Origin of the sequence: Bacillus sp. GMa5/1 (assembly GCF_050172015.1) — a bacterium.
Taxonomy (GTDB): domain Bacteria; phylum Bacillota; class Bacilli; order Bacillales; family Bacillaceae_G; genus Bacillus_A; species Bacillus_A cereus.
The window spans coordinates 1-57,671 of sequence record NZ_JBNLYC010000012.1 but is presented as its reverse complement, the minus strand read 5'-3'; the positions used below and the strand labels follow the sequence as shown (position 1 = coordinate 57,671).

The window sequence follows — 57,671 nt, the reverse complement described above, 5'->3', positions numbered from 1 at the left end:
AGATTGTAACAGCTTTAGTGCCTATGTGCTAAAGCTGTTTTATTTTTCTCTTCCCACCCTTCCCATTTTTGTGTAAAATTTTAAATAGTGATGAAGTTTCGAGGTGAATAGAAATGAAACGAATAGATCTCATTTTTAACGCAATACAAAAAGGCAATTATACAGAAGGTGTAACCGCATCAGAACTCGCTACATTTCTGCAACTAGATCGCGCCAATGTAAGTAGCGATTTAAACAAACTTGTAAAAGATAAACGTTTATTAAAAACAAATACGCGACCTGTTCGTTTTTACATAGAAACGAACACTTCGTTGGAAACGCATTCAAAAGACATAACTTCATTAGATACATTTGCAATTGAAAATACGAGCCTTAAAATTGCAATTGAAAAAGCGAAAGCTTCTATTCTCTATCCTCCAAACGGTATGCATACTTTACTACTGGGAGAAACAGGGGTCGGAAAGTCTATGTTTGCTTCTTTAATGCACGAATATGCAATTGAAGTTGAACAGCTTCCCAAAGATGCACCATTTATCGTCTTTAACTGTGCTGATTACGCAAATAATCCACAGCTACTACTCGGGCAATTATTTGGGATTAAAAAAGGAGCTTATACAGGAGCAAGTGATCAAAAAGGGTTAATTGAAAAAGCACATGAAGGAATTCTTTTCTTAGATGAAGTACATCGCCTGCCTCCAGAGGGACAAGAAATGCTTTTCACCTTTATTGACCGCGGAGTATACCGCCGCCTTGGAGAAACAGAGAACGAACGTAAAGCACAAGTATTAATCATTACTGCAACAACAGAAGAACCAAATTCATTTTTATTAAAAACATTTACAAGACGTATACCAATGACTGTTACGCTGCCACCACTTCGTGAGCGTACACATAAAGAGCGCTTTGCTTTACTACAGCTATTTTTCACAAATGAAGCAATTCGTCTACGAAAAGACATTCACGTTAGCCCAAATGCAATGCGTGCTTTCGTCTTTTACAATTGTCCCAATAACATTGGTCAATTAAAAACAGATGTTCAAATTGCCTGTGCGAAAGCCTATTCTGATTTGGTCACAAAGAAACGTGATTCTGTCTATGTTTCAAGTACAGATTTACCTTGGTATATGAAAGAAGGGTTGTTCATTGAAAGGAAGAGCCGTCACTTATACCAAATACCAAATGAAACATTTGTATTTACAGGTGAGGAAGGTTGGAGTAATCATAAAACAGAAGATGAAAAACGCTCCTCTATTTACGATTATATTGATTATAAATACGAAGAACTTCAAGCACGTGGTATTGAAGAGGAAGAATTAGAATTACTAATAGAAAATGATGTTCAAAGCTTTTTCGTACAATATTTTAACCAAATATCAAAAAAAACAAGCCATGAAAATGTTTTTAAAATTGTGGATCGTAATATCGTTTCCGTATGTGAAAAAATAGCGGAACTTGCTGAAAAGCATTTATCTAAGACGTTTGATGAAAAAGTATTTCTCGCTTTAAGTTTACATGTACAGACAACTCTACAACGTTTACAAAGCGGAAAACAAATACATCACCCACAATTAAATCAGATTCGTACGAAATATAAAGAAGCTTTTTCCGTAGCTATGCAATGCATTCAACTACTGGAGGAAGAATTACAAATAACAATGCCTATTGATGAAGCTGGCTTTTTAACAATGTTCTTCGTTGTTGATCCAATTCCTGCCTCACAAACAGAAGTAAAAGTATTAATATTAGCACACGGTAATGGCATCGCAACTGAAATGGCAAACGTCGCAAACGAACTTCTCGGCATTGAGGAAGTAACCGGTATTGATATGCCGTTACACGAATCACCGAAAGATTTCTTGGAACGTGTGAAAGTGTATATGAAAACACTACAAAATGTAAATGGGCTTCTCTTACTTGTCGATATGGGGTCACTTGCTTATATCGGTGACATATTAGAAACGGAGTTCAAAATCCCTGTACGTGTTCTCTCGATGACGAGCACACCACACGCACTAGAAGCAGCTCGAAAAGCTCAGCTCGGTTATTCATTAGATGCGCTGTATGAAACAGTAAAAAATTTAACACCATTTTACTTAAACGTACAAGAAGAAAAGAAAAAACCTCTCTCTCCAATGAAATCTGTTATTTTAACAGCTTGCTTAACTGGTGAAGGAAGTGCTTTAGCTATTCAAAAAATGTTAGAGAACTATTTACGATTTGATAAAGACTTAATTGAAATTATACCAATTAGTATCGTCCATGAAAAAGATTTAACGAAAATGATTGAGAACATAAAAAAAGAGCGTAACATCATTTGTATCGTCACGAATTTCGATGTGCAAGTACCATGCTTAACATATCATTTCCAAGACATCGTAAACTACACAGCGATTCAGCCCATTCAAGAATTAATTACGTATGAAGAAACATATGCAAAAATGGCGGATATTCTTGAACAACAAATGCAGCGTAACGATGGAGCATTACTAATCAAAACAATTCGTTACGCATTAAATACAATTCAGGAATTAATTTCCTTACAGCTAACTCCTGATAGCTTAATGGGTGTTATTCTGCATATGAGCTGTATGGTTGACCGTCTTCAAAAAGGAGAAAGCCTTCTTCCTCACCCTGATAAAGAGAAAAGAAGACAAGATGAGTACTGGATGTATATGAAAGTAAAAAAAGCGTTGCAACCAATTGAAAATACATTTGAAATACAAATACCTGATGACGAAGTATTTTATGTTATGGACTTCTTTATTAAAAATCAGCCTGTGAAAAATTAATCGAGGCCGTTTTTAAAAATATCGACCGTAACGTGAGTTATATCAGCGATTTTCAAAATATATCGATTTACCGACAATAATTGCTAAAACTAGCACCTTATATAATGAGAAAAGGCTGTTCCAACATATGGACAGCCTTTCCCTCTATTTCTTTACTTTTCTAACTCGCCCTCTTATTTCTCCTCTTTTTTGTGATTTCGTATGGACATTAACATATACATTTGCTTGAATAATTTCTTGAAGTAAATGTACAAATGATTTCCCTTGTAAAGGTCCCTCAAAATCCTCCACATTCACTACACCAGTAATACTTCCCTCGTTCAAGCTAATCCCTTGCTCCAGTGGACCATACAAATATAAAACAACAGGACCAATTTGAGTAGACTTCCCTAAATGAATTTGACACGATGTAACCTTTTCTATATTTTTTAGTATTACTCTGTAATGCAATTTCGTTAAATCATCACTAAAAATAAACTCTGCTACCCCAAAAGCTTCTGTATTTACAGGAGGCACTTCCCTCTTACCTGCTAACCTGGCAAAGAAATGTGTTGTCATAAGGCATTCTCCTTATATAAATTTCCCAGCACTACTTCTACTACTTTATGGTTTAAACATAATCATTTATGACTTTTTCAATTTTAATTACAAAGAAAAGATTCACAAAATCTTTACATTGTGATTGTTCCTGTAGATTGAAAGTCTCTTGTATAATGCACATAGAAAAACATTATAGGAGGTTCCATTGAAAACTAACAAATACACTTTTCATACATTATTAGAGATTTTTCTCGTCTCATTTAAATTAGGACTTACTTCATTCGGCGGTCCTGTCGCTCATCTCGGCTATTTCCACCACGAATACGTGCAAAAAAGAAAATGGATGGATGAACGAAGCTATGGAGATTTAGTAGCGCTATGTCAATTCCTTCCTGGTCCTGCCAGCAGTCAAGTCGGTATGGGGGTTGGATTATTAAGGGGCGGGCTTTTAGGAGCTATTATTTCATGGATTGGATTCACTTTACCGTCTGTGCTTGTTTTGGTTTTCTTCGCCTCATTCCTTAATCAGTTCGATCTTGGAAGTGCTGGCTGGATTCATGGACTAAAACTTGTAGCAGTCGCTATTGTCGCTCATGCCATATGGGGAATGGCGCGAAAGTTAACTCCAGATCGAAATCGTGCAACGATTGCGATTGTAACTGCCGCAATCGCCTTATTATGGCCAAGTAGTTGGACACAAGTCATCCTTATTATAATATGTGGCTTTATCGGTTGGTTTTTATATCGCAACCAACCAATTAGCCAATCTCAAAATATAAGAGTACCTATTTCAAAAAAGATAGCAGTTTCTTGCCTCGTCTTATTCTTTGGACTATTACTACTGCTACCAATATTAAGGCCGTTCTCTTATTACATCGCTTTATTTGACAGTTTCTATCGCTCTGGCGCACTTGTATTTGGAGGAGGACACGTCGTGCTGCCCCTTCTTGAAGGTGAGTTCGTACAAAACGGCATGATGACGAAAGAACAGTTCCTAGCTGGATACGGATTAACACAAGCAGTACCAGGACCACTATTTACATTCGCCTCGTATATAGGAGCAGTGTTAAACGGGACGCTTGGGGCAACAATCGCAACAATTGCAATTTTCCTCCCTGCTTTCTTACTCGTTATTGGTGTTTTACCATTTTGGAACAGTGTGAGAAAAATATCATTCATACAAGGCGCACTACTTGGTGTTAACGCCGCAGTTGTTGGTATTTTAATTGCCGCTTTTTACGATCCCATTTGGACGAGTACAATTATAAATGCTTCAGATTTCGTTTTCGCTTCGCTTCTTTTTTGCTTACTAGCTTTTTGGAAAGCACCGCCTTGGGTTATCGTTATACTTGGAGCTTTTGGCGGATATATTCTATCCATTTTGTAAATAAAAAACGACGGCATGATGTAGCCGTCGTTTTTCTATTAAAACTTCACAAGTTCTATCCCTTCAGGCAACTCACTCTCTGTTAAAATACGCAATTCCTTCACACGATCCATTACGTAAGAAGAACGCTTCACAAGCTCTGGATCAATATAAGCTGGATGAACCATAATTTCTACCGTTTGTTCACCTTGTACTCTTTCTTTTAACTTCACAAAGTAATCTTCCGTCACACCATCCGCATAAAAGTCACTGTAAAATACATCAGAAAATGGATGCACCGCTCTATCTTCCCCACAACGACGAATTGGAACATTATATTTAGCTGCTAATCTCTCAAGAACATCGTGTAAGATCGGTAATCCGTGTACATGATGATGACTATCTAAATGAGTTGGTGTTAATCCGTAAGATAGGAATTTCTCAATTTGAGCAGTCCACTCTCTCTCAACTTCTTCTGGATTTATATTCCCTTCCCTTACAACACTTTGTTTATGAAACGATCCGTCGCTACCTACAAGTGATGGTACGTCTCCAAGAAGTGGTTCCCCTGCTGTTAATACGAGATGTACGCCTACTCCGAGTAGGTTATACTCTTTCGCTAAGCGTACCGCATGCTCTGTTCCTGGCATATTCATCATCATCGTCGTTGAATTTACAAGTCCATTTATATGCCCATCAATAATGCCGTAATTTGTACCTTCTGTAAGACCGAAATCATCTGCATTTACAATTAACTTAATCATCATAATACCTCCTAATAGAATAAAAAAAGCGGGCTAAATAGCGCCGCTTTTACTTCTCTACCTTTTTAAAGAACTGTGGAAGATACTCTTTATGTGCTTCCAACATTTCATCTAAAATTTGTTTTGCAACTTTATCTGATGGTACAAGTGGATTGATTGTCATAGCAAGCAGCGCCTTATGATAATCCCCTGTAACAGCAGCTTCAATTGTTGTGCGCTCGAATGATTTAATTTGTTGTACTAAACCGCGAACTGGTACTGGAAGATCTCCAACTGCAATTGGTTTTGGGCCTTCTTTCGTAATAATACAGTTCACTTCAACAGCTGAATCATGTGGTAAGCTTGCAATTGTTCCGTTGTTTCGTGTATTAACAGGCTGGATATCACCTTTATTATTGTAAATAGACGTAATTAAGCTACATGCTGCATCACTATAATAAGCTCCGCCACGTTTTTCTAATTGTGGTGGTTTAATATCTAAGTTCGGGTCTTTATATAACTCAAATAAATCATTTTCTAATTGTTTTACTACTTCTGCACGTGTACCTTTTTCAACAGAAGCCTCTTTCTCTTCTTCTAACATTTCACGTGTTTTGTAGTAGTAACGATGGTATGGACATGGAATTGCACGAAGGCCGCGAATAAAGTCTGGTTCCCAGTTAAGCGCTGCGATATTTTCCATCGTAATTTGTTTTTCTGGATCTGTCACAAGCTCTAACACACGATCCATTACACTTACGCCATCTAAGTATACATCTAGTCCGTATACCATATGATTTAAACCTGCGAAATCAACGTGAACACGACTTGCATCTACTTCAAGTAATCTGGCAAGACCCATGCGGATTCCGATTGGAACGTTACATAGACCAACTACTCTTTGAATATTTGTATAACGAAGGACAGCCTCTGTTACCATACCAGCTGGATTTGCAAAGTTAATTAACCATGCATTCGGACAGAGCTCCTCCATATCTTTACAAATATCTAAAATAACAGGAATCGTTCTCAACGCTTTGAATAGACCACCAGGACCATTTGTTTCCTGACCGATTACATCATATTTTAACGGGATTGCTTCATCTTTTGCACGTGCTTCTAATAAACCAACGCGAAGTTGTGTTGTTACGAAGTCAGCATCTTTTAATGCCTCACGGCGATCAAGTGTTAAATGTACCTCGATTGGTAAACCTGATTTTTTCACCATACGTTTCGCTAAGTTACCAACGATTTCTAACTTTTCTTTTCCTGCCTCAATATCTACTAACCAAATTTCACGAACAGGAAGCTCATCATAACGCTTAATAAATCCTTCAATTAACTCTGGTGTATAACTAGATCCACCGCCGATTGTAGCAATTTTAATTCCAGTCATGCTTTATTCCCCTTTCGCTTCAAGCTTTTTATAAAGATCGATAAACTCTGCTGCTAATTCTTTCACTGTAATCGCATTCATTAAATGATCTTGTGCGTGAATTAAAAGAACACTAACCTCTGTTTTTTCTCCTCTTGCTTCTGATTGTATGAGCTCTGTTTGAAAATGATGCGCTTCATTAATCGCTTCTTTCGCCTTTACCATCGCTTCATCTGCTTCTACCATTTTCCCCTGTTTGGCAAATTGAAGTGCCTCCATCGCAAAGCTTCGTGCGTTACCACTATTTAAAATCAATTGGAATGGAATTTGTTCTGCTGTAGTCATCATAATTACCGCCCTCTCTATAAGGTTCAACCGATTTAAATACCCCTTCAGTTTGAACATGTCTATTAAAGTATGAATTTATTAATGATAGTTTAGTGTTCATATAGATGTTTTTCATCTTTTTGAACATGATATAAAGGTAATTGTTCTCACAGGTATCGTTGTCTATGAGAACAATTACTATGTTACATAGGTAAAGAATTACTATTACCTTGCGCTGCTGCTTTTTCAGTACGAACAACTGAACGGTCACATAACACAACGAATGGATAATAAATTACCATTGCAATTACAAAGTTGAATAACTGTAGAATTGCACCAGAAATATGTCCACCTGTTACAAGATAACCACTAATAATTGGTGGTGTTGCCCATGGAATCATCACAACTGTTTTTGGTACCCACCCCATAGATATAGCTGTATAAGAAGTAATTACTAATACAATTGGTGTTAGGATAAAAGGTAAGAATAAAATTGGATTTAAAATAATTGGTGTACCAAATATTACTGGTTCGTTAATGTTAAATGCACCAGGTCCAATTGATAAGCGAGATACACCACGTAATTGTGCACTTTTTGCTACGAGTAATACCACTACTAAGAATGCTAATGTCGCACCAGAACCACCAAGGTATACGAAAGTATCAAAGAATGGTTTTGTAATAATATTTGGAACATCAAATGCAGATGTACCACCTTTAAATAAATTCATATTTTTCTCTAATGCCGGTAAGTATAATGGCTCAATAATACCACCAACGATATTTGGCCCATGTAAACCGAAGAACCAAAGAAGATGAACAAGGATTACAATGATAATTGCACTTGGTAATGTCCCTGCTAAACTTTGCAGTGGTGATTGAATCGTATTAAAAATAAATTCATGAACACTTGTACCAGATAATTTCACTGCTAATTGAATACCTGCAACTACTGTTAAGATAACAAATGCTGGAACTATAGCTGCGAAAGATCTTAAAACTGCTGGTGGTACTCCATCAGGCATTTTAAAAGTAATGTTTCTTTGTACAAAGAAACGGAATACTTCAGTAACAAGGAGTGCCACAATAATTGCTACGAATAACCCTTGTGCACCTGTCCAAGCTAAGTTCAATCCGCCTTCTTTCGGTGTTGTTGGTGTAAGAATAATTAACGCACCAAATGAAATAATACCTGCTGACAAACCATCAACGCCGTAAGATTTTGCTAAGTTATAACTTGTTGTAAATGCTATGATTAGTGCTAGAATCGCGAAAGAACCAGTCCACATTCCGCCGCCGACTTGTTTCCACGTTTCACCAAACAAACCTTTCATGAAATCTTGGAAAACTTCAGATGGAAAACCATTAATTAGTGATGCCAGTGCACCAACTAAAATAAGTGGCATAACTGCAATAAATCCGTCACGGATCGCAGCTAAGTGACGTTGCGATCCGATTTTACCAGCGACAGGAACAATATATTTCTCCATAAATGCAATAAACTTTTGCATTTCGCTTCCCCCCTAATTATTTTTTAAGTGTTAATGCGTGATCTAAAACTGCTTCTCCATTCATCATGCCGTAGTGCATTGGATTGATAACGTCGATTCCAACATTTTTCTCGTCAGCAAGCGTTTTCATTGAAGAGAGCATGTAACGAACCTGTGGTCCTAGTAATAACACATCTGCTTGGTCGATATTGTTTTTTACTGCATCCCCAGATACAGCCCAAATCTTTCCTTCTAGACCGCGAGCTTTTGCAGCCGCTTCCATTTTTGTAACTAGTAAACTTGTAGACATCCCTGCTGAACAACATAATAAAATATTCATTTGAAAATCCCCCTTGTGTAGTATAAAAAATTTATGTTTATTTATTTTTCTTTACGCTATTTATTAATGCAATTAGCGTGCCAACTTTTTAAAACCACTAAAATCAGTGCTTTTTCGAGCATTTTCTTTGTGTGTTAACGCTTTCAATTAGTGTGTCGTCCAAAAAACACACAGTGTGTTATAAAACAACACGCTTTTAACACATAACTGTATGAAAATAGATTAGTGTTTAGTCGTCTAGTTGTGTTTAATATGAAAAAACACTAAAAAAACTTTTTCAATGAAAAATAATTCATTATTTTAACCCACTATTTAGTGAAATAAAAAAACCTTGCATAAGCAAGGTTCATTCATCCACCGACATCTTCCTATATAACTCTACAAACTCACTCGCTAATTCTTTCACCGTAATCGCATTCATTAAATGGTCTTGCGCGTGTACCATTAAAAGAGTAACTTCGGTCTTTTCGCCACCAGCCTCTTTCTGGATAAGCTCCGTTTGTACACGGTGCGCCTCTTTTAATTCCTCTAGTGCTTCTTGTAATTTAGCTTCAGCTTCTGTAAACTCCCCACGCTTCGCACAATCAATTGCTTCCATTGAACAACTTCTCGCGTTTCCCCCATGCAAGATTAAATGAAAAGCTTTCGTCTCTATCGTATCCATTTTAGTTCTTTACTCCCCCTTTTCTTCCGCCAGTTTTTGTTTATCCCATATTTTTAAGAACGGTAAATAAATGAAGAATGCTAGCGCAAAGTTAACAAGTTGCAAAATAACACCTGAAATTTTCCCGCCCGATCCTAAATATCCACTAAAAAGAATAGGTGTCGTCCAAGGTACAGCGGCCCCACTCGGACGTGCAACCCATCCCCATTCCATTGCAAAGTAAGAAACAATTGTTAGCACGACTGGAACTAATATAAATGGAATTAGTAAAAGTGGGTTCATCACAATCGGCATACCAAAAGTTACCATCTCATTAATATTAAATATACCAGGTGCAATTGACAATCTCCCTAAACTTTTTAATTGTTGACTTCGTGCAAATAGTAACATTCCGACAACTAGAGCAAGCGTTGCACCAGAACCGCCCATATAAATCCATAAGTCAAAAAACTGTGCCGTAATCGTATTTGGTACATCTTGCCCAGCTTGAAAAGCAACTCGGTTTTGATCCATTAACGACAACCAAACGGGGCTCATTACACCACCAACAATAGTAGCACCATGAATTCCACAAGACCAAAGAACATGAACGAGAATAACTGCTATGATTGCGCCCCAAAGACTAGCACCAAGTACACTAAGTGGTTCCTGTAAAATTTGTCCTACAATATTATGGATACTGCCAAAAGAAGTATTTTCTATAATTAAGCGTAAAATCCAAATAACTGTTACAACAATAAATCCTGGAACAAGTGCTGCAAATGAACGCGTGACAGCTGGTGGAACTGTTTCTGGCATCTTTATAATTATCTTTTTTTGTACAATAAACCGATAAAGTTCAGTAGATATAAGTGCAATAATCATTGCTACAAATAACCCTTGGCTTCCCATTAATGCAGCTGGGATAGCGCCTTCTACAAGTACACTTTCTTTTGTACTTGGTATAATATATGCAACTTGAAATGGAGTCGCAAGTAAAAACGTCACAAGCGACAATGCCCCGGATGCTAAAGCATCTACTTTATAATACTCTCCAAGTCTGTAAGCGATTCCAAAAACAGCTATTAAAGCCATTATATTAAAAGTTGCACTAACTGGATACCCTAAAGCTCGCTGCCAATTCTCCCCAAACAAACCTGCCATAAAATCGTTATATCCCGGTATCGGCAGTGCACTAATAATGAGGAAAAACGATCCAATAATTAAGAAAGGCATCGTTAAAATAATTCCATCTCGAATTGCTTGTAAATGCCTCTGCTCTGCAACCTTCCCTGCTACCGGCATCACATACTTCTCTAAAAACCGTATCATCTATCCCACTCTCCTCATGGTTTCATTAACAAAGCTGCTTGCAAGATAGCTTCTCCATTACAAAGTCCGTAATAAACAGATTGAATGACATCAACAGGTATCCCTTTATCCTTACATAATTCTTTCATTTTCGGTAATAAATAACGTACTTGCGGTCCAAGTAAAAGGACATCAGCTTTATCAATATGACTATTCACTTCAGAACCTGATACTGCCCAGATTGTTACTTCTATCCCTCTTGCCTCTGCTGCTTTCTCCATCTTTGTAACAATCAAACTGGAAGACATTCCCGCTGCACAGCAAAGTAAAATATTCATCCCGCTTCCCTCCCCCTTTTTCTTTACCTAAGTTATGGTGCACTCCTTGCCACCACTAGGTTACAAATATATATGTCTAGATTTCCTGCTGTATGCCGAGCTTAAAAACAAAAATTTCTTGATTTTCACGCTATTCCATTTATCCGTATTCTCCTAGTAAAGGGGCCCCTAACTCGCTATAATGATTCAGTATGATTTTTTTAATTGATAGGAGGATATATTTATGAAGGCATATCGCTTTCCACTTATTTTATTATCTTCTATCCTAATTGGTGGTTTCATTGGTTATTTCATGGGTGCCGATGCAGTTGCTTTAAAGCCGCTTGGTGACATTTTCTTAAACTTAATGTTTACGATTGTTGTACCTCTAGTGTTCTTTAGCATCGCATCGTCTATTGCTAATATGGATGGATTAAAACGTTTCGGTAAAATTATGTCTAGTATGGCTGGGACTTTCTTATTTACAAGTATTTTAGCTGCTATTTTTATGATTATTGTCGTGAAAGTATTCCCGCCAGCACAAGGTGTTGTACTAGAACTAACACAACCTGACAAAGCCGGCAAAGCTGTTAGTGTGGCAGATCAAATCGTCGGTATTTTAACAGTATCTGACTTCTCGAAGTTACTATCTCGTGAAAATATGTTAGCTCTTATTTTCTTCTCTATCTTAATGGGGATTGCAACTTCAGCAGTTGGCGAAAAAGGAAAGCCATTTGCTACATTCCTACAAGCTGGTGCAGAGATTTCAATGAAGGTTGTATCTTTCATTATGTACTACGCTCCAATCGGACTTGCTGCTTACTTCGCAGCATTAGTTGGCGAATTCGGACCACAACTTCTTGGAACTTACTTCCGAGCAGCAATGGTATACTATCCTGCTTCTCTAATTTATTTCTTTGTATTCTTCACATTCTATGCATACCTTGCAGGTCGCAAACAAGGTGTACAAGTATTTTGGAAGAACATGGTCTCTCCTACAGTTACATCACTTGCAACTTGTAGTAGTGCCGCAAGTATTCCAGCAAACTTAGAAGCAACAAAGAAAATGGGTATTTCTTCAGACGTTCGTGAAACAGTTGTCCTTCTTGGTTCTACTCTTCATAAAGATGGCTCTGTTTTAGGCGGCGTATTAAAAATTGCTTTCTTATTCGGTATTTTCAACATGGAATTCGAAGGACCGAAAACATTAGCAATCGCACTTGTTGTTTCTCTATTAGTAGGAACAGTAATGGGCGCTATTCCAGGCGGCGGTATGATTGGTGAAATGTTAATCGTTTCTTTATATGGCTTCCCGCCAGAAGCATTGCCAATTATCGCAGCAATCAGTACAATCATTGATCCTCCTGCAACGATGTTAAACGTAACAGCAGATAACGCTTGTGCCGTAATGACAGCTCGCCTTGTAGAAGGTAAGAACTGGATTAAAAACAAATTTGCTTAATAAATAGAAAGAGGATGCTCGTTTTGAGCATCCTCTTTCTTTGTTGTTAATCCATTCCGCCACAAATTTGTTAAAACCTTCACAAATATTCCACACCTCTTATCCATTCTCCGTACTATAATCATGTATGGAAAAGGAGATGGATCTAATGACTCAAAGCGCACCAGAATTTAAAGTTTTGCAAAGCATTGCATTTCTCGCTGTCGTTTTGCAAAGTTCTTTATTATATACAATGAATCAAGGAAATGTCTTACTTGAGCAATCCCTCATTATGGGCATGCTATTTAATCTTGCAAAATTCTCAGCACCAGCATTCATATTTATCGTTGGATTTCACTTAATTCGTCACTATACAAAGCAATTAGTATATAAAGAATATATTTCCGAAAAAGCGATACACTTACTCATTCCGTATTTCTTTTGGTCTATTCTTTACTTATTAACAACAAATGATCTTATTACGTTACAAAGTGGAATAAAAAGTTTATTACTCGGAACAGCCGCTCCCCATCTTTGGTACGTTATTATGATGTTCCAAATTCACTTATTGTTCCCTTTACTATGCACACTTTTTTATTGGTTTCAAAAACGAACAGAAAATAAAAAAGACATATATAAATATATGACCTTTTTCGCTTGCCTATATTTTCTATTAATGTGGTTCTCTTCTCACTATATTTTTAATGGAGAAAAATTAACAAGTTCAACAATTTTACATTATACAGATCGATCATTTCTATTCTACTCATTCTATTTCGTTATGGGCGGCATTGCCGCTGTAGCACTAAAAACTTGGCGTCTATTCGTCATGAAACATATCCCGCTTATAACAATATTATTTTTCATCTTATTTTTATTCATCAATTATGAGTTGTTTAGTTTTTACGGAGCAAACTCTATTCATTTAACTGTTTCTACCTATTTAAAACCATCTATGTTTTTATATATCGTATGCGAAATTATCATACTGTATGTGTTATCTATTATGATAGTACAGCGTCGTGGTTTCTTATATAAAACGTTACGTTTCATTGGTAATTACACGTATGGTGCTTATTTAGCTCATTTATTCTTCTTGCAACTATGCACAAAACTTCTTTCCTTATTCACACTGCAAGAAAATACTATATTATATGCCCTATTACTATTTGTGTTAACGGCCATTATCTCTATTTCAACAATGGTCATTTGTAGCACAATACCATTTCATACTTGGATTACAGGGCCTTCTCCTACAACAAAGATGAAATGGACGAAGGTTGTATTACGAAAAAATCATAAAAAACTATTCAAGCCATATATTTGATATAATAATACGCATATAAAAAGAAAGCGAGAGACACCTATGATTAATCAAGTTGGACAAATTATGCTATATGTAAATAACCAAGACGAAACAGTACAATTTTGGACAGAAAAAGTAGGGTTCCAAATCATTGCGGAAGAAAATAACGGAAACGGATTCCGCTGGATTGAAATTGCACCGGCGAAAGAAGCAGGAACAAGCATCGTCCTTCACGATAAAGCGTTAATCGCGAAGATGCAACCTGAACTAAACCTAAATACACCTTCACTTATGTTCTTCTCAAATGACTTAGACCGTCTATATAAAGATCTTTCTGAGAAAAATGTCACAGTTGGACAGGTTGTAGATTTACCTACTGGTAGAGCATTCAACTTTGCTGATAATGAAAATAATTACTTTGCAGTAATGGAACGCAAATAAAAAATAAGCTATCCGAAAAAATCGGATAGCTTATTTCATTTTAAGAAACTTGTTCTGCATTCGTTTCTCTATGCTGTATATGGCTCGTGATCCAAGCAATTCCACCGGCAACAACGAGATAACATAACAATATTAAAATTTGCATTTGTAATTGCGACCAATCTCCTAAAGAAATAACATCTTGTAATCCTCTAAGAGAATGAGACATTGGGAGAAACTGTCCAATTTTGCTAAGAACAGCTATGTTTAATTCTCCTGGGAAAGTACCTCCGCTCGTCGCTAATTGCAGGACAAGAAGCGTTACCGCTAAGAACTTTCCAACAAGACCAAATACTGTTACTAACATAAGAATAAATGTCATGAACGTAAAGGAAATAACAATACTTGATAAAACAAAAAGTGGCACACTTGCAACTTCTAATTTCATAACTCCTAGCACAACTACATCTACGAGTAGCGCTTGAATGAGTCCAATTAAATATACCAATCCTAGTTTATTAATAAAATGTACCGTTCCGCTTACCTTCATGTTTTGTCTGCGGCCAAGAGGTAAAATATTCGATGCCATAATTCCGCCAACATAAAATGCAAGTGATAAGAAATATGGTGCAATGCCTGAACCGTAGTTAGGAACGTCAGAAACTGTTGACTTCACTAACTGAACTGGCTCTGAGAACATCGTATTGCGTGCATCATCATTACGAACATCCGCTATCTTCTCTGCGCCCTCTCCTAATTTCGTAGAAAGTTCTTTCGCACCATCATCAAGTTTAACAAGTCCATTTGTTAATTTACTAGCACCGTTATTCAGCTCCGTTCCACCACTCGCAAGCTGATTTACACCTTCTTGCAGGGATGTAAATCCATTTCCCCACTTCATAAATCCATCAGCCAAATTCGATGCACCATCTGCTATCTTTTTCGTTCCAGCAGTAGCTTCATTTAACTTAAATCCGAATGTATTCATGCCTTCTTCAATCTTATGTTGACCATCAGTTAGCTTCTTCGCACCTTGTGTCAATTGTTGTTGGCTATTATTTAAAGTACTTGTTGCTTTAGCTAGTCCATTAGACGTAGCAACAATTTTTTGAAAAGCGGGATCTTGCTGCACTTCCGGATGATTTTTCACGTACTCTTCTAATTGTTGTTTCACACTATTTGCCGCATTGTCCGCTTTCGCTTGCCCTTCAGCAAGCTTCTCACTTCCGCTCACCCATTCATTTGTACCAGCACTTAATTCACTAACTCCTGATTGTAACGTTTTTTCACCTTGTGCTAATAACTCCATACCACTATGAAGTGATGTAGCTCCTTGACTCAGCTCATTTGCTCCCCCCGTTAAGGCAGATTGGCTAGACGCAAGCTTGTCACTTCCTTCTTTCAATTTCGATGTCCCGTCACTTAAACGATCAATACCATTCGCAAGCTGATTCGCTCCATTTTTTGCATCGGTCGTTCCTTCATGTAACTTCTCAGCACCATTACTTGCATCAATCAACCCTTGTGCCAAATCTTGAAACTTTGAAAAAACACCTTCTGTATATGATTTCGTAATACTATTCGAGATTTTTGTTTTCATATTTTCAACAGCCGTCGTTCCAATTTGAGCCGCTACAAAGTTTTTACCTGGATTTACTTTGTACTGCAATTGTGCCGGCTCTGGTTTCTCATTCATAAGTGTACTTACCTTTTTAGAGAAATCTTCCGGAATCGTAACAACCATATAATATTTATCTTCTTTTAACCCTTCATCAGCATTTTTTTCTGATACGAAATGAAAAGCCAATTCCTTATTCTCTTTTAAATTTTTAACAAAATCGTCTCCTGCATGAATTGTTTTTTCATCCATCGCAGCGCCCTTATCTAAATTCACAATCGCAACAGGTAATTTATCTAATTTTCCGTACGGATCCCAATATCCAGCTAAAAAGAATCCTGAATAAATTAACGGAACGATTAATAAAAAAATTAAAGCGATACGTCCATGTTTATGGTGCCACATCGCTTTCCAATCTTTAAATATAAGTTTAATTCCCTTCATGAAACATACTCCTCTTCTAATTTAACACCCTTCGAATGGTTTAACAGATTTACTATACACGTCACTTTACATACTGTATAATACATCTTTAATTATTAATTCATTCCTTTTGGTCTATAGAAAGGAGACTCGAAATGGAACTGCTCCAGTTAAAATACTTTCAGACAGTTGCACGACTAGAACACATGACAAAGGCAGCTGAAGAATTGCATATCGCGCAACCTTCACTCAGCAAAACAATTGCTAGACTCGAAAAGGATTTAGGAGTCCCTTTATTTGATCGCCAAGGCCGACAGATTACTTTAAATTCTTTCGGAAAAGTATTTTTAAAACGAGTAGAACGTATTTTTCATGAATTAAGTGAAGGAGAACGAGAAATTAAAGATTTAGCCGAATTACAACAAAGCTCTATTACACTGGCCGTTTCTATTCCAAGAATATTACCAGAACTACTTGGCTCTTTTTTACTAGAACATCCTAACGTTCGATTCCAACAATTTCTTGCATCCACTCCTTCTATGAAACGACAACTAGATAATATAGAAATTGACTTTTGTATCTCCTCTGTGCCAATTGAAGGTGAGGAGATTGTTTGGGAACCACTTATTACAGAAGAAATTTTCTTAGTCGTCCCTTCAGGCCATCGTTTATCAGGCCGAAAAAATATCCACCTGCATGAAGTAAAAAACGAACCGTTTATTAGTATGAACACTGGCTATGGATTTCGACACTTAACGGATGAATTTTGCAAAGAAGCTGGTTTCACTCCGCATATTGCTTTTGAAGTAGATGAACCGACCGTGATTAGTGACCTCATTAAGCAAGGTCTCGGCATCGCTTTTGTTCCAAGTTTAACTTTATTAAAAAACTCTACTTTAGCATCAAGCAAGTTGCGTATTATTGAACCCAATTGTCAGCGAACCATCGGATTAAGTTGGTCAAAAAAACGCTACTTATCAAAAACAGCTCAGCAATTCCGTGAATTCGTGATTGATTACTTCTCCAACATTAGGACGTAAAATTATATCAACAAATAAAAGTTGCCACCCTCATATGGTGGCAACTTTTATTGTTCACTCTTTTTTAATTCCATTTCAGCTAAAAGTGGTAGTACATTATCAAAAATATGCGTATTATTATTTTCACCTGTTACATATCCACCATAATATCTACTAAATACGTTATCATTTCGGAATGTGGCCATATGATCATACAATTCTTTCGCAAACTTTTTATCACCTGTTTGTAGTACGTACAAAATCGTTAATCCGTATGCGGCTGGCGATTCATAATTCACAGTTTGTTTTCCCGTTTCTAAATTGTAACGACCGTATAGCTTTCCATCCTCCTGGAATTTCTTCTTTATAAATTCCAAATAAGCAGTTGATGAAAGACCACCTAAACTTCGATGATATGCAACGTATGATTGGTCAATAAGATTCACTTCTTTATCGTACGTAAATGTACCATCTTCTTTATACTCTTTCGGGAATGCCCAGCCATGCCTTGGATAGTCCGCTAAAAATTGAACGACTTCCTGATATTGCTGAGCAGAAACTTTGTCGTACTTCTTCATATAGGAGAATGCACGTGGATTTATGTATGATGTTGTTACAAAATCATTTTGTTTCCCTGCATCTGCATCATAATAATCAACATAATAATTATCTTTTTTATTATAACGAAGTACAGCATCACTTAATTGATCGGCAAGGTTTTTATAACGCTCTTCCTTATACATTTCATAAGCACGATATAATTGTTCTATAATACGAAGATCATCTATAAGTGCATTTGTAGCTGACTGCCTCTCTCCCTTTTCAGAGAGTTTCCATAAAACGATATGATTCTTATATACGAAATTATCTTGAATAACCTTTACTTGCTCATCAAATAACGCCTGATCATCTTTATCAAGTGTATATTGTAACCATAATCCCGCTGATTCTGATAAAGCTTCACGTCCCTTGGCTTCACCCGTACCTGCCTTAGTATCTACTAAACGATACGTGGCAAGAGTTCCATTGTCATTCACCATATGTCTTAAAATAAAATTTTCTGTACGGTTTCCTTGTAAAGCTGACCAAAATACAATTCCACCTAAAGCGATTAAGAAGATAACTCCAATCCCTATATATAAACGTTTCCGCAATCTTTTCACCTCCCTAGTAAGGCTAACCTTAATTTTATCAGAACATACATAAATTTTAAAAAGACAATCCACTAGATTGTCTCCCCCATTTCTATCCCTCGTAAACCTCTTTAGAAGGTTTATATAGCGATTGTACAAGCCGATCATATTCACGACGTGTAATCTCTTTATTATATAGCTTCAATAATAAATCTCTATGCTCTTTTGAAAATGCCATCTTTTTAATGACTTCAGGATACATAAAACACCCTCTCCATTTCACATAAACTTCTTCTTTTCTAAAAATAGAACTTATGTTCGCATAAAAGATTATAAAAGATTCCTGTAAAAAAAACAAACAAAACATGAGAAACTATTTATTTCTTTCTATTCAAAATATTACAACATTATATTATCATATTCACTTTTTAAATACATATATATTTTTGGTAGTTTTTTTGAATAAATCTTCCAATTCAATCAGAAAATAATGGCAAAAAAGAAGAGGAGTTTACATATGGATACGGTAACATTAGCAAGAGCATTTTTTGGTTCTTCATTAGCATTCCACATTATTTTTGCAACACTTGGCGTCGGACTTTCATTGATGATTTTTATAAGCGAAATACTCTATCACTGGAAGAAAGACTCCGACTATGCCATTATGGCGAAAAGATGGACAAAGGCGTTTGCTATTCTTCTCGGTGTAGCAATTCCAACTGGAACAATTGTTGGTGTGCAAATCTCACTTCTTTGGCCTGGTTTCGCCAAAATTGTTGGGCAAGTTATTTCTGTTCCCTTCCAAATTGAGATTTTCGCCTTCTTTTTGGAGGCTTTATTCATGTCAATTTACGTATATGCAGCCGATAAACTTCCTCCATTTATGAGATTAATCTCGCTATTTTTCGTCATGCTTGGTGCCACGGCATCCGCCGTGCTTATTACATCAGCAAATACATGGATGAATACACCAGCAGGCTTTTCAATGAATCCAGATGGATCTGTTTTTAACGTTGATCCGTGGAAAGCTTTCTTTAATCCAAGTTTTGGCACAAGTGCATTTCATGTCGTTATTACGGCTTATGCAACCGGTGCGGCTGTCATTGCTTCTATTGCTGGATTTAAATTATTGAAGAAAAATTTAAGTACACGTGAAATTGCTTATCATAAAAAAGGGCTGCTATTAGGGCTTGTCGTTACATTTATTACAGGCGCTACGATGTGGCTTTCAGGACATGAATCAGCGATTGCCTTACATAAACACTCACCTGAAAAACTTGCATCTGCTGAAGCTTTATTTGAAACGACATCACACGCACCGCTATCCATTGGCGGAGTTGTGGATCCTAATACACTTGAACTAAACTATGCACTTGAAATTCCAAACATGCTTAGCTTATTAGTGGGACTAGACCCTAGCACTGTCGTAAAAGGACTAAACGAATTCCCACAAGAAACATGGCCACCATTTTATACACATACACTATTCAACTTAATGGTAGGAACTGCTGCGTTTACCTTTGCTGTTGCAACAATTGCACTCTTATATTGGTATTTCGTGTACCGAAAAAAGGGAACAGAACTACCGAAGTGGCTACTTTGGGGGGCTGCCGCATGCGGACCAATTATGATGCTCGGTATTGAATTCGGATGGATTTTCAGTTGTAGCGGTCGTCAACCATGGACAATTTATGGTATGCAACGTACCGTCGATGCATCTACACGCGCTGATTTCGTCGGTCCTTTATTTGTTTTGTTCATCATTTTGTATATTGGACTCGCTATTTTAACAGTCATTGTTCTACGGACATTCTTTAGAAGACATCCATTAAAGAATGATTTACAACACCAAGGAGGCGATTCTCATGTATGAGGAAAGTATTGCAATCATCATCTTATGGGCCCTTATTTTCGTATACAGTATACTAGGGTCCATTGATTTTGGCGCTGGTTTTTGGGGCATGGTATACGCAAAACATCCGACGCTCGCTGCTAAACTTGCGAATCGGTACTTATCACCAACTTGGGAAGTAACAAATACGTTTCTCGTTTTCGTCGTTGTCGCATTTCTCGGCTTCTTTCCGAAAGCGGCCTTTACTCTTGCGACAGTAATGTTCGTACCAGTTATGTTAATTTTAGTGCTCATTGCAGTACGTAGTACATTTATGGTATTTGCTTACTCCTTGCCAAAATACCAATACCTTCTTCGGGTTATTTCAGGTATTACTGGTCTATTAATTCCAGCACTATTAATTACCGTTTTACCCGTTACAGAGGGAGCCTATATTACAATGTCTGAAGGAAAGGAAGTACTCCTATATGGAAAACTTCTTTCTAGCCCAGTTATCTACTGTTATATGCTCTTCGGACTAACTTCTGAACTATTTCTCTCCTCTCTCTTTCTTGCTGATTTTTCGAGAGAACAAAGTTCAGAAGATACGTATAGAATTTATAGAAGAAATGCTATCATCCTTGGTCCTGCAACGCTCGTTACGGCAATTATTGCCCTCGTTGTAATGGATCCAGAAACACATTGGGTTATGCAAGGATTAATAAAGCAATTCCCGTGGTTTACAGTTTCTATTGTTTTATTCGTTATCGGATACTCGTCCCTTTGGTGGACAAACAAAAAGTACAATACACTAGGATACCCTCGCATTGCCGTTTTAGCTGTCGTCGCTCAATATGCATTTGCAAGCTATGCTTACGGGGTCGCGCATTTACCGTATATTATTTATCCTGACGTAACTGTATTTACAAGCTTTACAACGAAAGAAACGTTCTATGCACTGCTCATTCTATACGCAATTGGGATTGCAATTTTATTACCAGGATTTATTTTCTTCTGGAACTTATTCTTGAAGGATCGTACTTTTTTGAAGGAAAAATAATATAGCATTGGAGTCTGTTCCAAAAGGCATTTTGGGATAGACTCCTTTTGTCGTGTTTTGTCGATAAGTCGATATATTTTAAAAATCGCTGATATATTTTGAGTTGCGCCGATATATTTCAATAATCGCTGATATATTTTAACTTGCGCCGATATATCTCAATAATCGCTGATATATTTTAACTTGCGCCAATATATCTCAATAATCGCCCATATAAATTTCATTTACTATCTTACTGCCCAATAATTTATAGACTCCTCTCATAATAGTTATTTCACTATTCGTGACACTTGTCCTTTAGCATGAAAAACACATATTCGGTTCATCTCGTTATACGTCTAGTTCTTCTTATTTTTTGCTGAATATACTACCAATATAAACTTGAGACAAGCTACATCTGTTCAAGGGAAAATAGAAAGGTAGGCAAAATATGAGCATTGAAATATGGATTACTATTATTGTATTTTTCTTAACGATGATCGTTATCTTTTGGCGACCTCGCGGCTTAAATGAGGCATGGCCAGCAGCAATCGGAGCTGGTATCATCATAATTACTGGACTTGTATCAAAACCAGACATCATGGATATTATAAGTAAAATTGGCGGTGCTTCCATAACAATATTAGCAACTATTGTTATGGCAGTTATATTAGAAAGCTTCGGCTTCTTCCATTGGTCTGCAGCGAAACTAGCAAATTTAGCAAAGGGTTCTGGGCGCCGTTTATACTGGTATATTCAATTATTATGTTTTCTTATGACTCTTTTATTTAATAACGACGGTAGTATTTTAATTACAACTCCCATTTTAATTCTTCTTCTAAAAAACCTTCAATTAAAACCACATCAACAAATTCCTTATTTATTAAGTGGTGCTTTAATCGCTACGGCATCTAGTGCACCAATTGGTGTAAGTAATATCGTAAATTTAATTGCATTAAACATCGTCCATATGACTCTTTATATGCATACTGCTATGATGTTTGTACCTGCAACATTAGGCTTATTATTTATGTCATGGCTCATGTATACAGTTTTGAAGAAAAAACTTCCGAAAAAATTACCTGTTTCTTCATATGATATTGAAGAAATTTTCTTCACGAAAAACTTCCATCCATTAAAAGGAAATAATTCTGTTGATACGAAACAAAAACGGACAAGATTCATGTTAAAAGTATTAGGTTTCGTCTTCCTTATGCGCTGTCTTCTATTCGTTGCATCCTTCTTATCCATCCCAATTGAAATCGTTGCGGTACTTGGTTCACTCGTTCTGCTCATTTGGAGATGGTACTACTTACGAACAAATCCTGTCGACATTTTGAAAAAGACACCGTGGCACATTTTAATTTTCGCCTTCTCTATGTACGTCATTATTTACGGACTACACAACGCAGGATTAACAGCTGCACTTGTACAATGGCTCGAGCCAGTTGTGAATCAGCATCTACTCTATGCTAGCTTTGCAATGGGCGGACTTGTATCCATCCTCTCTAACGTCTTCAATAACCATCCTGCCCTTATGATTGGTACAATCACATTAACAGAAATGGGACTAGATCCAGTCACATTAAAAACTATCTATCTTGCAAACATCATTGGTAGTGACATCGGTTCACTATTACTACCAATTGGTACGCTAGCTTCACTCATTTGGATGTATATTCTGAAACAAAACAAAATTAAAGTAAAATGGAAAGACTATTTAAGTGTATCCCTTATCGTTATCCCGCTCACAACAGTCGTCACACTATTCCTCTTATTCTACTGGGTACATCTCTTCTTCGCCTTATAAACAACAGAAGCCCCATTTGCTACCGTCTTAGCAAATGGGGCTTCTTCTATAATAAAGTTAGGTACTACAGTGTGATCAATCAAGTAAAGAGGTGTAACATGTTATTGATATAAATGACTACCAGCTTCTTTAAATTCTTCTGCTTTCTCTTTCATTCCTTTTTCAATTGCTTCTGTCGTTTCTAAATCATTTTCTTTTGCATATTCACGAATATCATGTGAAATTCTCATACTACAAAACTTCGGTCCACACATTGAACAGAAGTGAGCTGTCTTTGCCCCTTCTGCAGGCAACGTTTCATCATGATATTCCATCGCACGTTCAGGATCTAAAGATAAATTAAATTGATCGCGCCAACGGAATTCGAAGCGTGCTTTTGAAAGTGCATCATCACGCTGATGAGCCGTTTTATGTCCTTTCGCAAGATCAGCCGCATGCGCTGCAATTTTGTACGTAATAACACCCGTGCGTACATCATCTTTGTTTGGCAAACCTAAATGTTCTTTCGGCGTTACATAACAAAGCATCGCTGTTCCAAACCAGCCAATCATCGCAGCTCCAATTGCAGATGTAATATGGTCATAACCTGGTGCAATATCTGTCGTTAGTGGCCCAAGTGTGTAAAACGGCGCGCCCTGACAAATATCAAGCTCTTTCTCCATATTCTCTTTAATTAAGTGCATCGGTACGTGTCCAGGTCCTTCAATCATAACTTGCACATCATGTTTCCAAGCAATTTTTGTTAATTCACCAAGTGTTTCAAGCTCAGAAAACTGTGCTTCGTCATTTGCATCTGCAATAGACCCTGGACGTAATCCATCTCCAAGAGAGAACGAAACATCGTACTGCTTCATAATTTCACAAATCTCTTCAAAGTGAGTATATAGGAAGTTTTCTTTATGATGGAATAAACACCACTGCGCCATAATCGAACCACCGCGCGAAACGATACCTGTCGTACGCTTTGCCGTGATTGGAATATAACGAAGCAATACACCAGCGTGAATCGTAAAGTAATCAACGCCTTGCTCCGCCTGCTCAATTAACGTATCACGATATACTTCCCACGTTAAATCTTCTGCAATTCCGTTTACTTTTTCCAGCGCTTGATAGATCGGTACAGTTCCAACTGGTACAGGCGCGTTACGAATAATCCACTCACGCGTCGTATGAATATTTTTACCTGTAGATAAATCCATAATCGTATCCGCACCCCAGCGCGTTGCCCATGTCATCTTCTCTACTTCTTCTGCAATCGAAGAAGATACAGCTGAGTTTCCGATATTCGCGTTTACCTTCACATGAAAATTACGCCCGATGATCATCGGTTCAGCTTCTGGATGATTAATATTCGCTGGTAAAATAGCGCGGCCTTCTGCGATTTCCTTACGAACAAACTCCGGCTCTACCCCTTCACGAATCGCAACGTATTCCATCTCAGACGTAATAATGCCATTACGTGCATAGTGCATTTGCGTAACATTTGCACCTTGCTTTGCTCTAAGTGGCTGGCGATCCATTTGCGGGAAAACAGGTGTATGCTTCGAAGCTACTTTCACACCGTCATCCTCTGGTTTCACTTCACGCCCTTCGTATGCTTCTACATCACCACGCCCCATAATCCAAGAATGGCGCGGCGTTGGAATTCCTTTTTCCAACTCGACCTTATACGCAGGATCTGTATAAGGACCGCTCGTATCATACACACGGATTGGTGGATTTGGAACGCCATTCGTTTCGCTTTGTTCAATCTCACGCATCGGCACTTTCATACCTTCTCGTGGTCCATCCACATATACTTTCTTACTCCCTGGTAAACTCGACTTCAATTCAATTTTCTCAGCTGAAACAGATTGTTTCATAAATTTTGTTGCCCCCCTGTTCGTGACAAGGACAAGATATGGCCAGCGCATGCCAAAATAAAAAGAGCCAGGTCCATAAAAAAATAAGGACCTGGCTCATAAAGACATCATTATGTAAAGCCGTTAACTTCCCTACGCTGGTACGAGCCAGATCAGGTCCAAAGGGTTAAGAAGTTCACGCGCTTCTCTCTCAGCCTACGCATACGTTAGGCACCCCTAGTTTATCACTGATTTAATTTTCAATACTTTCCCATCATACACGATAATCTGAAAAATGAAAAGTTTATTTCTTTTGCTCTTTACGGAATCATCCACGTTAAATAATACGCCTGCACATACGTCATAATACCAACAATAATTACGAAGAATAAGCTATGCTTCACTGTAAAACGGAACAAATCCGATTCTTTTCCAGCAAGACCAACCGCCGCACAAGCGATCGCAATCGACTGCGGGGAAATCATTTTCCCTGTTACACCGCCTGTTGTATTTGCTGCAACAAGAAGCACTTCAGATACGCCGACTTGCTGCGCTGTAATGGCTTGTAAATTTGAGAACAGTGCATTCGCAGACGTATCAGACCCTGTTAGGAATACGCCAATCCAGCCTAAGAATGGTGAGAAGAACGGGAATAGTCCGCCAGTTCCGGCTAATGCTAACGCTAACGTAGAAGATAGACCAGAATAGTTTGCGATAAATGCAAACCCTAGTACAAATCCGATAGATAGAATTGGCATTTTTAATTCGCTTAACGTTTCTTTAAATGTCACTACTGCATCTTTTACATTCATTTTCAAAATAAACATGGAAATGATACAAGCAATTAAAATCGCTGTTCCAGTTGCCGATAATACATCAAACTTCAAAATTGCCTCGTAAGGCGTTGGTTTATTTACAATTGGCTCTGCTTTCATTACTAAATTATGCAGACCTGGAATTTCAAACTTAAATACAAGACTTTCTAAAGCCCCTCCTGGAGCGAATAATGCCTTAAAGAAACTTTGGCTCCAAATGACTACCATAACCGTTAATACGATAAATGGAGACCATGCTTTCACTACTTTTCCAAACGTTAATTTCGGCATCGATGCCGCTGTCGTTGTTACTGCTACTTCACTATTTGGTTGCCCGGATTGATAAATTTCTTTCGGCTGCCAAACTTTTAAGAACAGCGCTAAACTAATTAAACTTACAAGTGCCGATGTAATATCCGGAAGTTCCGGTCCTAAAAATGTCGCTGTAATGAACTGCGTAATCGCAAATGAACTACCCGCTACAAGTAACGCAGGCCACGTTTGTCTTATACCTTTAAATCCATCCATTAAAAATACGATAAAGAATGGAACAAATAATGATAGGAACGGTAATTGATGCCCAGCCATTTGTCCAATTTTATGTGGATCAATACCTGTTACTTGTCCAGCAACTGTAATCGGAATTCCCATCGCTCCGAACGCCACTGGTGCAGTATTTGCAATCAAACAAAGACCTGCTGCGTATAAAGGATTTAACCCAAGACCCGCAAGAAGCGCTGCTGTAATCGCTACTGGTGCCCCAAATCCTGCCGCTCCTTCTAAAAATGCTCCAAATGAAAATCCAATTAAAATAACGAGTAGACGATGATCGTTCGTAATCGATAATACCGATGCACGAATCACATCAAATTGGCCTGTTTTCACAGAAATTTTATATAAAAATACGGACATAATGATAATCCAAGCAATTGGCCATAACCCATACAAAAAACCGTACCCGGTTGCTGCCATTGCCATCGTGAACGGCATTTTATAAGCGAATAACGCTACTAAAACTGTAAGTACAACTGTAATAAATCCTGCCACATACCCCTTCATGCGGAAAACTGCTAAAGCTAAGAAAAAAAAGATAATCGGAATAAGTGCGACCGCTGCCGAAATCCAAATGTTTCCGAATGGATCATAAACTTGTGTCCATGTGTTCATTGTTCTCTCCCCCTAAAGAATCCCCTTTTAAATAGAATAACCTCATCAATAGACTATCAGGTCATCATACCTTTAAGCCTAAAATAAAAAAAACGTTTAAGAAAACGTTTTCAACAACTTTCATTTATACTGTACCATAACAATTTCTATTAAAAAAGATTTTTTTGAAAATTTTATTATTTAACAGAAAATCTTACAAAATCGTCACGTTCTTGTAATGTTCATCGATAGGAAGTTTGCTAAAATTATTGCATAATAATAGTATAACAACAGAAATTATTCATGAGGTGATATATATGAACGGAAATAAAATATTAGCTGCGTTATCATACTTTAGTGTACTATTTGCCCCTATCTTATTCCCTATTATCGTTTGGATCGTGGGAGACGCTGAAACAAAACCACATGCAAAACGTGCTCTATGGACACACATCATTCCAAGTATCGCTACATTCATTGGCGTAACTATTCTAGGAATTATGGGTCTTGGATCTGATCAACCAGATGTAACACTTGGAATTGGATCAATGATTGTCTTAGCTATTTGCGGAATCATCAGCTTATACTACTTCATCTGGAACATTGTAAAAGGAATTAAAGTGCTGAAAGCTTAATTTTAAACAAATGTTTGTTTAAAAAGGGCCCCTTGCAATTTGCAAGGGGCCCTTTTCCTAATTCGTTCACTTTATCTTCTGCGTTTCTTCTTTTTTCTCATCATTTTCTTTCGGCGCGTATTCACTTTATCCGCTATAATGTGGAGCGTACTTGCCACAACAATTCCCATTAAGAACGTTACAATTTCAACCTCATGCTTCTTCGCAATTTCTATTAAATTACCATCCAGTGCGATTACATTTAATAGTAATAAAAATGGAGAAAAGACGATTAACATGTACGCAATACGAATTACATCACCAAGTATAATCGTATGTGTAAAGAAAGATCGATGCGGCATTACTTTCTTATAAGGATACCAAAATATACGTAAGAAACCCCATTTGTTATAAGCATTACTGTACGTATCTAAATCTGGTGTTAAAAATGAAGTACCTACTAAAAAACCAATCGCAAAAGTTAATAAAAAATCAAAATTTGTTAATCCATACGAAAAGAGCAAAAACAAAACAACCGGAAGGGATATTAAGTTTATTTTCGTATGCGTTCTTCCTGATGGCATAATGCACTTCCTCGCTTACGTTCGTCCTGTCACCTTATGACAGGTTTCACCTATTGACCTAATTTCTGATCGATAAATGTTGTGTCTATATCCGAACCAAACCATTCTGCCAACTTCACTCGTGCCTTATCTTTCACATCTTCATTGACGTATAACGACACCTGTATTAGTGCGGCCGTTAACGCCCCCAAATCATCCGTATAGCCAATTCCAGCAATGAAATCTGGAATCGCATCAATCGGTGCAATAAAATAAGCAAGTGCTCCAATTACAATAATTTTCACTCGTTTTGGAACATCGGGTCTTTGCAAAACGTAAAACAGTAATAAACTTGCATAAATGACAGATTGCCCTGCTTGCTTTGCAACATGTTTTACTTTCTTCCAAAACGCTTCAACTGAAAATTTTTGTTTCATGTAAAAAGCCTCCCTATTTTTAAAAAGAAATAAGCTACAATATGTTATCAGTAAAAGTTCATGGAAATTACACAAAACCTATCAATGAACTTTTATTGTAACAAACAAACCAAAAAAGAACAAATGTTCGTTAATTTTCACACTATTTCCTTCATATAATAGATTTCTAGATAACCCTTACCCATCTTCATTTCTTATTTCTCAACAAAGAAAATTTTCACTTCCACTTAACATTCTGCTCTACCTTTGTTATATTTTCTAGTTGACGGACATATAAACGAATGTTAAAGTTTTCTCTGGTAGTGACAAATCTTATACAAAAAATGTAAAATGTTATAGTGTTTCTCAGAAATGAATTTTGTTGTATAATACAGAAATGACGTTATGCTTATGAGCAACAAAAGAAACCAAAAGGGTATGCATAGTTATAGTCGTATATGGGTGAATATAGAACCTTTAATTATGGCCAAGAAAACTATGTATTTTTTATTTTAGCATTTTTCGCTCCAAAATCGACCAAGCCTGATAGAGAAAGGGTGGAAATGAATGAAAGAAACCTTGAAATCACAATTTCAAAATGTGCGTTTCACTGTATTCGTAGCTTTAGCCTTATGGCTGAAAACTTACCTTATTACACGCACAAGCTTTGATTTAAAACTTGAATCTTTCATGCAAGAATTCATTTTATTCCTTAGCCCATTAGCAGCATCATTACTGCTTGTTGGTCTTGCATTATTTGCAAAAGGGAAAAAACGTAACTATATAGCACTTGGAATTAATTTTGTCTTAACAATCGTTCTTGTTGGTAACGTAATGTTCTACGGATTCTACAATGACTTCGTTACATTACCGGTGCTAGGACAAACATCTAACTTCGGAAGTTTAGGTTCTAGTGTGAAAGAATTATTTAACTACAAAATTATTCTTGCATTTGCAGACATTATCGTTTTCTTCGTTCTATTAAAGAAAATGAAGAACTTTGCACCTACAGAGCGTGTAGCACGCCCGATGCGTTCTCTATACTTCGTATCAACAGTTGCTATTTTCTTCGCAAACTTAGGACTTGCAGAAGCTGAACGCCCAGAACTATTAACACGTTCATTCGACCGCGTTATGCTTGTTAAAAACTTAGGATTATATGTACATCAAGTATACGATCTTGGCTTACAAGCAAAATCAAGTTCACAAAAAGCGTTCGCTGACGGTAGTAAATTACAAGAAACAGAAAACTACGTAAAAACAACACAAAGTAAACCAGATCCAAATATGTTCGGTACTGCAAAAGGGAAAAACGTAATTGTTGTCTCTCTTGAGTCATTACAAACATTCTTAATTGGTGCAACAGTTAATGGACAAGAAGTTACACCATTCTTAAACCAATTTACGAAAGAAAGTTATTACTTTGATAACTTCTTCCATCAAACTGGTCAAGGTAAAACATCTGATGCTGAATTCCTAGTAGATACTTCGTTATATCCACTAGACCGCGGTGCTGTATTCTTCACACACGGTAACAATGAATATACAGCAACTCCAGAAATTTTACGTCAGCAAGGGTATCACACGTCGGTATTCCACGCAAACAACGCAACATTCTGGAACCGTAACATTATGTATCCAGCACTTGGTTATGATCGTTACTACAACGAGCTTGACTACAAGATTACGCCAGAAACAAAATTAAACTGGGGATTAAAAGATATCGAGTACTTCGATCAATCTATTGATATGTTAAAACAAGTGAAGCAACCATTCTATACTCGCTTCCTTACTTTAACGAATCATTACCCATTCACTTACGATGACAGTACAAAATTAATCGATGAATACAATTCTGGTGATGGAGTATTTGACCGTTACATGGTAACTGCTCGTTACTTAGACGAAGCAATGAAACACTTTATTGAGCGTCTAAAAGCAGAAGGTATTTACGACAACTCAGTAATCGTATTCTACGGTGACCACTACGGTATTTCTGAAAACCATAACCGTGCAATGGCACAGTTCTTAGGAAAAGAAGAAATCACTGCATTTGACCATATGAACTTACAAAAAACACCGATGTTTATTCACGTTCCAGGTCAAAAAGAAGGTAAAACAATTTCGAAACCAACTGGTGAAATTGACATTAAACCAACTATTCTAAACTTACTTGGTGTAGATTCTACAAATGACGTTCGATTCGGTCATGATGTATTCTCACCTGATAATAAAGGATTCGTTGTTCTTCGTGACGGTAGCTTCGTTACAGATAAATACATGTACACAAACAGTACATTCTATGACCGTGCTACTGGCGAAGTTGTACAATTACCGAAAGAAGAATCCCAGCCACTAATTGATCGTGCCCAAAATGAATTGAACATGTCTGATAAAATCATTGAAGGTGACTTACTTCGCTTCTCTGAAAGTAATAAGATCAAAACTGGTGAAGTAAAAACAGTTATTAAAGAAGAAAAGAAGAGCGCTGAGTAATCTCAGCCTCTTTTTTATTTTCTTCCATACAACTACTTATATTCATTAACTTTAAAATTACATAACCTTTACCAAATATTCACATAGTGTTAATGAAGAATCTCTATAATAAAATATGTAAACGAGGTTCTACATATTTCTTATCTCTCATCTTTCGTAAGATCCCTTAAAGAAATGTGTAAATCTTTTGTTTCTACTTTCTTATAATTGTCTTTCAACTTGTTTTGTTTCCATACACAAAGCATTCAACGAGACAATGTCCCTATGAAAGATAGCTACCCTCCTTGTGCAGCATTCCATAAGAATGTTGCTTTTTTTTATTTAAAAGCAGGATTCTCATTTCTTATTTTCGAATTTGTATATACAAAATGCTGTAAAGTGAAACTTTAATCAGCCCTCATCAATCGGGCATTTACGGGCAGTGATTCGCCCACTTCACTTCTTTGCTCTACCCGAATTTGTAAGTAGGGGCTTTACTGCCGTTAATGCGGGGTAGATCATCCTTATTTCTCTATGATTTACAAATACATATATGGTCATATGTAGAGAATTGCTCACATAAAAATTACTATAGTGATTTTTATCTCGCATGAATGAAAGTTTCACGTTACTTACGTACTTACGAAAGGATGGGACGGAAATTGGCATACGAAAAATTTGTACTTTGGAATGATGAAGTTATTGATACAACAAAACAACAAACGTACATAGAACTTGAAGAGAGAGGTTCGCAGTTCGGAGATGGTGTCTATGAGGTTATTCGCCTATATAAAGGGAACTTTCATTTATTAGATCCGCACATAACGAGATTATATCGATCCATGGAAGAAGTAGAATTATCGCTCCCTTTCTCAAAAGCTGAGCTCATCACTTTACTTTACAAATTAATTGAACGAAACCATTTCCACGAAGATGGCACCATTTATTTGCAAGTATCTCGTGGTGTACAAGCTCGCACACATGTATTTTCATATGACAACCCTCCGACAATTTATGCCTATATTACAAAAAAAGAACGACCAGCTTTATGGATTGAATATGGTATACGCGCTATATCAGAACCCGATACTCGATGGCTACGCTGTGACATTAAATCATTAAATTTATTACCAAACGTACTAGCTGCTACGAAAGCTGAACGGAAAGGCTGTAAAGAGGCACTTCTCGTAAGGAACGGTATTGTAACGGAAGGAAGCCATTCCAACTTCTTTTTAATTAAAAACGGAACGCTTTACACACATCCAGCCAATCACCTTATTTTAAATGGCATTATTCGTCAATATGTCCTTTCTTTAGCGAATACTCTTCACATTCCTGTGCAGGAAGAACTTTTCAGCGTTCGTGACGTTTATCAAGCAGATGAATGCTTTTTTACAGGCACAACGATTGAAATTTTACCAATGACCCACCTTGATGGGACCGCGATTCAAGATGGGCAAGTTGGGCCTATCACCAAAAAACTGCAAAAATCTTTTAATCAAATCTTATTACAATCCAATATGGCATCTTCTTAAACACGAATAATTTCTGTCCTTTCATATTCAATATATGCATTTAAATGGAAATCAAGGTGTAATTTTATGCCTTGATTTTTTTCTTGTAATCTTTTTGTCATATTCAGATTCCTATATAAGTCTTGACAGTAATCGACATGCTCTTTAGAATTTTTAACAGTTGGTAAATATTTCTTCACTACATTACAGACAGAAAGGAATCGACAAATTATGAAAAAGTATCTTGCCGGTCTTGCGGCAGTGTCTGTAGCAGGAGGAGCAGCACCTACACTTGATAGTGTTCAAGCTGCACCTGAACAAAATACACAAAAAGCTGCTACAACTGTCCAAGCTTCTGCATCAAACAGCTCATCTTATAAGGTAAACGCGAGCGTATTACATGTTCGTGCGGGATCAAGCACTTCTCACGACATCATCTCACGCGTTTATAACGGTCAATCACTAAACGTGATTGGCGAAGAAAACGGTTGGTTCAAAATTAACATTAATGGACAAACAGGCTTTGTTAGTGGCGAATTTGTATCAAAAAGTGGCGCAGCAAACAACAATGTAAGTACAGGTGGCAACAATAAAGTTACCGCTGATGTGTTACGTGTACGTACAGCTCCTAACACATCTAGTTCTGTTTCTGGGCGTGTATATGAAGGACAAACATTAAACGTAATTGGACAAGAAAATGGTTGGGTGAAAATTAACCATAATGGACAAGTAGGTTATGTAAGTGGCGAATTCGTATCTGGCGTTTCTTCTAATGCAGGTTCTTCAAACAACAATACGAATAATAACAACCAAGAAGTAAAACCAGCAAGCGGAAACTATACAGTAAATGTATCTTCCCTTCGCGTTCGTACAGGTCCTAGCACTTCTCACACAACTGTAGGTTCTGTGACAAAAGGACAAGTAGTACAAGTTGTTGGAGAAGTTCAAGATTGGTTCAAAATCAATTACGCAGGACAAACTGCTTATGTAAGCAAAGACTATGTAACAAAAGGCGGTTCTAACGAAAACGTTACAGAAGGCAACAAACAAGAGCAAAACAATAATAATGGAACTATTCAAACTGGCGGTTCTTACGTAGTTAACGCTACATCTTTACGTGTTCGTACAGGCCCTGCCGCTTACCATAGTGTAATTGGTGGCGTTTTAAATGGTACAACATTAAACGTAGTTGGATCTGAAAACGGTTGGTTTAAAGTAAATTACCAAGGAAAAACAGGCTTTGTTAGTAGCGAATTTGTAAAATTCGTTAAAGGTGGTACTACTACTCCTGAGCAACCAAAACAACCTGAAAAACCTAACCAAGGTGCAATTGGCGACTACTACATTAATGCTTCTGCACTAAATGTACGTAGCGGCGAAGGTACAAATTATAGAATCATAGGCGCACTTCCACAAGGACAGAAGGTTCAAGTAATCTCTGAAAACTCTGGATGGAGCAAAATTAACTACAACGGTCAAACTGGTTATATCGGAACACGTTACCTATCTAAAACACCAGTTGGAGGCGCAGTAGATAATAAGCCTAACAATAACCAAAATAACAATCAAAACAATAGCAACAATAATAATACAGGCAACAATAGCGGCGACAGTTCTTCCGTACTTGCATATGCAAAATCAATGCAAGGTGTACCGTACGTTTGGGGCGGAACTTCTGCTAACGGCGTAGACTGCAGTGGCTACATCTACCACGTATTTAAGAAATTTGGTCATAACATTAGCCGCCAAAGTGTTGCAGGATATTGGAGTAGCCTACCAAAAACTTCAAGTCCACAACCTGGTGACCTAATTTATTTCCAAAACACTTATAAATCTGGTCCTTCTCACATGGGTATTTACCTTGGGGGCGGATCGTTTATCCAAGCTGGAGATAACGGTGTAGCAATCGATTCATTAAGTAAATCTTATTGGAAGAGCCACTTCTTAGGATACACGAAAGCACCTTAATTAATAGTTTCAAAGCCTTCTAGTTTACTAGAAGGCTTTTTTGCTATGAGTTCAACATATTACTCCCTTTCTCCTACCTTCTCTCTACAAAAATAATGTATCCATTCTTCCATTTCATACACTTTATTCTACAAAAACAATGCATAACGTTATCATAATGTATATATTTTCATAAAAAACATAACCTATTTCATGTCTATTTATTTTATATGTGTTTTTTTGAAGAATTTTCTTTTTATTTAAACTTTTCATTAGACGTTTGACCTCCGATGTCCATTATGATAAGTTACTAAAGATGTTATATTCGCAAACGTATAGACAACTGGTTTATACACTGTTTTTACTATGAGGAAGGAGCATACACTGCATGAATCTTTTATGGGGAATTGGCGGCGTGATTGGAGTATTAGCAATTGCTTTCTTACTATCTTCCAACCGCAAAGCTATTAATTGGCGCACAATTTTAATTGCGCTAGCATTACAAATGTCATTTTCATTTATCGTATTACGATGGGATGCTGGTAAAGCAGGTTTAAAACACGCTGCTGACGGTGTTCAAGGATTAATTAATTTTTCTTACGAGGGAATTAAGTTCGTTACTGGGGATTTAGTCAACGCAAAGGGACCTTGGGGATTTGTATTCTTTATTCAAGCACTACTTCCAATCGTATTTATTAGTTCATTAGTAGCAATCTTATATTATTTCGGTATTATGCAGAAATTTGTTAGCATCGTTGGTGGTGCATTAAGTAAACTTCTTGGAACTTCTAAAGCAGAAAGTCTAAACTCAGTAACGACTGTATTTTTAGGACAAACTGAAGCTCCAATTTTAATTAAACCTTACTTAGCACGCTTAACAAATAGTGAATTCTTCACTATTATGGTAAGCGGTATGACAGCTGTTGCTGGATCCGTTCTTGTCGGTTATGCAGCAATGGGTATTCCGTTAGAGCACTTATTAGCAGCTGCAATTATGGCGGCTCCATCGAGCTTATTAATTGCGAAACTAATCATGCCAGAGACAGAAAAAGTAGATAATAACGTTGAACTTTCTACAGAACGTGAAGACGCAAATGTTATTGATGCAGCTGCACGCGGCGCATCTGAAGGTATGCAACTTGTTATTAACGTAGCAGCAATGTTAATGGCTTTCATCGCATTAATTGCTTTATTAAATGGATTATTAGGATGGGTTGGTTCTCTGTTCGATATTAAACTTAGTCTTGATTTAATCTTTGGTTACTTATTATCACCATTCGCAATCTTAATCGGGGTTTCTCCTGGTGAAGCGATACAAGCAGCAAGCTTTATCGGTCAAAAACTTGCAATCAACGAATTCGTTGCATACGCAAACTTAGGACCACACATGGCAGAGTTCTCTGACAAAACAAATCTAATTTTAACATTTGCAATCTGTGGATTTGCAAACTTCTCTTCTATCGCAATTCAATTAGGTGTAACAGGAACGTTAGCTCCTACTCGCCGTAAACAAATTGCACAATTAGGGATTAAAGCAGTTATCGCTGGTACATTAGCGAACTTCTTAAACGCAGCAGTTGCAGGTATGATGTTCCTATAAACTTATATAGAGTCTTCTCTTTCTACAAGAGGAGACTTTTTTCATGCAATCCAAACGTCTTTTATGTATCTATTAATCAATTTATCCTAAATATAGGCACATTATGATACAATAATGTTTAAGTCTTTTTATTTTTCTTATGAAAATAGAGATACTACTTGTTGTTACCCTTCAAAAGAGTTTAACGACATGGTCAATTTCTTAATAATTGCGCATACTACAAGTATCTATTGATGAAATAGCTTTAAGGAGGAAAGTTTTGTGAAAGATAAGTTCTATAAAATCCTCTCTATGTGGATTTTACAAATTGTATTTTATTTTACTACTGTACATGTGACGAAATATGAGCATGCTCTCATTTTTACACTAATATACGTAATCGTAAATGTACTATTCTTATTTTTAGCTGACAAAACAGCATTTATTTTCTTCATACTAGGAACCATTATTTCCGTATTTTATTTGTTCTATCAAGCATGGCTTCACTTATGGAGTACATCAGATCAATGGCAATATATGATTACCCACTTCCTGATGGCAGCTAACTTCTTCATTGTATATATAACAACTCACCTATTGAAAAAAGTGATTCATGAAAATAAAGCTTTAACTGAGCGTGTGAGAACATTGGAACAATATATTGGAGAATCCAAATTACTAACAAGACAAGAATTCGAGAGACGCCAAGCGTTATTAACGACTGCAATGAATCGTCGTAATGAAACAGGCATTATTGTTTACTTTGATTTCACTTCCTTTAGTAAATATACAAAGGAAAGTGTTATGGACCGTGTAGCTTCTTTATTAGTTGAAACGGTAAGGAATGATTTTGACCTTGCTGCTGAATATGATAATAATACGCTAGTTATTTTATTACAAAACACAAATGAAGCTGGTGCTGACATTGTAATGAACCGCCTAAAACCAAAAATGGAGCAATGGCTTGCTGCTGAAGCAATCAAAGATATAAAAATTTCACGCGAGCAAATTGGAAACAAAGGACAGACACTGTTATGATGACTCTCGTTATACTTCTTTTATTCCTTCTGTTTTGCGTACTCGTTTTTTGGATTAGTATCACATTTTCAATTAAATATGTACTTATTTTTACGGCCTTTCTATTCTCTGGCTTACTCGTTTACTACTCTTTCTTAACAATCGCGGGCTTAATTCACCGAAATAGTAAACGAAAAGATCGTACGCTAGAACATTATCCGAGCGTCGATATTTTCATACCTGCCCATAATGAAGGCGTCGTTATTAAAGATACTTTAGAGGCGATGGCAAAGATTGAATATCCAGGAAAGCTAACTATTTATTTATTAAATGATAACTCTCAAGATGAAACACCTGAAATCGGAGATGATTTCGACAAAGCTTATGCTCATATTCGTCATATTCGTGTTCCTCCCGGTGAACCGAAGGGTAAATCACGTGTACTAAACTATGGGCTTAGCATTTCAGATGGTGAGTACTTCTGTGTTTACGATGCAGATAACCAACCTGAACCACACGCACTGCGAATGCTTGTAGAACACGCTGAAACAACTGAAGATGCTGTTGGAGCTGTTGGACACGTTCGTACAGTAAACGAAAAAAGAAACTGGTTAACGCGAATGATTTCGCTAGAATTCCAAATCTTCCAGCTCCTTATGCAATCTGGACGCTGGTTACTATTCCAAACGGGCTCGCTGACAGGAACAAACATGCTTCTTCGTCGCTCCGCACTAGAAGAGCTTGGTGGCTATGACCCTTACGCAATTGCAGAAGATGCTGAATTAACATTACGAATTACACAAAAAGGTTATCTCTTACCAATCGTCCCAGAATCAGTTACTTGGGAACAAGAACCAGAGCATTTAAAAATTCTTATTAAACAACGTACACGTTGGCTCCAAGGAAATTTATATATTTTAGAAAAAATGTTCTCATCATTAAGTTTCTTTAAAGGAAAGCTGCTTGTTCATTCCTTACAACAAGTTCTAGTGTATGTTGTATTTTGGCTATTCCTAATCATTTCGAACGTTTGGTTTGTAATTGGGCTGCTCGGGATATTCCAAATTCAATATAGCATTCCGCTACTATTTATGTGGTATGTCGCATATATTACATATGTTTCTCAATTATTTAGTGCCCAGAGTGTCGAACGAACCTTTACACCGACTAATATTTTTATTAGCGTTATTATGTACTTTACGTACGCACAGCTCTTTACGTACTTATTTATTCGTAGCTTAATCTTATACTTACGTGCAAAGAGCAAGAAACAAGTCATTGGCTGGGATAAAACAGTTCGATTTAAAAAAGATAAATAATAAAAATAAGCACAGAGCGCCGTATGCTCTGTGCTTATTTATTGCCGTATAAATTATATATCAGACAATACCCCTTAGCTGAAAGTAATTTCACGTCCATCCCCCAACGAACGATCGACCTTCATTTATATACGAAAAAGTGATTGCTATTTTTGTAGAACCAATTGCTTCTCTTGCTGTTCTTTGCGCGTTTCAGTCTTAGGTTCCGTGCTTTCTTGGACACTACGATGTGCCACACGTTTCAAACAAATATGCTTCCACTTTCTTTCGTAACGTTTCATTATTCTAGATGTCCCCCTTGAATGCGCTTTAAAACTATTTGAAATCGCTTACAGGAAATAATATAGCACATATATATAAACGTGACAACACATTTCCGACAATTTTTTGTCAAAAATATGAATAGAATTCGTAAGGGATCGAATATTGTCGAAACCTATCGTTTTTTCTTCGTATAAAAGGCATACTACTTATATGGTAAAGTATTTTATTTCCCCTATCTGCATTTTAAATTCCTTCTATATAAAGTGAAACTTTCATTAGCCATCACCAATCGGGCTTTTACAAGCAGCTCGATTTATTTGCTTTTGCTGAATTTTGAGGTGGGGTTCTTACTGCTCAGCAAATAGAGGGATAAAAAAAGAGCTGATATGAAATCAGCTCTTTTCCTTCTATTAATAATGACGCTTCATACGTCCTTCTTTTTGTAACTCTTTAAATAATGCTGCCATCATAAAGAAAATAACAAAGACGAACGGGAATGCTGCAATGATAGCTGCCGTTTGTAATGCTTCTAATCCGCCAATATATAATAGCGTAGAAGCTATCGCGGCTAGAACGATACCCCAAATCATTTTAATACGATTTGGTGGGTTTAAACTACCATGTGTCGTTAACATCCCTAAAACGAATGTTGCAGAGTCTGCAGATGTAATAAAGAATGTTGCAATAAGTAAAATACCTAAAACTGATAAAGCTGATCCAAAGCTGCCCATCTGATCGAACATAGCGAATAATCCTACTTCTGTTCCCATCTCTTTCACTTTTTCGAAGATATGTGCATCACCAAACAGCTCCATATGAATACCTGTTCCGCCGAAAACGGAGAACCACAGTGCACCAATTACGGTCGGTACGAGTAACACACCGATAACAAACTCACGAATTGTACGGCCTCGTGAAACACGAGCAATAAACGTACCTACGAATGGTGACCACGCAATCCACCATGCCCAATAGAAAATTGTCCACGATTGAATCCATTGGTTTCCACCTTCGTCTAATGGACTTAAACGGAAGCTCATGCTTGGTAATTCCTGAATGTAAGAACCGATTGTTGAAGTGAAGTAATTCATAATAAAGTTTGTTGGACCCGCAAATAATACAATAATCATAAGTGCAAACGCAAAAATAATGTTCGTATTACTTAAATATTTAATTCCTTTATCAAGACCTGTTTGCGCAGATAACATAAATAATACTGTTACGATTGCAATAATAACTAACTGTGTCGTTAATGAATTTGGGATAGATGTTAAATAGCTAACACCACCTGCAATTTGTTTTGCACCGAGACCTAATGACGTTGCAACACCAAACACAGTTGCAAAAACAGCTAACACATCAAATGAATGAGCAATACGCCCGTGTTCCCCGCCCTTAAATAACGGACCTACTGTCGCACTAATCGTACTTGCTTTTCCTTTTCTAAAGGTAAAGTAAGCAATACATAACGCTACAAACGCATATAGTCCCCAAGGATGTAATCCCCAATGGAAAAATGAAAAACGCAGTGCAAGACGCGCACTTTCCTCAGTTGCACCTTCTCCAAACGGAGGTGCGTATAAATGGTTTAATGGTTCGGCAACGCCCCAGAAAACTAACCCGATACCCATACCAGCACTAAATAGCATAGCAAACCATGTCATATAACTATAATCAGGTTCGTCATCATCTTTACCTAAACGAATAGAACCGTATTTCGAAACAATTAAAAAGATAGACACACCTAAAATAATAGAAACGGAAATAATATAAAACCAGCCGAACTTACTAACTAATGCAGTTTGAATTGCGGTTGTTACATTTCCTAAACTACCTTTTCCAATAATAGATTCGGGAATAATCCCCCAAATTGTAAATGCAATACATAATGTTAATGAAACGATGAATGTTTTTGTCAGTTTCCTCATCAAATCCCCCTTCGTAGGTTTCGCTTTTGTAAATAACATAAATTCCGATATGTAAAATCGGATAGAAAACTATAATTTTGCGGTGATTTTCTTACTTTCACCTTCACCAATTCGAATTCTTATGGACAGCCTTACCTTTCGTATAACCTTTTCACTCTGCAAGAGCTACAAGCTAGAAATACTGCTGTCAAATTGTGTGAGAAAAACGCGGATAGGAATGTATTTTCCTAAAAAAGGATGTGTTACATATGTAAAAAAGGGCAAATTTCTTCCTTGCAACCCTTTCGTTTTGTAACAATTATGCGGTTTTTTTGCTAGTATATAGCACGTGTTTATAGCTTCACAAACAAAATGTTTATGTTTATATAACTATATTACCCATAAAACGGTAAAATACTCAAGGAATGTAATCGTTTAGTAAACATCATGTAACATTACTGTAACATTTTTATTTACGTCGAAAAAAACATGTTGTATTAAATATTTTGAATATAACTAGAAACCTATGATTCATATAGAATGAAAAACGCTTTCTTATATTTTTTGTTATATTACAGGATATTAACGACTTATTACGAATGGTTTGTAATTGTGTGTTTTCCCCAAATCCGAAAAAATCTGTTGCTATAATGAGGACACGAAAACAAACGCAATGGAGGCTATCATGAAAAAATTAATTGGTATAGCAACAGCAGCAGTTTTTGGTCTTGGGATTTTCACATCATCTGCTAATGCAGAAACTGTTGTAACAACAGATGTACTAAACGTACGCGAAAACCCTACTACGGAATCAAAAGTTGTCGGTAAATTACTAAACGGTAATAAAATAGATGTACAAAATACAGAGAACGGATGGTCAAAAGTTACTTTAGACGGTAAAGACGCATTCGTAAGTGCAGAGTTCACAAAAAGCATCTACTACGTAACAGCTAACGTATTAAACGTACGTGCTGAAGCGAACACAAACTCAGAGGTTCTTGGAAAGTTGAAGAAAGACGATGTAATCGAAACAACGAACCAAGTACAAAATGAGTGGTTACAATTTGAATATAACGGGAAAACAGCTTATGTTCATGTTCCTTTCTTAACAGGTACAGCACCTGTAATTGAGAAACAAGAAACAACGGCTCCTGCTAAAGCTGAAGCACCAGCTAAGGCTCAAACACCTGTAGCACAAGCAAAACCAGCTGCTAAGCCTGCTGTGAAAGCTGCTGAAACTAGCGAACCATCTGGTGGTCGTGAGTTAACAGTTGTAGCTACAGCATATACAGCTCACCCGAGCGAAAACGGTGGCACATATGGCGGCCGTGTATTAACTGCAATGGGTCATGATTTAACTGCGAATCCAAACATGAAAATGATCGCTGTTGACCCGAAAGTAATCCCATTAGGATCTAAAGTATGGGTAGAAGGTTACGGAGAAGCTATCGCTGGAGATACTGGTGGTGCAATTAAAGGTAACCGTATCGATATCTTACTTGGATCAGATAGCGCTGCTCAAAAATGGGGACGCAAAACTGTTAAAGTGAAAATTTTAAAATAACCAATGACTGCTAAATTACAAGCCGGTTCTCTTTATTGAGAGCTGGCTTTTATTTATAATACATATAAGGAGGCTATGCCCATGAATGTACAAGCAAAAGTAGACTGGATTGGTACGCCAAAACCGTACATATATAAAGATGAAGTGACATATAACGCTACTTCTATTGATTTTTCACTCACTGGCGATGATAACCGCTATAAGTTAATTGTGCTCAAGTCTGAAAACAATACACATTACAAAATTGTGCAATATGGAATAAAACCAGGCTCTCAAAAGCCATTTCCTATCGACATTCCATTTGAACAAAACATGTTACCAATTATAGAGCAAATATTACATGATCCATATGTACAAGCGATACTAAAGGAAACGCACTCATAATTGTAAAAAAATATATCAACGGTTTGACACGAAATATCGATTTAGCTACAAAAAAGAAGCTGTTCAAATATTGAACAGCTTCTCTCATATTAACGAGTTGGACCAGATACATCTTCTGATTTCAACGTATTATTTGCACCAAGAGAATGATACAGCATCTTTCCATTTCCATTCACAGTTACAATATGTTCGTTATTAAAACTTTTGAACTTCACAGATCCATCACCGTAACGAATATGATACTCTTCATATGTCGTTACTTTATATTTCGTATCACTTTGACGCTCTACATTACGAACTTCCATCGTTAATAAGTCTTCTGTAATTCCTTTTTTGTGTAAATACTGTATATAATCACGGTCTTCCTTATACGATTTCCCGCTCTTATCATAATTATTTTCAATTAAACTAAAATCATTTAATGAAATTGCACGTACGTTATCATAAATATGATTTCTTACAAATTCGCCCACCGCTGAACTTGATGTTTCTTTCGGGAATTTTAAGTAATACGTGCTTTGGTCTCCAATTTTAACACTTTCAGATTTCATCACACCAAAATCAGTAGTTTTCTCTAAATGTACTTCTACTGTTTCATCTGTGGATACAGGACCAAGCTTATAACTTCCATAATTTAATTTTCCACGTTTTTTCCCGTTCACAAATACAGTTGCATCACTTTCATCAGAAGAAATGCTTACATACTTGCCTTCAAGCGATAAATCCACTTTCACCTTCTCGCTCTGTTCATCCGCTAGATCTACTTCTTTCTCTGTTTCTAATTCAGTCAGTTCTGTCTTCGCCGTTGCCTTTACAACATATGTACCTGGGAAGTATGGCCCCAACTCTTTCGAAGTTTTATCACTAGAAAGCTCTGTTTCTTTTTTGTCATTCACATATATCTCTGCATTTTTTGCAGTTGTACTAATGCTCATATAATAAGATTTCATGCTAAACTTATACTTTGGATATAAGAACCACTCTTTTCCCTCTTCTACTATTTCCCCGTCCTTAAATGAAGATTTATCTTTAGTTAACTTTTGATCTACTGTCTCTTTCTGTAAATAAGACAGTAATTGTTTGTTGTAAGAAGGATTCTCTTTTAAATAACGCATGTACGCTTTAATATCCTCTGTCTTAATCTTTAAGCTTGAATCATTCGCTTTTACAAACTCATCAATTGCATTAATATCTTTCTTTTGGAATGCTTCAATCATTACATTTACTTGCTTTTCTTTTGAAAACTTATATGCTCCAAATTTATATGCCCCAAATAATAATGCAGCAATAGCAGCAAAACCAATGATCAAAAATAAATTTTTCTTACTTTTCACTGGTTTTGTCTCGCTTTGTAATTCTGTATATGAAGCAGCAGTGTTATCAACGATTACTTCTACTTTACTCCCACACTCAGGACAAAAGTTCAAATGGTCTGCAACATTCTTTTTACATGTTCCACAAAACTTCAACGTGCTCTCCTCCTATTTTTTAGCTAATTTCATTCCAGCAAATGCCGCTACATATGTCACAATCAAGCTAAACAAAGTTAAATATATAAATGAATTTTGCATAGATAATACCGTTCCACTTGTTCCAAATAAACCTGTTACCGTTCCTGAAACATTAATTTGGAACTTAGAAATCATATTCATTACAATCATCATAATTGTGTAAGAACCACTACATACCGCTAATGTAATATATATATTGGCGGTCGGTAATTTAGCTAACTTTCTTCCCGCTCTAAACATAAAGAACAATGGAATAATAAGCAGTAATAAACCATAATGGAATACATTATTCACTTTATCAAATTCTGCAAGGCTTTCCTCATTTGCTCCTTTTGAAATCAATATCTCCCTAAGCTCTACGCCATTTACAGAGACGCCTGATATAAATGAAAACGATAGCGTGCTCTCATATGTATTTGATTTCTTACCAATTCTAGTGAATTCTTTACTAAGTGCTGGACTTGATACTTCTAACGGCGCAAAATGAGCCATACTCCATAATTGAGGTGTTAACTCTAATGCTAATAATGTACTTTCAGATTTTAAAGTTGTTATTTCTTTTAATGGTTCAATACCGTCTTCCTTACTTACTAACGCCATAATACAAACCGCTACCGCTGTTACTAAAAGTCCTTTTATCATAGCTGAAACACCGTAATACACAGACGCTCCATATGGCATTAACTCTTGAAATGCTACTGCCATATTGTTTTTACTTGTATGAGCAATAAATCCTAATAAGGTAAATAATGTCCCACATACAAAACCACTCAATAAACTCTTAATCGCTGAATAGCCAACCGTAATCTTACCTGCTTCTGAGAATGGAATTGCAAAAGATTGTGATGCTATAAAACTTATAATGAATAAAAAGACGCCATAAATAATACCAACTGTTGCTGCCATAAAGATTTGATCTTTAATCGTTTTCGCAACATGCTGTTTCCCTAACCAAATTCCTGTACCAGCGAAAATAATAAATGGAATGATTAATAATAATGTAAATGGAGTATGCCAAGATAAAGAAAATATCAATCCACTATCATCGTTAGCTGTAAAACCAAGTAAATGGTAACTTAACATCGTAGAAGTTGCACTCGAATAAAAACTTGGCAACATTTCTAATTCTTTTGCAAATTTGCTAAACATCTCACTTAACATAGAAGCAAATAATAAACTACCAATCCAACCAGCAATTAACATGAGAATACTTGCAACAGCCCCACCAATAAAACCTTTTTGTAAAACGGCTTTATCTGCTTTAAATTCAACTTTAGGAGCACCATCCATTGTAGGCAATTTTACAGATTGTTCTTTTTTCTTCACAACAGATAAAGAATACCCACACTTTTGACAATATAAATTTTTTTGAGCATTTTCACTGCCACAACCTTTGCAGTATTTTGCAGTATCTTTTTCTAATGTTACTGCATCTATAGCTCCTGCAATCTCCATACTACCTTCATTTGGGCAATAATTTACTTCTTCACCATGTTGTTTTCCACATGTGCGACAATACATTTAATTCACTCCCCACTTTGCTTAATTCCACAAACTGGACAGTAAGTAGAGTTTTTATCGATATGCTCATTACATGAAATACAATTTACCGTTTCACCTTCATTTTCTACTGCTAACATCGGGTTAGGTTTTCCACACGAACCACAAAACTTATCATTTATTGATAAAGGTCCACCACATTCACATGTAGCTTTTTCACCTTGTTGTTTTTGCAATTCAACAATGCGCTTTCTTGCTTGATAAATAGCTACATCAAATTCTTGAACTGGAGCAATCATTTCTTTTAAGCTCGCTTCATTTACTCCACTTCCTCTTAATTGAACATACACTTGCTGCCCAACCTCTAATAGAACCTCTGCTTTTTTCTGCATTTGCACTTGCTTTCCCTTTTTCAATTGAGCAATTTCTTGTGCAACTTGCAACTTCATTTTCCCTTGTTCTATTCCTTCTTGTAACTTATTCATTCCACTACCTAACTTCGTCTGTAAATCTGACAAATTATTTCTCCTCCTATACGTATATATTCATATATGAAATTAACATTTTATATATTACCATGATTTTCAAGTTATGTAATCCAAATTTCATTTTTTCTGTTTTGAGCATTTTTTGTTTATAATGGTAAAGGAAAGAAATATGTGTACGGAGGAATATTATGCTGCAACACTCAATTACGAAAGATGAAATTATGATGATTGCGAATGAGTTCGTTCAAGGACTAGATCCACAGCAAACAGCTGATCAGGAACATGTCGCTACAGCTCGGCACCTATATCGTAGTGGTGTTGTCTACAACGTTGACTTTGATGGTTATACACTATCAGGAACTGTAGATGCGGAAGGCAACGTATATAGCGTTCATATTCCGATTCGTAATGTCGCTGAAAGTTATTGTGATTGCTTCGCACCAACACAATGTGAGCATATGCTCGCTGTATTACTATCTGCAGCGTCTAGTTTCGGGCAAGTAGGAGATGTATTAACTTTATTTAAAAATAATACGAAACCTTCCCTTCCTCCTATTAGAACTGCAAGACAAGTATTGCAATCATCAGCTTTTGAAGAAACGGATTATAAAAGTTGGGAATCATATTTTGAAAAAGAATATGAATCATTTAAAAAAGAACAAGCTCGCCTTACTTATAAACAAATGTATTTTCTTATGAGTATCTTTACAGATTTCTATACGAAGCTTGAGCGGAAAGCTCCGCGCGTCATCGCCATACATGAATTATTCAGGTTACATGCAGCACTTTACTGCTTTCAAAAATTATTAGAAGAAATTCAGGCATTCGAAACAAACAAAACGTATTCTTATCACCAACCTGTTAATGTCATTCGCCTATTTGTAGATAAAGTGGAATCCATCGTTCGGGACTTACAATCAGAAGCGATTCCTTCAGAGTCTGAAATAATTTTGCAAGAAACAGCTCGTCTCGTTCATGAAGTATTCTTCTCTACCGATGCTTATACGCAAGAGCGATTTTTCATTTATCGTCACATATGGAGTGAACTTTTAAACAATAAAGAGAACATACAAGAGGAAGAAAAACGAATCGATACGAAAATCAATCCACTATCCAAAGCATTAGCGTCTTCTCATCTTCTCTTTTTAAATGATGAAGATTTACTAGCGATGGACTTACTAAAGAAACAACCTGCTTCTGTTGTGAGTCTATACTTCTATTGGTTAGAAGAACTATTAAGTGCCATGCAATGGGATCGTGCAAAAAACTGGCTTTCCTTTACGTATAAACAAGTAAAGAAAACGATCCAAGATCACGAAAATACGATTTTCATAAAAGATATCGTTCGGCTATTTGTAATCATGTATGAAACATACGCAACACATACAAATGAACAAGCTGGTTTTGAAATGATTTTACAAGAACTATTACCGTATAGCTTCACAAACTACGAACAGTACGTACTCGCGAAAAAACAGTATCGCACATGGGCAGAGCTTCATCTCTTATATGGATTTGAGGCAATTGAACTGTTGAAAGAGCCACTGAAAGATATTGAAAAAGAAGCGCCAGAAGTGGCACTTCCTCTTTACCATCTTGCTGCTGTAGAGGCGATTGAAGAACGAAATCGTAAATCATATAAACGTGCAGTTCGTTACTTAAAGAAATTACGTACATTATATAAACGATTAAAACGCACCGATGAATGGGATGCTTTCATTATTCACATCGCCAATCTCCATTCACGTCTGCGTGCACTACAAGAGGAATTACGGAAAGGAAAATTAATCGATGATCAATCAAACTGAAGTAACAATTAGGCTCCAGCATGTTAGTCAAGGTTGGTTCCTTTGGGGAGAAGATGACAGCGGTACTCCATTATCCGTAACAAGTTGGAAACGAAATGCATTCACATGGCACTCCACTTCTTTCTACGGTACGTTTCTAAAAGAAGCAACCTTCGAAGGAAAACAAGGTGTGCTGCTAACAAATGCACAAGCCTTTGAATACATTGCAAACAAACCGATGAATTCCTTTGCACATATTCAAATAAACGGCACGATTACAGCACTTACGAAAGATGCAAATGAACTATGGGATGCCTTTACGAGTGGTAGTTTCGTACCAGATATGAATCATTGGCCTAAACAACCATCTTGGAAAGTTCAAAATACACCAATTGAAGATGACACATTAGCATCGCTTTTCTCAGCAGCAGTAAATGAAAGCATATTACAAGACAACCGCTCAAATGACGGCTGGGAAGATGCTAAAAGACTATATGAACATTACGACTTTACGAAAAGACAACTGGAAACAGCACTACATGAAGAAGATTGGCTTCGGAAAATTGGTTATATCGAAGATGATCTTCCGTTTACAATCGGACTAAGACTACAAGAACCACAAGAAGAATTTGAAATGTGGAAGCTTGAGACAATTGTGACACCAAAGCGCGGGGCGCATCGCATATATGTATATGAAAACATCGATTCCTTACCGAAAAGATGGCACGATTACGAAGAACGGATTACAGAAACACAAGAAGGTTTTAGTAAACTCATACCGTGGTTAAAAGAAGGCGATACGTTCCGAAATGAGCTCTTTGAAACAGAAGCTTGGAACTTCTTAACAGAAGCAAGCAATGAATTACTTGCAGCCGGTATTACAATTTTACTACCATCATGGTGGCAAAATTTAAAAGCAACAAAACCGAAATTACGTGTCCAGCTGAAGCAAAATACAGCACAAACACAATCGTTCTTCGGTATGAATACGCTCGTTAATTTTGATTGGCGCATTTCGACAAACGGCATTGATTTATCAGAAAGCGAATTTTTCGAACTCGTTGAACAAAATAAACGTCTATTTAATATAAATGGTCAATGGATGCGACTAGATCCAGCCTTTATCGAAGAAGTAAGGAAACTCATGAACCGTGCCGATAAATACGGACTAGAGATGAAAGATGTCCTGCAGCAACATTTATCAAATACGGCTGAAACAGAAATTGTAGAAGATGATAGTCCGTTTACTGATATTGAAATCGAACTAGATGGATATTATGAGGAACTATTCCAAAAGCTGCTTCATATTGGAGATATTCCAAAAGTGGATGTCCCTACTTCACTAAACGCAACACTTCGCCCGTATCAACAACACGGCATTGAATGGTTATTATATTTACGAAAACTTGGATTTGGAGCATTGCTAGCTGACGATATGGGACTCGGGAAAAGTATTCAAACAATCTCTTACTTACTATATATAAAAGAAAACAATCTCAAAACAGGCCCTGCATTAATCGTAGCGCCGACATCTGTTCTTGGAAATTGGCAAAAAGAATTTGAGCGTTTCGCACCGAATTTACGTGTTCAATTACATTATGGAAGTAATAGAGATAAGGGCAATTCTTTTGAAGATTTCCTTCAATCAGCAGATGTTGTATTAACATCTTATGCATTGGCTCAACTCGATGAGGAAGAACTAACTTCATTATGCTGGGATGCTGTTATTTTGGATGAAGCACAAAATATTAAGAACCCACATACGAAACAGTCGAAAGCAGTACGAAACTTGCAAGCAAATCACAAAATTGCTTTAACTGGTACACCGATGGAAAATCGCCTCGCTGAACTTTGGTCCATTTTCGACTTTATTAATCATGGATATCTCGGAAGCTTAGGGCAATTCCAGCGCCGCTTCGTCACACCGATTGAAAAAGATCGTGATGAAGGAAAAATCCAGCAAGTTCAACGGTTTATCTCACCATTTTTACTGCGCCGAACGAAGAAAGATCAAACAGTCGCATTAAATTTACCAGATAAACAAGAACAAAAAGCTTACTGTCCTCTTACTGGTGAACAAGCTTCCTTATATGAACAACTTGTTCAAGATACACTGCAAAATGTCGAAGGATTAAGTGGAATTGAAAGACGCGGCTTTATATTACTTATGCTGAACAAGCTAAAACAAATTTGTAATCATCCAGCTCTTTATTTAAAAGAAGAAGAGCCACAAAATGTCGTTGAACGCTCTATGAAAACAAAAACGTTAATGGAGCTCATAGAAAATATAAAAGATCAAAATGAAAGTTGCCTCATCTTCACTCAATATATCGGCATGGGGAACATGCTAAAACGTGTGCTAGAAGAAAAATTCGGCCAGCGTGTCCTCTTCTTAAACGGTAGTGTACCGAAAAAAGATCGCGACAAGATGATTGAGGAGTTCCAAAACGGAACGTATGACATTTTCATCTTATCCTTAAAAGCTGGCGGAACAGGATTAAACTTAACCGCTGCCAACCATGTCATTCACTACGATCGTTGGTGGAATCCAGCTGTGGAAAATCAAGCAACAGACCGCGCATATCGCATTGGTCAAAAACGATTTGTTCATGTTCACAAACTCATTACAACAGGAACATTAGAAGAAAAAATTGATGAAATGCTAGAAAGAAAACAATCTCTAAACAATGCTGTCATCACAAGCGATAGTTGGATGACTGAACTATCAACAGACGAACTAAAAGAATTACTTGGTGTATAAAGTGAAACTTTAATTAGTGGGGGTTTTGTTCATCTCCAACTGATTATCAGCCCTCACCAATCTGGCTTTTACAGGCAGCCCGCCCCCCACCTAACTTTTTTACTTTCACTGAATTTTGAGGTGGGGATCTTACTGCCCGTTAATGCGGGATAAAGTGAAACTTTAATTAGGCCAATCACGTAGAGTTTTACTACCCGCAAAAAAAGCGCTAATCTCGAAATGAGATTAGCGCTTTTTTCTATTCCAAAACCAATTACTTATTATAATCCCCGTTAACCCACCGCACGTATCAAGCAATGAATCTTGCCACATTGGTGTACGGTCTCCCGTATACCATTGGTGAATTTCATCAAATGTTGCATAACCGGCAACGAAAAGAAGGGCATATATAAAACATCTTTTCCTCGAATGACCTGATCGATGAAAAGCGTAATAAATCAATGAACCTAGCATAAAGAACACCATAAAATGAGCACCTTTACGAAGGAAAAACTCAATAAATCCGCCTACCCCTTTATTCGCAATACTAACAGGGGTTCCTCCACCATAATCAATAGATACCCATGAAAAATGCTCTTTCACAAATTCAACATTTACATATTGTTCAATATCTGAACGCATATCCTGCTTTTTATATGGTTGTGCCGAAGAATAGAAAATCAGCCCCATCCATAGTAATACAGGAATCCAAAATAACCATTTACGATTCATTATCCAGAATTCTCCTCTCTTAATCTTTTAAGGGTACCAAAAAAAAGAAAAAATTTCACGCCAAAACATGACATTTGTACCCTATTTATAAAGTGAAAGGAGGTGATACACATGGCAATTGAAACAATCGTAATGGATTTAACTTTACGTCTTGTCTTAAACAACGGATTAGATAAGAACGGTAAAACAGTTTTCAAGAGCAAACAATTTAAACGTGTTAAAACAAACGCGAGCTTAGATCAAGTACACAACGTAGCTCATGCTCTAGCTTCCTTACAAGCATCACCACTTCACGCTGTGCAACTTGTAAGCACATCAGATCTTTCTAAACTATAAAGTAAAACTCGGATTAGTGGGGATTTTATTCATCCCCGCTGATTATTAGATCACAATTTAACCGGCAGACCCGAATCCCGTAAATAGCTTGATAAATACAAAGGAGGGAATAACACATGCAAGTACTAGAGTTGATTTTCGCGAAAGAAGATGGAAAAACAGTCGTTTTTTCTATCGATACGCCCATCACACCAATCGATGCACAAGTCGTAAATCAAGTAATGGATACAATCCTTGCCTCATCTGTATTTTCATCCATTGATGAAAATACACGAAAAAAGGGAGCTCGCCTTGTAGAAAAAAATGTATCTGAAGTTCCCATTACTCTATAAAATTAAAAAGACGAATCTGCATCATTTTGCAGATTCGTCTTTTTTCTTCGGCATTTCAATCGGAATAAAAATCTTTGAGAAACCGACGCATACGTACTTATAATGTTCTTCACCTATATCAAACTCAGTCGTATATGTTGAGAAGAATATATAATCATTTCGCTTCGTATAATGATCAATTAATAACCCAACTTGTGGCTCAACATACTTTTTCGCTAACTTTTTACCGGCCGATGCCAAGTCGCCAAGGAGACCCTCTTCATTCTCTTTTTGAACTTCATCTAGCTTCTTACTCACATCATTACGCTTCATAAACTGCTTCGCTGCCCATTCTGTATATTCTCCCTTACTCGGATTACTGTTTGCTAAATATACTAGGAGAACGACAACTAAAGCCATAATAATATACTTTTTCTTCATACTATATCACCGCCTACTCTTTTCTATTTTCATATATATGTACAAGCGATGCAAATTAGAAAGACTATCACCTATTGATTGTAAACGAATAGACAAAATTTACAATATGAAATAGAATATTAACAGTAAATTTACTTAATTTATATATAATTATATTCGGAATAAAAATTATAAGGGAGGATATAGAATTATGGATAATGAAAACAACATTTTTATTTCTAGTTCTACAATGATGCTTGAACCATGTAAACACCCTTATTACCGCACAAAAATTATCGACAGTAGCGGGAACCATCTTTACTCCTGTCAAACTGCTCTCCAACTTATACAGAAATCTTGTCTAACAAATATTCATTCTACTTATCAAGGGAGACGTAATGCCGTAAAAACAAAATTTAAATTCAAACAAAACGTTCCTATTCCGATCAATCATAGAGAATATATTTGTGCTTTCCCAACAGAATCTCCTGCTTCTCCAAATTGCATTTGGCTTTTCTTCAAACATGTTCATACAATAGAGTTTTTCAAAAAAGCTAAACAAGCTAAAATTCATTTTTCAAATGGAGCTACCGTAACGATACAAATTAGTCCCCATAAGTTAAGCCAGCAATTATGGAAAGCTGGATATGTATTATCCCAAATGAACATGCAAGATTCATCACCTTAATAACAAATAGAATGGAAGGTAGTATTTCCTTACCTTCCATTCTATTTTCTATTTTTATCCTTTTACACTATCCCGCATTTTCTCGATTGCTTGCCGATACATCCATCTTACTTGATAATATGTCATTTCCGTCTCTAAAGCGATTTCTCCCATCGTCTTCCCTACAAAGAAACGTTCAAAAATAATATACTTCTCCTTCTCGTCTAACACACTCATAAAATCCTTCACTCTTATTTCAACATCTTCAAAATGAAAGATATCCTCATACTCTCCTACACATACACACCTCTCCTGCACTGCGAACTCTTTCTTCAATCTCTCTAATATATAACCTCGCACCGTTACAACTGCATATGCGGGAAAACTCCCTTTCTCTGCATCATACCTTTCATACGCATACCAAAGACCAATTAAACCACATTGATAATACTCTTCATAATCTTTACGAATACCTAATTTCTTTATTTGATTTACAATCATCCCTTCATACAAAACAACTGCCTCTTTAAAAGTCGCTGGCTTCACACAGTACCCGTTTCTAAAAGGTATACCTTTCTAGTATTCCGCGGTACCTTCACAATATAAAAATAAAGAAAAGATTTCACTGTGAGTAATTTCAAATACTACCGACGGAATTTGAAATTACACCAGCTAGTATTTGAAATTTTGTTGGTGGTATTTGAAATAGGGGTAAAAATAAAAAAAGGTGACTCCTTTAAAGAGTCACCTTTCTATTTTATTTCCTTATTGGAACATACCTTGTAAAGCGCCCATTCCAAGAGTTAAAACAAAGAAAACAATAGTAATAATTGTTGCCTGCTTTTTAGTTAAACCTGCTGTAATTTGAAGACCTAGCCATGTAACTGCATATCCCCAAATTGTAAACACTTCAAATTTACTTACAATGCCTTTTACAACACCACTACTTGAAGCAAAAATTGGCTCTAGGCCTGTGTACATTTCTTGACCTGATCCACCTAAAATATATGCTAAAATCGTATTTATTAATAAACCTAGTAATGAAATAACACTTGAATATACAGTAATCGCTAATAATTTTTTATAAGAAGTATCATTGCTTATAAATACCATTAACACTTTATACACCACGGCACTAAGTAGAAAGACAAATGCCATACTAATAGCAATTACCCCAAATCCCATACCATATGTCATTGCAGCTGAAACAGTAACACCTAATTCCTTATTAAGCTTAATTGCTTCAGGTGTTAGAGAATATACATAAGCAGCAAATCCCCCAACAAGCCCAGCTATTAAAACAAGTAGCCAAAATGCACCCCAAACTGCATTACTCGTCTTCATTCTCTCAAACTGCTCACTTGGAGAAGTAATCATTCCTAATAATGATGGCTTCTTCGCACCTACATCTTGCGTATTAATATTAGCTTCCATTATAACGCCTCCTTCTATTTATATAACCCGTTCTAACGGGCGGTTCACTTCCTCATATAGAGGCTACGAACCGCCCACTAGAACGGTAATGTGTAGTTCTACTACACTATTAATTACTCATAACGCAATGCTTCAATTGGATCTAATTTCGCAGCTTTATTTGCTGGAATTAATCCGAAAATAATACCGAGTGTCATCGAGAACAGTACGCCTCCAACGACAACTTCCCACGAAACGAGCGGTGGCCATTTTGCGAATGTAGAAACGATATATGCTCCGCCATACCCAAGACCAATTCCGATTAAACCACCTAAAAGTGTTAACATAACAGCTTCAATTAAAAACTGTAATAAAATTTTACTACGCGTTGCTCCAAGCGCTTTACGTATCCCAATTTCGCGCGTACGCTCCGTTACAGATACGAGCATGATATTCATAACACCAATACCACCAACGACTAATGAAATACCAGCGATACCACCGATAATCATCGTCATGATGCTAGTTACTTTAGAAACATTTTCTTGGAGTTCTTTTAAATTCACCAGTTCATATTTACCTGGGATTTCACTTGGCTTACGACTATTTAATACATCAACAGCTCGTTTCCCTGCTGCTTCTAAATTGTCTACATTTTTAGCTTGAATTGCGATATTTTGAATATCATCTGTCCCATATAAAACAGGCCATAACGTAAGAGGAATTAACGCTTCTTCCATTTCAAATCCCATAAATTCATTATCTGATGTATACACACCAATAATTTGCATTGGCTGTCCCTTCATCTCAATAATTTGTCCAACTGGGTTTACGTCCTTAAATAACGTTTCCTCTGTTTTTGTGCTAATCATCACAACGTTATTCGCGTGAGAAATATCTGATTCATTTAAGGAGCGGCCCTTTACAACCTTTACTTTATTAACCGCAAAATATTCATTATCAAGTCCAATAACATTCAGCCTTGCTTTTTTATCATTTACATCAAGTGTCTCTGTTGTCGAATTTGTTGTAATAACGTGTGAAACATCTTTCACTTGTTTTACTTCCAAAATATCCTCTTCCGTTAACTTCGGTATTTCAAATCCACCTATAGCAAATTCATCATTAATATCTGCTTTAAATTGAATTGGCATAAGGTTATTACCACCAGAACCTGCGAATTTTGATTTCAACATCGCTTCCCCGCCTTGCCCAATTGCAACGACAGTAATAATCGAACCTACCCCGATAATAATACCCAGCATCGTAAGAGCTGAACGCAGTTTATGAGCTAAAATAGAAGATAAGGCAATTTTTATACTATCTAGTAAACTCATACCGCACACCTTCTATCTTCTGTAACTTTCCCGTCTCGCAGTACAATGCGGCGGGAAGAATACGCTGCCACTTCCTCTTCATGCGTAACCATAACAATCGTCGTACCTTCTGCATTAAGCTTCGTGAAAATATTCATAACTTGCTCACCAGACTTCGTATCAAGTGCACCAGTCGGTTCATCGGCCATAATAAACGTTGGATTATTTGCAATCGCTCTTGCAATCGCTACACGCTGCTTCTGTCCACCTGATAACTCATTTGGTAAATGATGCACGCGATCTGCCAATCCAACTTTACCTAGCGCCTCCAAAGCACGCTTGCGACGCTCTGCTTTCTTCACGCCACCGTATACAAGCGGAAGCTCAACATTTTCCACTGCTGAAAGACGAGGCAGTAAATTAAAATGCTGGAATACAAAGCCAATATATTCATTACGAATTAAAGCAAGCTTTGACTCGTCTGCTGTTAAGATATTCACGTCATTCAGCATATATTCGCCTTCTGTTGGACGATCTAAACAACCGATAATATTCATAAGCGTCGACTTACCAGAGCCAGACGGTCCCATAATCGAAACGAACTCACCGCTCTGAATCGTTAAACTAATACCGTGCAAAATCGGCACTGCCAACTTTCCTTGATAATACGTTTTAGCAATATTATTTAACGTAATCATTTCTCTTTCACTTCCATTCCGTCATACACATCGTCGGAAGGATTTTTAACCACCTTTTGCCCCACTGTTACGCCTTCTACAACCTCTGTCCAGTCCCCATCAGTAGAACCTTTTTTCACATTTTGTTTACGAAGCTTACCTTTATCCTCAACATAAACAAATGCATCATCGCCTTTTGCTACAATGCTCTTACTTGGGACAGCAATCATCTTCTTATTCTCTAAGTTTACTTGCAGAGAAACATGATAACCTGGAGATAAACCATCTTGACTATCAAGACTAGCTTTATATGTATATTGGGACATATTTTGAGTTGCTTCACCCACGCCGCCAGCTTGCGCCATCTCTGCGCTCGTTGGGAATTCGCTTACCTCTGTAATCTTACCTGTCCACTTCTTCTTATTATTTGCTTTCGCCGTTACAGTGAATGTTTGATCCTTTTGAATTTGTGACTTCTGAAGCTCAGTTAACGTACCTTGAACTTGGAATGGATCTTTAGAAGCTACTTGTAAAAACGCTTTTCCTTGACCACCTAACGCTTGAGATGAGCTTTGTGCCGCATCTTTATCTAACTTTTGAACAACACCAGCGAAATTACTATAAATCGTAAGTTCTTTCTGCTTCTTACTTAACTCTTCTTTCTGCAACTTTCCTTTTTCTTTCTCAAGGTCAATTGTTTTTTGCCCTATCTCTAACTCGTTTACTTGCTCGTCCATCGGATCTGTTACTTCTTTCCCAGCTCCGCTATCTTTCGCCTTCTTAATTTCTTTCTTCAACGAATCAATCTTCTTTTTCCCTTGATCGTAACGCATATCCGCCATCTTCTGATCAAGCTCAGCTTGCTTCATTTGAAGATTAATCTCTTCATTATCATAAGAGAATAACTTCGTACCTTTTTCTACCTCTTGCCCTTCTTTTACCTCAATATCTTTCACTTTCCCTTTGGCCGGATCTGCATAGAAGCTTTCAATATTACCAGGCTTCACCTGACCAGAAATTAACTTCGTATTATTCAGCTTACGCTCTGTCACTTTCTCAAAACTTACAGCATCAGCATTTGTTGATGCACCCTTCTTCTTACCTTGCATAACAAAAATATTAATTGC

Annotated in this window: 51 protein-coding genes and 1 riboswitch (1 of these 52 running past the window's edge); of the genes, 24 read left to right on the top strand and 27 right to left on the bottom strand. The window is 36.8% G+C overall.

Features of this window, described 5'->3' with window-relative positions:
• Both ACQGSG_RS05405 and ACQGSG_RS05400 read left to right on the top strand, forming a co-directional pair.
• On the top strand, positions 1 to 9 hold the 3' portion of the coding sequence (locus ACQGSG_RS05405) for a polysaccharide deacetylase family protein (protein ID WP_000597152.1). Its footprint begins 729 nt before the window's first position; only the last 9 of its 738 coding nucleotides appear in the window; its start codon lies off the left edge, out of view; its stop codon occupies positions 7 to 9.
• Positions 10 to 113: 104 nt separating this feature from the next.
• On the top strand, positions 114 to 2,789 hold the full coding sequence (locus ACQGSG_RS05400; RefSeq protein ID WP_000820967.1) for a PRD domain-containing protein: 2,676 nt from the start codon (positions 114 to 116) through the stop codon (positions 2,787 to 2,789).
• A gap of 144 nt (positions 2,790 to 2,933) precedes the next feature.
• On the opposite strand, the gene exsM is transcribed toward ACQGSG_RS05400, so the two are convergent.
• Positions 2,934 to 3,347, bottom strand: a complete 414-nt coding sequence (gene exsM, locus ACQGSG_RS05395) for an exosporium regulatory protein ExsM (RefSeq protein ID WP_325842554.1) — start codon at positions 3,345 to 3,347, stop codon at positions 2,934 to 2,936.
• A gap of 187 nt (positions 3,348 to 3,534) precedes the next feature.
• Here exsM and ACQGSG_RS05390 point away from each other — a divergent pair, with 187 nt between their 5' ends.
• On the top strand, positions 3,535 to 4,716 hold the full coding sequence (locus ACQGSG_RS05390) for a chromate transporter (protein ID WP_097995643.1): 1,182 nt from the start codon (positions 3,535 to 3,537) through the stop codon (positions 4,714 to 4,716).
• Positions 4,717 to 4,754: 38 nt separating this feature from the next.
• Here the strand turns inward: ACQGSG_RS05390 and chbG are convergent, their stop codons facing one another.
• From chbG to ACQGSG_RS05350, 8 genes are all read right to left on the bottom strand, one after another.
• Complete coding sequence (chbG, locus tag ACQGSG_RS05385; RefSeq protein WP_000593488.1) at positions 4,755 to 5,459, bottom strand: chitin disaccharide deacetylase; 705 nt, start codon at positions 5,457 to 5,459, stop codon at positions 4,755 to 4,757.
• A 49-nt stretch (positions 5,460 to 5,508) separates the two neighbouring features.
• The gene (gene celF, locus ACQGSG_RS05380; protein ID WP_000145762.1) at positions 5,509 to 6,834 is read right to left on the bottom strand and encodes a 6-phospho-beta-glucosidase; all 1,326 of its coding nucleotides are present in this window, start codon (positions 6,832 to 6,834) and stop codon (positions 5,509 to 5,511) included.
• Positions 6,835 to 6,837: 3 nt separating this feature from the next.
• The gene (locus tag ACQGSG_RS05375; RefSeq protein ID WP_000989059.1) at positions 6,838 to 7,161 is read right to left on the bottom strand and encodes a PTS lactose/cellobiose transporter subunit IIA; all 324 of its coding nucleotides are present in this window, start codon (positions 7,159 to 7,161) and stop codon (positions 6,838 to 6,840) included.
• 182 nt (positions 7,162 to 7,343) lie between these two features.
• Positions 7,344 to 8,651: a PTS cellobiose transporter subunit IIC gene (gene celB, locus ACQGSG_RS05370; protein ID WP_001168837.1), complete on the bottom strand. Its 1,308-nt coding sequence runs from the start codon at positions 8,649 to 8,651 to the stop codon at positions 7,344 to 7,346.
• 16 nt (positions 8,652 to 8,667) lie between these two features.
• A complete protein-coding gene (locus ACQGSG_RS05365; protein ID WP_001023563.1) occupies positions 8,668 to 8,970 on the bottom strand; it encodes a PTS sugar transporter subunit IIB in 303 nt (100 codons plus the stop codon).
• A gap of 346 nt (positions 8,971 to 9,316) precedes the next feature.
• Positions 9,317 to 9,634, bottom strand: coding sequence for a PTS lactose/cellobiose transporter subunit IIA (locus ACQGSG_RS05360; RefSeq protein ID WP_000379645.1), 318 nt, complete (start codon positions 9,632 to 9,634; stop codon positions 9,317 to 9,319).
• Between the two features lie 9 nt (positions 9,635 to 9,643).
• Positions 9,644 to 10,945 (bottom strand): PTS cellobiose transporter subunit IIC, encoded by a 1,302-nt coding sequence (gene celB / locus ACQGSG_RS05355; RefSeq protein ID WP_000617782.1) that lies wholly within the window; start codon positions 10,943 to 10,945, stop codon positions 9,644 to 9,646.
• Positions 10,946 to 10,959: 14 nt separating this feature from the next.
• A complete protein-coding gene (locus ACQGSG_RS05350) occupies positions 10,960 to 11,262 on the bottom strand; it encodes a PTS sugar transporter subunit IIB (protein ID WP_065845554.1) in 303 nt (100 codons plus the stop codon).
• Between the two features lie 223 nt (positions 11,263 to 11,485).
• Between ACQGSG_RS05350 and ACQGSG_RS05345 the strand changes: the two genes are divergently transcribed.
• From ACQGSG_RS05345 to ACQGSG_RS05335, 3 genes are all read left to right on the top strand, one after another.
• On the top strand, positions 11,486 to 12,703 hold the full coding sequence (locus ACQGSG_RS05345) for a dicarboxylate/amino acid:cation symporter (RefSeq protein ID WP_000649376.1): 1,218 nt from the start codon (positions 11,486 to 11,488) through the stop codon (positions 12,701 to 12,703).
• A gap of 148 nt (positions 12,704 to 12,851) precedes the next feature.
• On the top strand, positions 12,852 to 14,009 hold the full coding sequence (locus ACQGSG_RS05340) for an acyltransferase (RefSeq protein WP_000194317.1): 1,158 nt from the start codon (positions 12,852 to 12,854) through the stop codon (positions 14,007 to 14,009).
• A gap of 39 nt (positions 14,010 to 14,048) precedes the next feature.
• Positions 14,049 to 14,429, top strand: a complete 381-nt coding sequence (locus ACQGSG_RS05335) for a VOC family protein (protein WP_000610162.1) — start codon at positions 14,049 to 14,051, stop codon at positions 14,427 to 14,429.
• A 40-nt stretch (positions 14,430 to 14,469) separates the two neighbouring features.
• On the opposite strand, the gene ACQGSG_RS05330 is transcribed toward ACQGSG_RS05335, so the two are convergent.
• A complete protein-coding gene (locus ACQGSG_RS05330; RefSeq protein ID WP_098869936.1) occupies positions 14,470 to 16,470 on the bottom strand; it encodes a YhgE/Pip domain-containing protein in 2,001 nt (666 codons plus the stop codon).
• Between the two features lie 134 nt (positions 16,471 to 16,604).
• On the opposite strand from ACQGSG_RS05330, the gene ACQGSG_RS05325 reads away from it, so the two are divergent.
• Entirely contained in the window at positions 16,605 to 17,489 is an 885-nt protein-coding gene (locus ACQGSG_RS05325) for a LysR family transcriptional regulator (protein WP_000421928.1), read from the top strand.
• Between the two features lie 47 nt (positions 17,490 to 17,536).
• On the opposite strand, the gene ACQGSG_RS05320 is transcribed toward ACQGSG_RS05325, so the two are convergent.
• Positions 17,537 to 18,622: a transcriptional regulator gene (locus ACQGSG_RS05320; protein WP_141521790.1), complete on the bottom strand. Its 1,086-nt coding sequence runs from the start codon at positions 18,620 to 18,622 to the stop codon at positions 17,537 to 17,539.
• A 91-nt stretch (positions 18,623 to 18,713) separates the two neighbouring features.
• A complete protein-coding gene (locus ACQGSG_RS05315; protein WP_000283181.1) occupies positions 18,714 to 18,863 on the bottom strand; it encodes a hypothetical protein in 150 nt (49 codons plus the stop codon).
• Positions 18,864 to 19,118: 255 nt separating this feature from the next.
• On the opposite strand from ACQGSG_RS05315, the gene cydA reads away from it, so the two are divergent.
• The 3 genes from cydA (at position 19,119) to ACQGSG_RS05300 (ending at position 23,281) form a co-directional block, all read left to right on the top strand.
• Positions 19,119 to 20,474 carry a cytochrome ubiquinol oxidase subunit I gene (gene cydA / locus ACQGSG_RS05310; protein WP_000381987.1) on the top strand — a complete coding sequence of 452 codons (1,356 nt, stop codon included), beginning with the start codon at positions 19,119 to 19,121 and terminating at the stop codon, positions 20,472 to 20,474.
• Positions 20,467 to 21,492 carry a cytochrome d ubiquinol oxidase subunit II gene (locus tag ACQGSG_RS05305; protein ID WP_000272788.1) on the top strand — a complete coding sequence of 342 codons (1,026 nt, stop codon included), beginning with the start codon at positions 20,467 to 20,469 and terminating at the stop codon, positions 21,490 to 21,492. The genes cydA and ACQGSG_RS05305 overlap by 8 nt, the downstream gene beginning before the upstream one ends.
• Positions 21,493 to 21,922: 430 nt before the next feature.
• A complete protein-coding gene (locus tag ACQGSG_RS05300; RefSeq protein WP_000021120.1) occupies positions 21,923 to 23,281 on the top strand; it encodes an arsenic transporter in 1,359 nt (452 codons plus the stop codon).
• Between the two features lie 101 nt (positions 23,282 to 23,382).
• Here the strand turns inward: ACQGSG_RS05300 and thiC are convergent, their stop codons facing one another.
• Positions 23,383 to 25,143, bottom strand: a complete 1,761-nt coding sequence (gene thiC / locus ACQGSG_RS05295) for a phosphomethylpyrimidine synthase ThiC (protein WP_098869937.1) — start codon at positions 25,141 to 25,143, stop codon at positions 23,383 to 23,385.
• Between the two features lie 112 nt (positions 25,144 to 25,255).
• A riboswitch (TPP riboswitch) is annotated at positions 25,256 to 25,371 on the bottom strand.
• A 71-nt stretch (positions 25,372 to 25,442) separates the two neighbouring features.
• Entirely contained in the window at positions 25,443 to 27,104 is a 1,662-nt protein-coding gene (gene lldP, locus ACQGSG_RS05290; RefSeq protein ID WP_325842553.1) for an L-lactate permease, read from the bottom strand.
• Between the two features lie 296 nt (positions 27,105 to 27,400).
• On the opposite strand from lldP, the gene ACQGSG_RS05285 reads away from it, so the two are divergent.
• The gene (locus tag ACQGSG_RS05285) at positions 27,401 to 27,718 is read left to right on the top strand and encodes a DUF4870 domain-containing protein (protein WP_001014099.1); all 318 of its coding nucleotides are present in this window, start codon (positions 27,401 to 27,403) and stop codon (positions 27,716 to 27,718) included.
• A 71-nt stretch (positions 27,719 to 27,789) separates the two neighbouring features.
• Here the strand turns inward: ACQGSG_RS05285 and ACQGSG_RS05280 are convergent, their stop codons facing one another.
• Both ACQGSG_RS05280 and ACQGSG_RS05275 read right to left on the bottom strand, forming a co-directional pair.
• Positions 27,790 to 28,281, bottom strand: coding sequence for a metal-binding protein (locus ACQGSG_RS05280; protein WP_001139060.1), 492 nt, complete (start codon positions 28,279 to 28,281; stop codon positions 27,790 to 27,792).
• Positions 28,282 to 28,331: 50 nt separating this feature from the next.
• A complete protein-coding gene (locus ACQGSG_RS05275) occupies positions 28,332 to 28,697 on the bottom strand; it encodes a YkvA family protein (protein WP_000810369.1) in 366 nt (121 codons plus the stop codon).
• Positions 28,698 to 29,243: 546 nt separating this feature from the next.
• On the opposite strand from ACQGSG_RS05275, the gene ACQGSG_RS05270 reads away from it, so the two are divergent.
• The 6 genes from ACQGSG_RS05270 to ACQGSG_RS05245 all read left to right on the top strand — a co-directional run bounded on the left by ACQGSG_RS05270 (position 29,244) and on the right by ACQGSG_RS05245 (position 38,527).
• A complete protein-coding gene (locus ACQGSG_RS05270) occupies positions 29,244 to 31,172 on the top strand; it encodes an LTA synthase family protein (protein ID WP_000665358.1) in 1,929 nt (642 codons plus the stop codon).
• Positions 31,173 to 31,801: 629 nt separating this feature from the next.
• Positions 31,802 to 32,686, top strand: coding sequence for a D-amino-acid transaminase (locus ACQGSG_RS05265; RefSeq protein WP_074595267.1), 885 nt, complete (start codon positions 31,802 to 31,804; stop codon positions 32,684 to 32,686).
• 210 nt (positions 32,687 to 32,896) lie between these two features.
• Positions 32,897 to 34,633 (top strand): SH3 domain-containing protein, encoded by a 1,737-nt coding sequence (locus ACQGSG_RS05260; RefSeq protein ID WP_048568622.1) that lies wholly within the window; start codon positions 32,897 to 32,899, stop codon positions 34,631 to 34,633.
• 367 nt (positions 34,634 to 35,000) lie between these two features.
• Positions 35,001 to 36,212: a NupC/NupG family nucleoside CNT transporter gene (locus ACQGSG_RS05255; protein ID WP_001051029.1), complete on the top strand. Its 1,212-nt coding sequence runs from the start codon at positions 35,001 to 35,003 to the stop codon at positions 36,210 to 36,212.
• Between the two features lie 261 nt (positions 36,213 to 36,473).
• A complete protein-coding gene (locus tag ACQGSG_RS05250; protein ID WP_000653224.1) occupies positions 36,474 to 37,229 on the top strand; it encodes a diguanylate cyclase in 756 nt (251 codons plus the stop codon).
• Positions 37,226 to 38,527, top strand: coding sequence for a glycosyltransferase family 2 protein (locus tag ACQGSG_RS05245; protein ID WP_000988751.1), 1,302 nt, complete (start codon positions 37,226 to 37,228; stop codon positions 38,525 to 38,527). The genes ACQGSG_RS05250 and ACQGSG_RS05245 overlap by 4 nt, the downstream gene beginning before the upstream one ends.
• Positions 38,528 to 39,201: 674 nt before the next feature.
• On the opposite strand, the gene opuD is transcribed toward ACQGSG_RS05245, so the two are convergent.
• Entirely contained in the window at positions 39,202 to 40,719 is a 1,518-nt protein-coding gene (gene opuD, locus ACQGSG_RS05240; protein WP_001230118.1) for a glycine betaine transporter OpuD, read from the bottom strand.
• Positions 40,720 to 41,383: 664 nt separating this feature from the next.
• Between opuD and ACQGSG_RS05235 the strand changes: the two genes are divergently transcribed.
• Both ACQGSG_RS05235 and ACQGSG_RS05230 read left to right on the top strand, forming a co-directional pair.
• Positions 41,384 to 42,262 (top strand): cell wall-binding protein EntA, encoded by an 879-nt coding sequence (locus ACQGSG_RS05235; protein WP_000733346.1) that lies wholly within the window; start codon positions 41,384 to 41,386, stop codon positions 42,260 to 42,262.
• Between the two features lie 81 nt (positions 42,263 to 42,343).
• Positions 42,344 to 42,646, top strand: coding sequence for a DUF3910 family protein (locus ACQGSG_RS05230; protein ID WP_001102546.1), 303 nt, complete (start codon positions 42,344 to 42,346; stop codon positions 42,644 to 42,646).
• 89 nt (positions 42,647 to 42,735) lie between these two features.
• Here the strand turns inward: ACQGSG_RS05230 and ACQGSG_RS05225 are convergent, their stop codons facing one another.
• Genes ACQGSG_RS05225 through ACQGSG_RS05215 form a run of 3 tightly spaced genes read right to left on the bottom strand, consistent with a single transcriptional unit; the run spans position 42,736 to position 46,175 of the window.
• Positions 42,736 to 44,115, bottom strand: coding sequence for a zinc ribbon domain-containing protein (locus ACQGSG_RS05225; protein WP_098207475.1), 1,380 nt, complete (start codon positions 44,113 to 44,115; stop codon positions 42,736 to 42,738).
• A gap of 12 nt (positions 44,116 to 44,127) precedes the next feature.
• Positions 44,128 to 45,678, bottom strand: coding sequence for a zinc ribbon domain-containing protein (locus ACQGSG_RS05220; RefSeq protein ID WP_000271640.1), 1,551 nt, complete (start codon positions 45,676 to 45,678; stop codon positions 44,128 to 44,130).
• Between the two features lie 5 nt (positions 45,679 to 45,683).
• The gene (locus tag ACQGSG_RS05215) at positions 45,684 to 46,175 is read right to left on the bottom strand and encodes a zinc ribbon domain-containing protein (protein WP_098605283.1); all 492 of its coding nucleotides are present in this window, start codon (positions 46,173 to 46,175) and stop codon (positions 45,684 to 45,686) included.
• Positions 46,176 to 46,333: 158 nt separating this feature from the next.
• On the opposite strand from ACQGSG_RS05215, the gene ACQGSG_RS05210 reads away from it, so the two are divergent.
• Positions 46,334 to 47,953, top strand: a complete 1,620-nt coding sequence (locus ACQGSG_RS05210; protein WP_065702818.1) for an SWIM zinc finger family protein — start codon at positions 46,334 to 46,336, stop codon at positions 47,951 to 47,953.
• Entirely contained in the window at positions 47,937 to 50,693 is a 2,757-nt protein-coding gene (locus tag ACQGSG_RS05205; protein WP_000610111.1) for a DEAD/DEAH box helicase, read from the top strand. Before ACQGSG_RS05210 ends, ACQGSG_RS05205 begins: the two co-directional genes overlap by 17 nt.
• A 225-nt stretch (positions 50,694 to 50,918) precedes the next feature.
• Here ACQGSG_RS05205 and ACQGSG_RS05200 read toward each other — a convergent pair whose 3' ends face one another.
• Positions 50,919 to 51,404 (bottom strand): VanZ family protein, encoded by a 486-nt coding sequence (locus ACQGSG_RS05200; protein WP_001080707.1) that lies wholly within the window; start codon positions 51,402 to 51,404, stop codon positions 50,919 to 50,921.
• 111 nt (positions 51,405 to 51,515) lie between these two features.
• On the opposite strand from ACQGSG_RS05200, the gene ACQGSG_RS05195 reads away from it, so the two are divergent.
• Together ACQGSG_RS05195 and ACQGSG_RS05190 are read left to right on the top strand one after the other, a co-directional pair.
• Entirely contained in the window at positions 51,516 to 51,740 is a 225-nt protein-coding gene (locus ACQGSG_RS05195) for a DUF1659 domain-containing protein (RefSeq protein ID WP_000963861.1), read from the top strand.
• A 116-nt stretch (positions 51,741 to 51,856) separates the two neighbouring features.
• Positions 51,857 to 52,072 carry a DUF2922 domain-containing protein gene (locus ACQGSG_RS05190; RefSeq protein ID WP_001197593.1) on the top strand — a complete coding sequence of 72 codons (216 nt, stop codon included), beginning with the start codon at positions 51,857 to 51,859 and terminating at the stop codon, positions 52,070 to 52,072.
• Between the two features lie 21 nt (positions 52,073 to 52,093).
• Here the strand turns inward: ACQGSG_RS05190 and ACQGSG_RS05185 are convergent, their stop codons facing one another.
• Positions 52,094 to 52,492, bottom strand: coding sequence for a DUF4359 domain-containing protein (locus tag ACQGSG_RS05185; protein ID WP_000731405.1), 399 nt, complete (start codon positions 52,490 to 52,492; stop codon positions 52,094 to 52,096).
• A gap of 190 nt (positions 52,493 to 52,682) precedes the next feature.
• On the opposite strand from ACQGSG_RS05185, the gene ACQGSG_RS05180 reads away from it, so the two are divergent.
• On the top strand, positions 52,683 to 53,159 hold the full coding sequence (locus tag ACQGSG_RS05180) for a competence protein ComK (protein WP_000368309.1): 477 nt from the start codon (positions 52,683 to 52,685) through the stop codon (positions 53,157 to 53,159).
• A gap of 54 nt (positions 53,160 to 53,213) precedes the next feature.
• On the opposite strand, the gene ACQGSG_RS05175 is transcribed toward ACQGSG_RS05180, so the two are convergent.
• The 5 genes from ACQGSG_RS05175 to ACQGSG_RS05155 form a co-directional block, all read right to left on the bottom strand.
• On the bottom strand, positions 53,214 to 53,684 hold the full coding sequence (locus tag ACQGSG_RS05175) for a sigma-70 family RNA polymerase sigma factor (RefSeq protein ID WP_002197020.1): 471 nt from the start codon (positions 53,682 to 53,684) through the stop codon (positions 53,214 to 53,216).
• Positions 53,685 to 53,903: 219 nt separating this feature from the next.
• Positions 53,904 to 54,572, bottom strand: a complete 669-nt coding sequence (locus ACQGSG_RS05170; protein ID WP_044584993.1) for a Yip1 family protein — start codon at positions 54,570 to 54,572, stop codon at positions 53,904 to 53,906.
• A gap of 113 nt (positions 54,573 to 54,685) precedes the next feature.
• A complete protein-coding gene (locus tag ACQGSG_RS05165) occupies positions 54,686 to 55,888 on the bottom strand; it encodes an ABC transporter permease (RefSeq protein ID WP_000054354.1) in 1,203 nt (400 codons plus the stop codon).
• Complete coding sequence (locus ACQGSG_RS05160) at positions 55,885 to 56,565, bottom strand: ABC transporter ATP-binding protein (protein WP_000631626.1); 681 nt, start codon at positions 56,563 to 56,565, stop codon at positions 55,885 to 55,887. The genes ACQGSG_RS05165 and ACQGSG_RS05160 overlap by 4 nt, the downstream gene beginning before the upstream one ends.
• Positions 56,562 to 57,671: efflux RND transporter periplasmic adaptor subunit (locus ACQGSG_RS05155; protein WP_426947049.1), on the bottom strand; the 1,110-nt coding region annotated here is incomplete at its 5' end. The genes ACQGSG_RS05155 and ACQGSG_RS05160, both read right to left, overlap by 4 nt.

Coding starts and splice junctions, on each gene's coding strand:
- ACQGSG_RS05210 (WP_065702818.1), top strand. CDS start 46,334: ATGCTGCAACACTCAATTACGAAAGATGAAATTATGATGATTGCGAAT.
- ACQGSG_RS05270 (WP_000665358.1), top strand. CDS start 29,244: ATGAAAGAAACCTTGAAATCACAATTTCAAAATGTGCGTTTCACTGTA.
- ACQGSG_RS05285 (WP_001014099.1), top strand. CDS start 27,401: ATGAACGGAAATAAAATATTAGCTGCGTTATCATACTTTAGTGTACTA.
- opuD (WP_001230118.1), bottom strand. CDS start 40,719: ATGAGGAAACTGACAAAAACATTCATCGTTTCATTAACATTATGTATT.
- ACQGSG_RS05170 (WP_044584993.1), bottom strand. CDS start 54,572: ATGGAAGCTAATATTAATACGCAAGATGTAGGTGCGAAGAAGCCATCA.
- celB (WP_001168837.1), bottom strand. CDS start 8,651: ATGCAAAAGTTTATTGCATTTATGGAGAAATATATTGTTCCTGTCGCT.
- ACQGSG_RS05325 (WP_000421928.1), top strand. CDS start 16,605: ATGGAACTGCTCCAGTTAAAATACTTTCAGACAGTTGCACGACTAGAA.
- ACQGSG_RS05160 (WP_000631626.1), bottom strand. CDS start 56,565: ATGATTACGTTAAATAATATTGCTAAAACGTATTATCAAGGAAAGTTG.
- ACQGSG_RS05220 (WP_000271640.1), bottom strand. CDS start 45,678: ATGTATTGTCGCACATGTGGAAAACAACATGGTGAAGAAGTAAATTAT.
- ACQGSG_RS05235 (WP_000733346.1), top strand. CDS start 41,384: ATGAAAAAATTAATTGGTATAGCAACAGCAGCAGTTTTTGGTCTTGGG.
- ACQGSG_RS05340 (WP_000194317.1), top strand. CDS start 12,852: ATGACTCAAAGCGCACCAGAATTTAAAGTTTTGCAAAGCATTGCATTT.
- ACQGSG_RS05375 (WP_000989059.1), bottom strand. CDS start 7,161: ATGATGACTACAGCAGAACAAATTCCATTCCAATTGATTTTAAATAGT.
- ACQGSG_RS05330 (WP_098869936.1), bottom strand. CDS start 16,470: ATGAAGGGAATTAAACTTATATTTAAAGATTGGAAAGCGATGTGGCAC.
- ACQGSG_RS05400 (WP_000820967.1), top strand. CDS start 114: ATGAAACGAATAGATCTCATTTTTAACGCAATACAAAAAGGCAATTAT.
- ACQGSG_RS05365 (WP_001023563.1), bottom strand. CDS start 8,970: ATGAATATTTTATTATGTTGTTCAGCAGGGATGTCTACAAGTTTACTA.
- ACQGSG_RS05275 (WP_000810369.1), bottom strand. CDS start 28,697: ATGAAACAAAAATTTTCAGTTGAAGCGTTTTGGAAGAAAGTAAAACAT.
- ACQGSG_RS05265 (WP_074595267.1), top strand. CDS start 31,802: ATGGGACGGAAATTGGCATACGAAAAATTTGTACTTTGGAATGATGAA.
- ACQGSG_RS05350 (WP_065845554.1), bottom strand. CDS start 11,262: ATGAATATTTTACTTTGCTGTGCAGCGGGAATGTCTTCCAGTTTGATT.
- lldP (WP_325842553.1), bottom strand. CDS start 27,104: ATGAACACATGGACACAAGTTTATGATCCATTCGGAAACATTTGGATT.
- ACQGSG_RS05205 (WP_000610111.1), top strand. CDS start 47,937: ATGATCAATCAAACTGAAGTAACAATTAGGCTCCAGCATGTTAGTCAA.
- ACQGSG_RS05180 (WP_000368309.1), top strand. CDS start 52,683: ATGGATAATGAAAACAACATTTTTATTTCTAGTTCTACAATGATGCTT.
- ACQGSG_RS05305 (WP_000272788.1), top strand. CDS start 20,467: ATGTATGAGGAAAGTATTGCAATCATCATCTTATGGGCCCTTATTTTC.
- ACQGSG_RS05255 (WP_001051029.1), top strand. CDS start 35,001: ATGAATCTTTTATGGGGAATTGGCGGCGTGATTGGAGTATTAGCAATT.
- ACQGSG_RS05345 (WP_000649376.1), top strand. CDS start 11,486: ATGAAGGCATATCGCTTTCCACTTATTTTATTATCTTCTATCCTAATT.
- ACQGSG_RS05360 (WP_000379645.1), bottom strand. CDS start 9,634: ATGGATACGATAGAGACGAAAGCTTTTCATTTAATCTTGCATGGGGGA.
- celB (WP_000617782.1), bottom strand. CDS start 10,945: ATGATACGGTTTTTAGAGAAGTATGTGATGCCGGTAGCAGGGAAGGTT.
- ACQGSG_RS05335 (WP_000610162.1), top strand. CDS start 14,049: ATGATTAATCAAGTTGGACAAATTATGCTATATGTAAATAACCAAGAC.
- celF (WP_000145762.1), bottom strand. CDS start 6,834: ATGACTGGAATTAAAATTGCTACAATCGGCGGTGGATCTAGTTATACA.
- ACQGSG_RS05200 (WP_001080707.1), bottom strand. CDS start 51,404: ATGAATCGTAAATGGTTATTTTGGATTCCTGTATTACTATGGATGGGG.
- ACQGSG_RS05185 (WP_000731405.1), bottom strand. CDS start 52,492: ATGAAGAAAAAGTATATTATTATGGCTTTAGTTGTCGTTCTCCTAGTA.
- ACQGSG_RS05300 (WP_000021120.1), top strand. CDS start 21,923: ATGAGCATTGAAATATGGATTACTATTATTGTATTTTTCTTAACGATG.
- ACQGSG_RS05230 (WP_001102546.1), top strand. CDS start 42,344: ATGAATGTACAAGCAAAAGTAGACTGGATTGGTACGCCAAAACCGTAC.
- thiC (WP_098869937.1), bottom strand. CDS start 25,143: ATGAAACAATCTGTTTCAGCTGAGAAAATTGAATTGAAGTCGAGTTTA.
- cydA (WP_000381987.1), top strand. CDS start 19,119: ATGGATACGGTAACATTAGCAAGAGCATTTTTTGGTTCTTCATTAGCA.
- chbG (WP_000593488.1), bottom strand. CDS start 5,459: ATGATTAAGTTAATTGTAAATGCAGATGATTTCGGTCTTACAGAAGGT.
- ACQGSG_RS05195 (WP_000963861.1), top strand. CDS start 51,516: ATGGCAATTGAAACAATCGTAATGGATTTAACTTTACGTCTTGTCTTA.
- ACQGSG_RS05190 (WP_001197593.1), top strand. CDS start 51,857: ATGCAAGTACTAGAGTTGATTTTCGCGAAAGAAGATGGAAAAACAGTC.
- ACQGSG_RS05245 (WP_000988751.1), top strand. CDS start 37,226: ATGATGACTCTCGTTATACTTCTTTTATTCCTTCTGTTTTGCGTACTC.
- exsM (WP_325842554.1), bottom strand. CDS start 3,347: ATGACAACACATTTCTTTGCCAGGTTAGCAGGTAAGAGGGAAGTGCCT.
- ACQGSG_RS05280 (WP_001139060.1), bottom strand. CDS start 28,281: ATGCCATCAGGAAGAACGCATACGAAAATAAACTTAATATCCCTTCCG.
- ACQGSG_RS05165 (WP_000054354.1), bottom strand. CDS start 55,888: ATGAGTTTACTAGATAGTATAAAAATTGCCTTATCTTCTATTTTAGCT.
- ACQGSG_RS05260 (WP_048568622.1), top strand. CDS start 32,897: ATGAAAAAGTATCTTGCCGGTCTTGCGGCAGTGTCTGTAGCAGGAGGA.
- ACQGSG_RS05315 (WP_000283181.1), bottom strand. CDS start 18,863: ATGTATCCTGAAGTCATTAAAAAGATGGCATTTTCAAAAGAGCATAGA.